51 protein-coding genes (1 of these 51 running past the window's edge) are annotated in these 57,671 nt (G+C 43.7%); 26 read left to right on the top strand and 25 right to left on the bottom strand.

Annotation, left to right across the window (positions count from 1 at the left end; genetic code table 11):
• Positions 1 to 140 precede the first annotated feature (140 nt).
• Positions 141 to 899 (bottom strand): Nif3-like dinuclear metal center hexameric protein, encoded by a 759-nt coding sequence (locus R7Z49_RS15605; protein ID WP_005382162.1) that lies wholly within the window; start codon positions 897 to 899, stop codon positions 141 to 143.
• A 232-nt stretch (positions 900 to 1,131) separates the two neighbouring features.
• Here R7Z49_RS15605 and R7Z49_RS15610 point away from each other — a divergent pair, with 232 nt between their 5' ends.
• Positions 1,132 to 1,905, top strand: coding sequence for a DUF1853 family protein (locus tag R7Z49_RS15610; RefSeq protein WP_186584424.1), 774 nt, complete (start codon positions 1,132 to 1,134; stop codon positions 1,903 to 1,905).
• Positions 1,906 to 1,966: 61 nt separating this feature from the next.
• On the opposite strand, the gene pgm is transcribed toward R7Z49_RS15610, so the two are convergent.
• Positions 1,967 to 3,613 (bottom strand): phosphoglucomutase (alpha-D-glucose-1,6-bisphosphate-dependent), encoded by a 1,647-nt coding sequence (gene pgm, locus R7Z49_RS15615; protein WP_065274259.1) that lies wholly within the window; start codon positions 3,611 to 3,613, stop codon positions 1,967 to 1,969.
• A gap of 92 nt (positions 3,614 to 3,705) precedes the next feature.
• Positions 3,706 to 4,248, bottom strand: a complete 543-nt coding sequence (gene seqA, locus R7Z49_RS15620) for a replication initiation negative regulator SeqA (protein WP_005382149.1) — start codon at positions 4,246 to 4,248, stop codon at positions 3,706 to 3,708.
• Positions 4,249 to 4,340: 92 nt separating this feature from the next.
• On the opposite strand from seqA, the gene R7Z49_RS15625 reads away from it, so the two are divergent.
• The 3 genes from R7Z49_RS15625 to fldA all read left to right on the top strand — a co-directional run bounded on the left by R7Z49_RS15625 (position 4,341) and on the right by fldA (position 6,024).
• Positions 4,341 to 5,108, top strand: a complete 768-nt coding sequence (locus R7Z49_RS15625) for an alpha/beta fold hydrolase (protein ID WP_017819953.1) — start codon at positions 4,341 to 4,343, stop codon at positions 5,106 to 5,108.
• 112 nt (positions 5,109 to 5,220) lie between these two features.
• Complete coding sequence (locus R7Z49_RS15630) at positions 5,221 to 5,442, top strand: DUF2788 domain-containing protein (RefSeq protein ID WP_005393038.1); 222 nt, start codon at positions 5,221 to 5,223, stop codon at positions 5,440 to 5,442.
• Positions 5,443 to 5,490: 48 nt separating this feature from the next.
• Positions 5,491 to 6,024, top strand: a complete 534-nt coding sequence (gene fldA, locus R7Z49_RS15635; RefSeq protein ID WP_005382146.1) for a flavodoxin FldA — start codon at positions 5,491 to 5,493, stop codon at positions 6,022 to 6,024.
• 52 nt (positions 6,025 to 6,076) lie between these two features.
• Here the strand turns inward: fldA and R7Z49_RS15640 are convergent, their stop codons facing one another.
• The gene (locus tag R7Z49_RS15640) at positions 6,077 to 6,580 is read right to left on the bottom strand and encodes a DUF4442 domain-containing protein (protein WP_005382144.1); all 504 of its coding nucleotides are present in this window, start codon (positions 6,578 to 6,580) and stop codon (positions 6,077 to 6,079) included.
• 200 nt (positions 6,581 to 6,780) lie between these two features.
• On the opposite strand from R7Z49_RS15640, the gene fcrX reads away from it, so the two are divergent.
• On the top strand, positions 6,781 to 7,230 hold the full coding sequence (gene fcrX / locus R7Z49_RS15645) for a ferric iron uptake transcriptional regulator FcrX (protein WP_005382141.1): 450 nt from the start codon (positions 6,781 to 6,783) through the stop codon (positions 7,228 to 7,230).
• 222 nt (positions 7,231 to 7,452) lie between these two features.
• Here the strand turns inward: fcrX and glnS are convergent, their stop codons facing one another.
• Both glnS and nagE read right to left on the bottom strand, forming a co-directional pair.
• Complete coding sequence (glnS, locus tag R7Z49_RS15650) at positions 7,453 to 9,123, bottom strand: glutamine--tRNA ligase (protein ID WP_005382124.1); 1,671 nt, start codon at positions 9,121 to 9,123, stop codon at positions 7,453 to 7,455.
• A gap of 276 nt (positions 9,124 to 9,399) precedes the next feature.
• The gene (gene nagE, locus R7Z49_RS15655) at positions 9,400 to 10,893 is read right to left on the bottom strand and encodes an N-acetylglucosamine-specific PTS transporter subunit IIBC (protein ID WP_318111815.1); all 1,494 of its coding nucleotides are present in this window, start codon (positions 10,891 to 10,893) and stop codon (positions 9,400 to 9,402) included.
• Positions 10,894 to 11,382: 489 nt separating this feature from the next.
• On the opposite strand from nagE, the gene nagA reads away from it, so the two are divergent.
• The 4 genes from nagA (at position 11,383) to asnB (ending at position 17,302) form a co-directional block, all read left to right on the top strand.
• Positions 11,383 to 12,519 carry an N-acetylglucosamine-6-phosphate deacetylase gene (gene nagA / locus R7Z49_RS15660; RefSeq protein WP_025766987.1) on the top strand — a complete coding sequence of 379 codons (1,137 nt, stop codon included), beginning with the start codon at positions 11,383 to 11,385 and terminating at the stop codon, positions 12,517 to 12,519.
• A gap of 2 nt (positions 12,520 to 12,521) precedes the next feature.
• A complete protein-coding gene (gene nagC, locus R7Z49_RS15665) occupies positions 12,522 to 13,736 on the top strand; it encodes a DNA-binding transcriptional regulator NagC (protein WP_025766988.1) in 1,215 nt (404 codons plus the stop codon).
• A gap of 81 nt (positions 13,737 to 13,817) precedes the next feature.
• On the top strand, positions 13,818 to 15,407 hold the full coding sequence (locus R7Z49_RS15670; protein WP_005384981.1) for a cation:proton antiporter family protein: 1,590 nt from the start codon (positions 13,818 to 13,820) through the stop codon (positions 15,405 to 15,407).
• Between the two features lie 230 nt (positions 15,408 to 15,637).
• Positions 15,638 to 17,302, top strand: a complete 1,665-nt coding sequence (gene asnB, locus R7Z49_RS15675) for an asparagine synthase B (RefSeq protein ID WP_005384979.1) — start codon at positions 15,638 to 15,640, stop codon at positions 17,300 to 17,302.
• A gap of 115 nt (positions 17,303 to 17,417) precedes the next feature.
• Here asnB and rfaH read toward each other — a convergent pair whose 3' ends face one another.
• On the bottom strand, positions 17,418 to 17,918 hold the full coding sequence (rfaH, locus tag R7Z49_RS15680; RefSeq protein ID WP_005382098.1) for a transcription/translation regulatory transformer protein RfaH: 501 nt from the start codon (positions 17,916 to 17,918) through the stop codon (positions 17,418 to 17,420).
• A gap of 333 nt (positions 17,919 to 18,251) precedes the next feature.
• On the opposite strand from rfaH, the gene R7Z49_RS15685 reads away from it, so the two are divergent.
• Positions 18,252 to 19,640, top strand: a complete 1,389-nt coding sequence (locus R7Z49_RS15685) for a peptide MFS transporter (RefSeq protein WP_005382097.1) — start codon at positions 18,252 to 18,254, stop codon at positions 19,638 to 19,640.
• Between the two features lie 49 nt (positions 19,641 to 19,689).
• Here the strand turns inward: R7Z49_RS15685 and hemH are convergent, their stop codons facing one another.
• The 3 genes from hemH to htpG form a co-directional block, all read right to left on the bottom strand.
• The gene (gene hemH, locus R7Z49_RS15690; RefSeq protein ID WP_064353706.1) at positions 19,690 to 20,652 is read right to left on the bottom strand and encodes a ferrochelatase; all 963 of its coding nucleotides are present in this window, start codon (positions 20,650 to 20,652) and stop codon (positions 19,690 to 19,692) included.
• Positions 20,653 to 20,819: 167 nt separating this feature from the next.
• The gene (adk, locus tag R7Z49_RS15695) at positions 20,820 to 21,464 is read right to left on the bottom strand and encodes an adenylate kinase (RefSeq protein WP_318111816.1); all 645 of its coding nucleotides are present in this window, start codon (positions 21,462 to 21,464) and stop codon (positions 20,820 to 20,822) included.
• Positions 21,465 to 21,784: 320 nt separating this feature from the next.
• Positions 21,785 to 23,689, bottom strand: coding sequence for a molecular chaperone HtpG (gene htpG / locus R7Z49_RS15700; RefSeq protein WP_017819957.1), 1,905 nt, complete (start codon positions 23,687 to 23,689; stop codon positions 21,785 to 21,787).
• Between the two features lie 271 nt (positions 23,690 to 23,960).
• On the opposite strand from htpG, the gene R7Z49_RS15705 reads away from it, so the two are divergent.
• The 4 genes from R7Z49_RS15705 to R7Z49_RS15720 are packed head-to-tail and all read left to right on the top strand — an operon-like array spanning position 23,961 to position 26,468.
• A complete protein-coding gene (locus R7Z49_RS15705; protein ID WP_005382092.1) occupies positions 23,961 to 24,839 on the top strand; it encodes a transcriptional regulator in 879 nt (292 codons plus the stop codon).
• 11 nt (positions 24,840 to 24,850) lie between these two features.
• Positions 24,851 to 25,366: a transmembrane regulator ToxS gene (toxS, locus tag R7Z49_RS15710; RefSeq protein WP_005382091.1), complete on the top strand. Its 516-nt coding sequence runs from the start codon at positions 24,851 to 24,853 to the stop codon at positions 25,364 to 25,366.
• A 46-nt stretch (positions 25,367 to 25,412) separates the two neighbouring features.
• Positions 25,413 to 26,168, top strand: coding sequence for a sulfite exporter TauE/SafE family protein (locus R7Z49_RS15715; protein ID WP_047102891.1), 756 nt, complete (start codon positions 25,413 to 25,415; stop codon positions 26,166 to 26,168).
• A gap of 21 nt (positions 26,169 to 26,189) precedes the next feature.
• On the top strand, positions 26,190 to 26,468 hold the full coding sequence (locus R7Z49_RS15720) for a SelT/SelW/SelH family protein (protein WP_186584425.1): 279 nt from the start codon (positions 26,190 to 26,192) through the stop codon (positions 26,466 to 26,468).
• 38 nt (positions 26,469 to 26,506) lie between these two features.
• On the opposite strand, the gene yfcE is transcribed toward R7Z49_RS15720, so the two are convergent.
• The 6 genes from yfcE to R7Z49_RS15750 all read right to left on the bottom strand — a co-directional run bounded on the left by yfcE (position 26,507) and on the right by R7Z49_RS15750 (position 29,753).
• Positions 26,507 to 27,052, bottom strand: a complete 546-nt coding sequence (gene yfcE, locus R7Z49_RS15725) for a phosphodiesterase (RefSeq protein ID WP_318111817.1) — start codon at positions 27,050 to 27,052, stop codon at positions 26,507 to 26,509.
• Positions 27,053 to 27,127: 75 nt separating this feature from the next.
• Positions 27,128 to 27,337, bottom strand: a complete 210-nt coding sequence (locus tag R7Z49_RS15730; protein WP_005382086.1) for a hypothetical protein — start codon at positions 27,335 to 27,337, stop codon at positions 27,128 to 27,130.
• Between the two features lie 149 nt (positions 27,338 to 27,486).
• On the bottom strand, positions 27,487 to 27,894 hold the full coding sequence (locus tag R7Z49_RS15735; protein WP_005382085.1) for a CBS domain-containing protein: 408 nt from the start codon (positions 27,892 to 27,894) through the stop codon (positions 27,487 to 27,489).
• On the bottom strand, positions 27,891 to 28,241 hold the full coding sequence (locus R7Z49_RS15740) for a P-II family nitrogen regulator (protein ID WP_005382084.1): 351 nt from the start codon (positions 28,239 to 28,241) through the stop codon (positions 27,891 to 27,893). Before R7Z49_RS15740 ends, R7Z49_RS15735 begins: the two co-directional genes overlap by 4 nt.
• Complete coding sequence (locus tag R7Z49_RS15745) at positions 28,231 to 29,022, bottom strand: DUF1538 domain-containing protein (RefSeq protein ID WP_186584426.1); 792 nt, start codon at positions 29,020 to 29,022, stop codon at positions 28,231 to 28,233. Before R7Z49_RS15745 ends, R7Z49_RS15740 begins: the two co-directional genes overlap by 11 nt.
• Positions 29,019 to 29,753 (bottom strand): DUF1538 domain-containing protein, encoded by a 735-nt coding sequence (locus R7Z49_RS15750; protein ID WP_005382077.1) that lies wholly within the window; start codon positions 29,751 to 29,753, stop codon positions 29,019 to 29,021. Before R7Z49_RS15750 ends, R7Z49_RS15745 begins: the two co-directional genes overlap by 4 nt.
• Before the next feature lie 254 nt (positions 29,754 to 30,007).
• Between R7Z49_RS15750 and R7Z49_RS15755 the strand changes: the two genes are divergently transcribed.
• The 3 genes from R7Z49_RS15755 to R7Z49_RS15765 all read left to right on the top strand — a co-directional run bounded on the left by R7Z49_RS15755 (position 30,008) and on the right by R7Z49_RS15765 (position 33,121).
• A complete protein-coding gene (locus R7Z49_RS15755; RefSeq protein ID WP_005382076.1) occupies positions 30,008 to 30,922 on the top strand; it encodes a TIGR01777 family oxidoreductase in 915 nt (304 codons plus the stop codon).
• A 44-nt stretch (positions 30,923 to 30,966) separates the two neighbouring features.
• Entirely contained in the window at positions 30,967 to 31,794 is an 828-nt protein-coding gene (locus R7Z49_RS15760) for an SDR family oxidoreductase (protein ID WP_017634824.1), read from the top strand.
• 472 nt (positions 31,795 to 32,266) lie between these two features.
• Entirely contained in the window at positions 32,267 to 33,121 is an 855-nt protein-coding gene (locus R7Z49_RS15765; protein WP_033906924.1) for a co-chaperone YbbN, read from the top strand.
• A 60-nt stretch (positions 33,122 to 33,181) separates the two neighbouring features.
• Here R7Z49_RS15765 and R7Z49_RS15770 read toward each other — a convergent pair whose 3' ends face one another.
• From R7Z49_RS15770 to R7Z49_RS15795, 6 genes are read right to left on the bottom strand one after another with little or no spacing between them, the layout of a single operon-like run.
• Positions 33,182 to 36,946 (bottom strand): cellulose synthase subunit BcsC-related outer membrane protein, encoded by a 3,765-nt coding sequence (locus R7Z49_RS15770; RefSeq protein WP_258489519.1) that lies wholly within the window; start codon positions 36,944 to 36,946, stop codon positions 33,182 to 33,184.
• Entirely contained in the window at positions 36,937 to 38,043 is a 1,107-nt protein-coding gene (bcsZ, locus tag R7Z49_RS15775) for a cellulose synthase complex periplasmic endoglucanase BcsZ (protein WP_318111819.1), read from the bottom strand. The genes R7Z49_RS15770 and bcsZ overlap by 10 nt, the downstream gene beginning before the upstream one ends.
• Positions 38,043 to 40,328 carry a cellulose biosynthesis cyclic di-GMP-binding regulatory protein BcsB gene (gene bcsB, locus R7Z49_RS15780; protein ID WP_186584428.1) on the bottom strand — a complete coding sequence of 762 codons (2,286 nt, stop codon included), beginning with the start codon at positions 40,326 to 40,328 and terminating at the stop codon, positions 38,043 to 38,045. The genes bcsZ and bcsB overlap by 1 nt, the downstream gene beginning before the upstream one ends.
• Complete coding sequence (gene bcsA, locus R7Z49_RS15785; protein WP_258489520.1) at positions 40,318 to 42,957, bottom strand: UDP-forming cellulose synthase catalytic subunit; 2,640 nt, start codon at positions 42,955 to 42,957, stop codon at positions 40,318 to 40,320. Before bcsA ends, bcsB begins: the two co-directional genes overlap by 11 nt.
• 3 nt (positions 42,958 to 42,960) lie before the next feature.
• Positions 42,961 to 43,740 carry a cellulose biosynthesis protein BcsQ gene (gene bcsQ / locus R7Z49_RS15790; RefSeq protein ID WP_005382068.1) on the bottom strand — a complete coding sequence of 260 codons (780 nt, stop codon included), beginning with the start codon at positions 43,738 to 43,740 and terminating at the stop codon, positions 42,961 to 42,963.
• On the bottom strand, positions 43,737 to 43,934 hold the full coding sequence (locus R7Z49_RS15795) for a hypothetical protein (RefSeq protein WP_021034149.1): 198 nt from the start codon (positions 43,932 to 43,934) through the stop codon (positions 43,737 to 43,739). Before R7Z49_RS15795 ends, bcsQ begins: the two co-directional genes overlap by 4 nt.
• Positions 43,935 to 44,404: 470 nt before the next feature.
• Between R7Z49_RS15795 and bcsE the strand changes: the two genes are divergently transcribed.
• From bcsE to R7Z49_RS15825, 6 genes are all read left to right on the top strand, one after another.
• A complete protein-coding gene (bcsE, locus tag R7Z49_RS15800) occupies positions 44,405 to 45,988 on the top strand; it encodes a cellulose biosynthesis protein BcsE (RefSeq protein ID WP_053303303.1) in 1,584 nt (527 codons plus the stop codon).
• Positions 45,985 to 46,161 carry a hypothetical protein gene (locus R7Z49_RS15805; protein WP_017819966.1) on the top strand — a complete coding sequence of 59 codons (177 nt, stop codon included), beginning with the start codon at positions 45,985 to 45,987 and terminating at the stop codon, positions 46,159 to 46,161. The genes bcsE and R7Z49_RS15805 overlap by 4 nt, the downstream gene beginning before the upstream one ends.
• The gene (gene bcsG, locus R7Z49_RS15810; protein ID WP_025767002.1) at positions 46,161 to 47,786 is read left to right on the top strand and encodes a cellulose biosynthesis protein BcsG; all 1,626 of its coding nucleotides are present in this window, start codon (positions 46,161 to 46,163) and stop codon (positions 47,784 to 47,786) included. Before R7Z49_RS15805 ends, bcsG begins: the two co-directional genes overlap by 1 nt.
• Before the next feature lie 153 nt (positions 47,787 to 47,939).
• A complete protein-coding gene (locus R7Z49_RS15815; RefSeq protein ID WP_005382060.1) occupies positions 47,940 to 48,857 on the top strand; it encodes an SPFH domain-containing protein in 918 nt (305 codons plus the stop codon).
• 3 nt (positions 48,858 to 48,860) lie between these two features.
• Positions 48,861 to 49,322: an NfeD family protein gene (locus R7Z49_RS15820; RefSeq protein ID WP_017634826.1), complete on the top strand. Its 462-nt coding sequence runs from the start codon at positions 48,861 to 48,863 to the stop codon at positions 49,320 to 49,322.
• A 617-nt stretch (positions 49,323 to 49,939) separates the two neighbouring features.
• On the top strand, positions 49,940 to 50,122 hold the full coding sequence (locus tag R7Z49_RS15825; RefSeq protein ID WP_021707681.1) for a hypothetical protein: 183 nt from the start codon (positions 49,940 to 49,942) through the stop codon (positions 50,120 to 50,122).
• A 40-nt stretch (positions 50,123 to 50,162) separates the two neighbouring features.
• Here the strand turns inward: R7Z49_RS15825 and R7Z49_RS15830 are convergent, their stop codons facing one another.
• From R7Z49_RS15830 to zipA, 3 genes are all read right to left on the bottom strand, one after another.
• Positions 50,163 to 51,572 carry a hypothetical protein gene (locus R7Z49_RS15830; RefSeq protein ID WP_005382055.1) on the bottom strand — a complete coding sequence of 470 codons (1,410 nt, stop codon included), beginning with the start codon at positions 51,570 to 51,572 and terminating at the stop codon, positions 50,163 to 50,165.
• 510 nt (positions 51,573 to 52,082) lie between these two features.
• Positions 52,083 to 54,095, bottom strand: a complete 2,013-nt coding sequence (gene ligA, locus R7Z49_RS15835) for an NAD-dependent DNA ligase LigA (protein WP_017819968.1) — start codon at positions 54,093 to 54,095, stop codon at positions 52,083 to 52,085.
• A 90-nt stretch (positions 54,096 to 54,185) separates the two neighbouring features.
• Positions 54,186 to 55,142, bottom strand: a complete 957-nt coding sequence (gene zipA, locus R7Z49_RS15840) for a cell division protein ZipA (RefSeq protein ID WP_186584430.1) — start codon at positions 55,140 to 55,142, stop codon at positions 54,186 to 54,188.
• Positions 55,143 to 55,393: 251 nt separating this feature from the next.
• On the opposite strand from zipA, the gene cysZ reads away from it, so the two are divergent.
• From cysZ to R7Z49_RS15855, 3 genes are all read left to right on the top strand, one after another.
• A complete protein-coding gene (gene cysZ / locus R7Z49_RS15845; protein WP_025998633.1) occupies positions 55,394 to 56,137 on the top strand; it encodes a sulfate transporter CysZ in 744 nt (247 codons plus the stop codon).
• Positions 56,138 to 56,301: 164 nt separating this feature from the next.
• The gene (gene cysK, locus R7Z49_RS15850; RefSeq protein WP_005382045.1) at positions 56,302 to 57,270 is read left to right on the top strand and encodes a cysteine synthase A; all 969 of its coding nucleotides are present in this window, start codon (positions 56,302 to 56,304) and stop codon (positions 57,268 to 57,270) included.
• 300 nt (positions 57,271 to 57,570) lie between these two features.
• A protein-coding gene (locus R7Z49_RS15855) for an HPr family phosphocarrier protein (protein ID WP_005382043.1) crosses the window boundary here: on the top strand, positions 57,571 to 57,671 show its beginning. 157 nt of this gene lie beyond the right edge of the window; only the first 101 of its 258 coding nucleotides appear in the window; the start codon lies at positions 57,571 to 57,573; its stop codon lies beyond the right edge, outside the window.

Raw genomic sequence — 57,671 nt, forward strand, 5'->3', positions numbered from 1 at the left:
ATGAGTAGTTTTACAGGCAAAGCCGAAACGGATGATAACCACCTACTGAAGTAGGTGGTTTAGGGCTGAAAACAAAAGGGTTGAGATTTTCGTCTCAACCCTTTTTTCTTTTTTGCGTTTAACGTTATTAATGGAGAACGCTAAACCGGATTATCAATATCGATAAACTCCACATGTAGGCCATATTCATCCGCTAGCCATTTGCCTAAGGCCTGAACACCATAACGCTCAGTAGCATGATGACCTGCAGCAAAGTAATGAATGTCCATTTCACGAGCAGTATAAGTGGTGCGCTCTGAAATTTCTCCAGAGATAAATGCATCCAGCCCGTGCTGTACAGCAAGTTCAATGAAATCCTGCCCTCCACCAGTACACCAGCCGACTGTCTCAATCATCTTATCAGTATTCTCTGGAGCGATATGCAGAGGCTCTCTTTCAAGAACTTGGTTGATCTTACTCGCAAATTCAACACCAGACATCGGCTTTTTCAAGCGCCCAAACATAGCAACTGACTGAGGGTGCCCTTCAAGCCCACCTTCTACTTCGATTTCAAGTAAGCGAGCTAATTCAGCGTTGTTGCCTAGCTCTGGATGAATATCTAGAGGAAGGTGATAACCATATAAGTTGATATCATTTTTGATCAGGCTACGAATTCGTTTACCTTTCATGCCACGAATTGGCTCAGGCTCACCTTTCCAAAAATAGCCATGATGAACAAGCAATGCGTCTGCATTAAGCTCAATCGCTTTATCGATTAAGGCTTGAGAGGCGGTTACGCCAGTGATAACACGCTTTACCGCTGATTTCCCTTCTACCTGTAACCCATTTGGTGCGTAATCTTTAATTAACTGCGGTGACAGTTTGTCATTAAGAATCTGTTCTAGCTTTAAGTTATTCATTATTACTTCCAATTTCTAGCGCATGTAAACCTAAATAACCTCTCGATGGAATCAGACGAAAGAGTGCAACCTAGTTGATACAGCAACGTTTTTGACATCTGGCACCTTGATATCATTTAGGTCTTTAAAGTGTATCTCGAACCCTAATATCGATGCTAGCCACCCTACCCTCAAAAGCAAATTTAGTTACAATAACAAAGCTTGTCGCCTCACCATAGATTTAGGGATACGGATGAACCAACTGCAACGCTTTTACCAATGGATCGCCACTTCACCTCCGCTTTTCAAGTTACGCCCTCCGTTTGCAACCTTAGAAGATGTCTCGGTCAAACCTTTGAATAGCTCAGAACAATACAATGGTAATCCGAGACTGGGTTTTTTATATCAGCACCTATGCACTGCGGCTCTTTCTAATTCAGGACGATATCAGATTATTGCCGAAGAAATTCAGTTAAACGACGCGGAAGGTAAGACCATTGGTGCTGTCGATTTGGTATTGAGGAATACAGAATCAAATCAGATAGAACATTGGGAAGTGGCGATTAAGTTTTATCTTCTTTACAACGGCATTTGGTATGGCCCGAATGCTCACGACCAGTTACATGCAAAATTGGATAGAATGCTCACGCATCAGCTGAAAATGAGCGATCGCCCGGAATTTCAAAAAATAATTCCTTTAAACGACTCTCCAGAAGAGCGCCTAATGATGCAAGGACGACTCTATATTAATCCGTTTACTCCAGAGCCAACTCCTAAGGAGTGCTTGGGTTATGAATTAAATCCAAGTCAGATTAGTGGTTACTGGTGCTATCAACGTCAATGGGATTTAATTGGTAAACCCCTTTATCATTTACATAAACCATGCTGGGCGACCGGTACAGATGATTTCTCTCAACCTATTGAAAAGCCTTTAGATCGATTCATACACGCACAAACGGAAGACGGTCAATTCTGGTTTGTGGTACCAGATTCATGGCCCGGAGATAAAGCGGTTCGGGGCACTTAAACATGAAAGGGTTGATGTTTTCACATCAACCCTTTGCTAGATACATTGACCATTGGATGTTTTACAAACCAGCGGCTGCAAACACTTGATTAACGATCTCTTGTGCTTCTGCTTCGATTTGTTTTAGGTGCTCTTCACCTTTGAAGCTTTCACAGTAAATCTTGTAGATGTCCTCTGTGCCTGATGGACGAGCAGCGAACCAACCGTTAGCTGTCGTTACTTTAAGGCCACCAATCGCAGCACCATTGCCTGGTGCATGCGTTAGACGAGCAGTGATCTCATCACCTGCTAGAGTTTCAGCCGCAACCATTTCTGGTGACAACTTCTTCAATACGTCTTTTTGTGGGCCATTTGCTACAGCTTGAATACGGTTGTACTTCGACTCACCGTGCTTCGCCGCTAGCTCTTCATAGTAATCTTGTGGGTTCTTACCCGTTACCGCAGTGATCTCTGCTGCTAGAAGGCATAGCAAGATGCCATCTTTGTCTGTTGACCAAGGCGTGCCATCTTTACGAAGGAAAGACGCACCAGCACTTTCTTCGCCGCCGAAACCAAACTTACCAGTGTACAGACCGTCTACAAACCATTTGAAACCAACAGGCACTTCACATAGCTCACGACCTAGATCCGCAACAACACGGTCAATCAGCGCACTTGAAACTAGTGTTTTACCAACAGCGACATCTTTACCCCACGCGTCACGATGACGGTACAAGTAGTCAATACAAACGGCTAAGAAGTGGTTCGGGTTCATCAAACCTTTTGGCGTAACGATACCGTGACGGTCGTAGTCAGGATCGTTACCAAATGCTAAATCGTATTCGTCTTTCAGTGCCAATAGACCCGCCATTGCGTAAGGAGAAGAACAGTCCATACGCACAACGCCGTCTTTATCTAGCGACATGAATTGGAAAGAAGGATCGATCGATTCACTTACTAGCGTTAGGTCTAGGTTGTATGCCTGACCAATTTGACGCCAGTAATCGATACCGCTGCCACCCAATGGATCTACACCAATCTTCAGGTTCGCTTTTTGGATTGCTTCCATATCAATAACGTTCACCAGGTCATCGATGTATGGCTTCACCAAGTCCATCTCTACAAACAGATCCGATGCTTTTGCTTCTGCTAGTGGTAGGCGTTTAACACCTTGTAAACCTCCAGCAATCAATTCGTTCGCACGATCTTCGATAGCTTGAGTCAACTCAGCTTCTGCAGGACCACCATGTGTCGGATTGTATTTGATACCGCCGTCTTGTGGTGGGTTATGTGATGGGGTAATAACGATACCGTCTGCTTTTTCATCGTGTTTGATGTTGTAAGTCAGAATCGCGTGTGAAATACCCGGTGTTGGCGTGTAACCGTTGTCTTGTTGGACAATCACTTTCACACCGTTTGCAATCAGTACTTCAATCACACTTGAGAAAGCAGGCTCAGATAGCGCATGAGTGTCTTTACCCACAAACAACGGGCCAGTTGTGCCTTGCTCAGCACGAACTTCTGCTACCGCTTGAGCGATCGCTAAAATGTGGTTTTCGTTAAAAGTGTGCTTGTCTGCAGTACCGCGGTGGCCAGAAGTACCAAATTGAACTTTGTGTTCTGCGTTTGCCGCGTCTGGTTGAAGTAAGAAGTAGTTAGCAACGAGTGCTGGGATATTGTGAAGATCTTCCTGCTGCGCTTTTTGCCCAGCACGAGGGTGCATAGCCATGTTTGACATCCTTTCTTTCAATACAAATAAAATTAAAAAAGCCTCATAATATCCGCTCACTGCGACGCATTATGAGGCTTCTATCAGGTTTCTTAGATTGAACCTGTTACTTTTTCTATTAAGTCAGGTTGGAACCCCATGTGTGCCATCACTTGTTCAACCATCTGTCTTTTACGACTTGTATTGTTATTCGTGATAACCCAAAACGGTGTGCCAGGAATGGCTTTTGGCTTGGTCGTATTACCGTTTGCTAGCAAGGTTTCTTCATTATCTGCAAAGTACACGCGTTTGCGTCCTTTTACATTCGTAGCCTGGGCGAAACCTTCTGGATTCAATTTATGTAAGGTCGATAATACCAACATAAAGCGATCAATCGCTTTTTTTAGACCGGCAAACTCATCAGAAATAAGCAGCGAACGCATTTCTTTCACTACATCAACAGATTCCGTTTTACCCGCATCTTTACTTACTACAATCCCTTGTGGCTTCTCTACTACAGGCGCGGCTTTAGCTTCCTGCAACTGACCATCAAGGTTTAAAAGGCGTCGCAAAATATCCGAGGCGCTTTCACCGATATGCTTAGTTTGACTAGCTATATAACGGTATAGATCCTCATCAACCTCAATTGTTTTCATTCGCTTTTCACATTCTCAATGTTTAAACTCTGGGGGATTATAACGAGATCCACGCGGATACTCCACGTTAAACCCATCACGAATAAGATAAAATGTCAGCATTACTCAACTATAAGCAGGAAGGCCAAGGCCAAACAGTTGTTTTGATTCACGGATTGTTTGGTAGTTTAAGTAATCTGGGTCTACTCGCCCGCGATCTTATTAAAGATCACACGGTGATCAGTATTGATCTGAGAAATCACGGCCTCTCTTTCCACTCCGAAGTCCATAACTATACCGATATGGCAAAAGATGTGGCTCAGCTCCTTCAGCACTTAAACGTTGAGCCATCTATTGTTATTGGTCACTCCATGGGCGGAAAAGTCGCGATGGCTCTTGTGGACATTGCGCCAAATGTAGTCAAGCAGTTAGTCGTTCTCGACATGGCGCCTGTAGCCTACACTACGAACCGTCACGATAATGTTTTTAACGGCTTACATGCTGTTATTAATGAAAAACCAGCAAATCGACAGCAAGCCATGGATATCCTAGCTCAACATATTGAACTCGATGGTGTAAGACAATTTCTCTCTAAATCACTGTACAAAAATGGCGATAAGATGGATTGGCGGTTTAACGTACCGAGCCTTTTTGAGAATTATGACCAAATTATTGGCTGGCAAGAAATCACACCAACAGATATCCCAACTTTATTTATCAAAGGCGGCGACTCTGACTACTTAATGCCAGAACATCAGCCGGCAGTGAAGCGACAATTTAACCATGCTAAAGCACACATTATCGCTGGCACTGGTCACTGGTTACACGCCGAGAAACCGACAGAAGTAATGAGAGTCATTCGAAAATACATTTCGAGTTAACAAATTCGAAAAGCAACACTAGATTATTGAAATAACCCTTCTTGTAGTGCATTAACTTTACCGTTTAACAGTGGTATAGTGCGCCCAAGATTTTTCGGCATGAAGGGCTAAAATGCTTTACGACTATATGGATATGCTCGAGTCTATTGGGCTCGATCTTCTTTTTGCTGCTATCTTTTTTTTCATCGGGATGGCGATAAAAGATGTGCTAAAGCAAGGCAATGTACCTGTTTTTGGTCGTCGTATTGTGTGGTTAGTCCTTTTCCTAGGCTGTGCTGGCTTTATTGCAAAAGGTGTAATTCAGCTAACTTGGGAAGGCTCAGGGTTAGGTTAAACCCTTAGTAGCATCGCCAATAACAAACAATGTAAAGGTATAGACTCTATGGCAAGTGTAGGTATCTTCTTCGGTAGCGACACAGGTAATACTGAAGCCGTTGCAAAGATGATTCAAAAGCAACTAGGTAAACATCTAGTTCACGTTCAAGACATCGCGAAAAGCAGCAAAGAAGACATTGATAACTTCGATCTTCTTCTTCTAGGTATCCCAACTTGGTACTACGGCGAAGCACAATGTGATTGGGATGACTTCTTCCCTGAACTTGAGCAAATCGACTTCTCTACTAAGCTAGTGGCTATCTTTGGCTGTGGCGACCAAGAAGACTACGCAGAATACTTCTGTGACGCGATGGGCACAGTCCGTGATATCGTTGAGTCTAAAGGCGGCACAATTCTTGGCCATACCTCGACAGAAGGCTACGAATTTGAAGCGTCTAAAGCACTTGTTGAAGGTGACGAAAGCCAATTCGTAGGTCTATGTATTGATGAAGACCGCCAACCAGAATTGACTGACGAGCGTGTTGAAAGCTGGGTTAAACAGATCTATGAAGAGATGTGTTTAGCTGAGCTAGAAGGCTAATCAAATTGAATGATGCAAAGACCTCCACTTGGAGGTCTTTTTGTATGTATTGTCACACAGCATCGGTAAGTACTTCCTCTTCGCGATACTGAGGTTTCTTTCTTACATAAAGCTTGCGTTGAACCTCTGAAACCACATTCCCCTGTTTATCTTTTACATGAGTAATAAACTCAGGAAAACACTTTTCTCCATTCCGTGTCATTTGATAAATGTTTTCCAGCATCCCTTCAGTGACCTCAAATTCTGCAAACAAATCACTTTGCCCCGGCTTAATAAAGTTAATGCTTGCCTCTTTATCCCACACATAATATTCCTCTCGTAGAATCCCCATCAGCATCAACGAGTAAATAGGATCAGTTAAAGAGAAAATACTGCCGCCATATTGGGTGCGATTGGCATTTTTATTCCACCAGCGAAGCTTTAAACGTACCTTTACAGTACGGAAGTCTTGAGAAATATGTAAGATTTTAATACCCGCCCCCCAAAAAGGAGGCCAAATATTGAGTGCGAACTTTACAATTCCTGGTTTGTATATCTTCGCTAGTCGCCTATTCATCGCTATCCCTGCCCTCTCCAAGCTTAATGTTACACAATTGTAACTGGTCAGAGCTGTAATATAATGGACCTGTTTCTAATTTACAAAAAGATTCTATTAACCCTTTGAAGTTCGTGGTTTAATGTTCCGAACGCTTATCCTATAATGGTAGGAAGATTGAATTCTGTTAAATCGCTGCAGATGATCCAACGGGAAAGTATATGTCAGATAATAATCAGGCGCTGAAGGATGCGGGTTTAAAAGTAACCCTTCCGAGGCTAAAAATTCTAGAAGTACTTCAGCAGCCAGACTGCCAGCACATCAGTGCTGAAGATTTGTACAAAAAGTTGATTGATCTAGGTGAAGAAATTGGCCTAGCAACTGTTTACCGAGTTCTAAACCAGTTCGACGATGCTGGTATTGTAACTCGCCACCACTTTGAAGGTGGAAAGTCAGTCTTCGAATTATCGACTCAACATCACCACGACCACCTAGTGTGCCTAGACTGTGGTGAGGTAATTGAATTTTCTGACGATCTTATTGAAGAACGTCAAAAAGAGATTGCAGCTAAGTACAATGTCACACTAACAAACCACAGCTTATACTTGTACGGCAAGTGTAGCGATGGTGGTTGTAAAGACAATCCAGATGCACACAAACCGAAAAAATAAGGGTTTGTTAATTTAAAAAGTAAACGTCAGCACATGCTGGCGTTTTTTGTTTCTAGAAGTCAGAACCTTAGACGTCAGTACTTTGGTTACAGAACAAAAGCTACTAAACACCCATCTTTTTTCTCCACAGTTTTGCACATCTATATAGCACTCTGTGGGATTAGGTATAAAAAATGCCAGCGTTTGCTGGCATTTTTTCATCGTTCTCAGCATTAATTGAGATTATTGATTCTCAATTTTTGCCCAGGTATCACGTAGACCAACCGTGCGGTTGAATACTAGATTATCTGCTGAAGAGTCTTTCGAGTCTGCACAGAAGTAACCCATACGTTCAAACTGGTAACCTTTTTCTGCTTCTGCAGAAGCTAGGCTAGGCTCGACGAAGCCATTGATCACAACTAATGATTCAGGGTTGATAGTAGAAGCAAAATCTTCCGCTGCGCCTGGGTTTGGCACCGTAAATAAACGATCGTACAGACGAATTTCCGCAGGAAGAGCTTTATCAGCTGACACCCAATGAATAACGCCTTTCACTTTACGACCATCTGCTGGGTTTTTACCTAGCGTATCTGCATCGTAAGAACAGAAGATCGTTGTGATGTTGCCTTCGGCATCTTTTTCAACGCGCTCAGCTTTGATCACGTAAGCACCACGTAAACGAACTTCTTTACCTAGCACTAAACGCTTGTACTTTTTGTTCGCTTCTTCACGGAAGTCTTCACGCTCAATCCACAATTCACGCGTGAATGGCACTTCACGCACGCCCATTTCAGGTTTATTTGGGTGGTTGGCAACTGTCAAGTTTTCTACTGCGCCTGCTTCAAAGTTTTCGATAACAACTTTAACAGGATCCAGTACAGCCATTGCACGCGGAGCGTTCTCGTTTAGGTCATCACGAATACAAGATTCTAATGAACTAAACTCGATCATATTTTCTTGCTTCGTTACACCAATACGCTTACAAAACTCACGAATAGATGCAGGTGTGAAGCCACGACGACGCAGACCTGAGACAGTCGGCATACGTGGATCATCCCAACCATTAACCAGTTTTTCAGTAACTAGCTGGTTAAGCTTACGCTTAGACATCACTGTGTATTCAAGGTTTAAACGACTGAACTCGTATTGATGTGGACGGCTTTCGATCGTGATGTTGTCTAGAACCCAATCGTACAGACGACGGTTATCCATGAATTCAAGCGTACAAATAGAGTGCGTAATGCCTTCTAATGCATCAGAAATACAGTGCGTAAAGTCGTACATTGGGTAAATGCACCACTTATCACCAGTTTGGTGGTGCGTAGCAAAACGCACTCGGTATAAAACTGGATCGCGCATGACCATGAATGAAGAACCCATGTCGATTTTAGCACGAAGACACGCTTTACCTTCTTCAAATTCACCAGCGCGCATTTTTTCAAACAACGCCAAGTTCTCTTCAACAGAACGGTCACGGTATGGACTTGGTTTACCTGGCGCCTTTAGTGTGCCGCGGTATTCACGAATTTGCTCTGGACTTAGCTCATCTACGTACGCTAAGCCTTTGTTAATCAATTCAATTGCATATTCGTAAAGCTTATCGAAGTAGTTTGATGAGTAACATACTTCACCACTCCACTCAAAGCCCAACCAGTTTACATCTTTCTTGATAGACTCAACGTATTCGATGTCTTCTTTTTCAGGGTTTGTATCGTCGAAACGCAGATTACATTGACCCTGGTAGTCCTGAGCAATACCGAAGTTCAAACAGATAGACTTAGCATGACCGATATGCAGGTAGCCATTTGGCTCCGGCGGGAATCGAGTATGCACGCTAGTGTGTTTACCATCCGCTAGATCTTTATCAATGATCTGGCGAATAAAGTTTGATGGACGAGCATCAGCTTCACTCATCTATAGCACCTCAAAAATATTAGTATTGTCAGAGAAAACGGAACCCTGTATCCAAGTATGGTTTCACAGAGTACATTGTTCCTAATGATCCACAATTCTAAGCAATTAGACAACAAGAACTCGCTCTAAAACGACAATATTTATCGAGTTAGCGTGAAAGCAAAGCAGATTCAAAGGGCCTAAACTAAAAAAGGCCTCCTGCGGAGGCCTTTTGCGATGTTGTAGTATCAATTGTTTGCAATACCAATAACAAACAATCACACCACTATTAAACAGTTAAGCTGGTAGCCGAACACCACTTAAGTCTTCATCTTTAGATACATTCTTCATCTCACCAGCAACAATCTCTGCTAGTGGACCAAGGATAACTTGTAGGTTGTTTGTACCTAGCTTCACAACTCCCATAGCTCCAAGATCTTTCAGAGTTTTCTCATTGATAACGCTCATATCTTTCACAGAAAGGCGCAAACGAGTAATACAGGCATCGATAGAACTTAGGTTGTCATGACCGCCAAGTGCTTTCAAGTACTGACGAGCAAGCTCTGAAGAATTGCTTGATCCAGCCACGTTAGATGAAGCTTCTTCATCATCTTCACGTCCCGGTGTTTTAAGGCCAAACTTAACAATCACGGTACGGAACACGAAGTAGTAAACCGCAAAGAAACCAAGACCTTGTACAATGAGCATGTACCAGTTTACCGCTAGCGGGTTACGAGTCGACAATACTAAGTCGACTAAACCAGCAGAGAAACCGAAACCTGCAATCCACTGCATTGATGCCGCGATATAAACTGATAGACCAGTCAGCGCTGCGTGAAGAACGTACAGTCCTGGAGCAAGGAACATGAATGCAAATTCAAGTGGTTCTGTTACACCTGTAAAGAATGAAGCAAACGCAGCCGCAATCATGATAGATGCCACTTTCTCTTTATTCTTTGATTTCGCAGTATGGTACATCGCTAGAGCAGCGCCTGGTAAACCAAACATCATGATTGGGAAGAAGCCCGCTTGGTACATCCCTGTAACACCTACCGTTGCCGTGCCTTCAGCTAATGATTTCGCACCGCCAAGGAAGTTTGGAATGTCATTAATACCAGCAACATCAAACCAGAACACTGAGTTTAGTGCATGGTGCAGACCAACAGGAATTAGAAGACGGTTGAAGAATGCATAAACACCTGCACCTGCTTCACCCATACCTTGAATGCTTTCTCCAAAACTGACCAGACCGCCGTAAACTGATGGCCAAACGTACATCAGGATGAACGCAATAACGATACCAGCAAAAGACGTTAGGATAGGTACAAGACGCTTACCAGAGAAAAACGCCAGTGCTTTGTGCAGCTCTACGTGAGAAAAACGGTTGTACAACTCAGCAGAAACAATACCAACCAAGATACCTACGAACTGGTTATTGATTTTACCAAATGCAGCAGGTACTTCACTTGGGTCAATGCCTTGAATTTGTGATACTGCACCAGGGGCCAAAAGCGTTGTGACAACTAAGAAGCCCACGAAGCCTGAAAGTGCAGCGGCGCCATCTTTGTCTTTAGACATTCCGTAAGCAACACCAACAGCGAACAATACTGACATGTTGTCAATGATCGCTGCACCAGCTTTAATAAGAAATGCAGCAAGTGCACTGTTTGCGCCCCAGCCATTTGGGTCGATCCAGTAGCCAATACCCATGAGTATTGCTGCTGCAGGAAGTGTGGCAACCGGCACCATAAGCGCCTTACCCACCTTCTGGAAGTATCCGAGAATGTTCACCTTAAGTTCCCCCTATAGGATTAGATGTTATGTTGAATGACTTATTTCAGCCGTCCAATTTAGTCATCCTAAGTTTATGATATTAATTTTGCTCCGCAAATTAAAAGCTCACCGTTTGTGATCATAATCACCACAATTTGCCCTTTCGGAAGGTTTTTGCTAGCGAGATCATAAAACTTATTTTATTATACGAAAAAATGGCGTTTTAAAGATAATATTCTCGCACTTTATGCAAGGCAGAATCAGTGTTATTTTGGTATCTAGGCGGGTAAATCACTGTAACTTTGCTCTGAAAAAGAATCATAAAAAACCATACAATTATTACTTTTCAGTTAGTTACTATGACAATAACATCGATAAAACGCGACTTGCTGTATGTGACTCGTTATCTAATTCAGTGATACAAACTAAGTACCCATATGACTGAAGCAGTCTCTACTTAGATAACGATATAGAAATTGAATTCTCATCTATAAGGACTAGCTGACTATGTACGCGCTAAGTAACTGTAAAATTTATACCGGTAGTGATGTTCTTACCGATCATGCGGTCATCATCGAAAACGATCTTATTCAATCTATTGTGCCGGTTTCTGAGCTACCTCAAAGCATCGAACTAAAAGACCTTGCAGGCGCTAATCTAAGTCCAGGCTTTATCGATCTGCAGTTGAACGGTTGTGGCGGTGTAATGCTAAACGATGCAATTACCCCTGAAACCATGCAAATCATGCACCAGGCAAACCTCAAATCTGGCTGTACTAGCTTCCTGCCAACACTCATTACGTCATCTGATGAAGATATGCGAACTGCAATTGCCGCAGCTCGTGAGTACCACAACAAGTATCAAAATCAATCGCTTGGTTTACACCTCGAAGGTCCTTACCTTAACGTCGCGAAAAAAGGCATCCATAACGTAGATTTTATTCGCCCATCAGACGAAAGCATGATCGACCTTATCTGCACAAACGCCGATATCGTAGCGAAAGTAACACTAGCACCTGAGCATAACGACCCAGAGCATATTGCGCGATTAAAGGCTGCTGGCATCGTAGTTTCAATTGGCCACACAAATGCAACCTACGCCGAAGCACGTAAAAGCTTTGAAGCAGGCATTACTTTTGCTACACACCTCTTTAATGCAATGACACCAATGGTTGGTCGTGAACCAGGAGTTGTTGGTGCAATTTACGATACTCCTGACGTATATGCTGGCATTATTGCTGATGGTTTTCACGTCGACTACGCAAACATCCGAATTGCTCATAAAATCAAAGGTGAAAAGCTTGTTTTGGTGACGGATGCCACAGCTCCAGCAGGTGCTAACATTGATCACTTTATTTTTGTCGGTAAGAAAGTATATTACCGAGATGGTAAGTGTGTTGATGAAAATGGCACGCTAGGCGGCTCAGCTTTGACAATGATTGAAGCAGTTCAGAATTCAGTTGAGCACGCGGGGATCGCTTTAGACGAAGCTCTACGAATGGCCACGTTATACCCAGCAACAGCAATTGGTGTTGAGGATCGCCTTGGCCGAGTTCGAAAAGGGATGGTTGCAAACCTGACTATTTTCGATCGTGACTTTAAAGTAAAAGCGACGGTTGTTAACGGACAATACGAGCAAAATTAAGCATGAATGGCGGACAGATTGGTAATGTAGATTTAGTAAAACAGCTTAACAGCGCTGCGGTATATAGGCTGATTGATCAGCAAGGTCCTATCTCCCGTATTCAAGTCGCGGACGTGAGTCAGCTCGCGCCTGCTAGTGTTACCAAAATAACCCGCCAACTTTTAGAGCGCGGCCTTATTAAGGAGGTCGCCCAACAAGCTTCAACTGGTGGTCGTCGTGCGATCTCTTTGACTACTGAAGTCAAACCTTTTCATTCGATTGCCGTTCGCTTAGGTCGAGATTACGTACAGTTCAGTTTATACGATTTAGGTGGTACCGCGCTGGCAGAAGATCAGCATGAACTGCACTACACTAACCAAGCAGACTTAATCGCAGGACTTATCGATTTATTAAAAGATTTCGTAAACCGTTGCGAAGACAAAATTGATCAACTCATCGCTATCGGCATCACTTTACCGGGCCTTGTTAACCCAACAACTGGCGTGGTCGAATACATGCCTAATACCGATATCGATAATCTTGCTCTCGGTGAAATTGTTGGAGAGAAGTTTAATACAGCATGCTTTGTTGGCAACGACGTACGTGGCATGGCGTTGGCTGAGCACTACTTTGGAGCAAGCCAAGACTGCCAGGATTCTATTTTGGTTAGCGTCCACCGCGGTACTGGCGCAGGTATTATCGTTAACGGCCAGGTTTTTCTTGGTTTTAACCGCAACGTCGGTGAAATTGGTCATATCCAAATTGACCCGCTTGGTGAGCAATGCCAATGTGGAAACTTTGGCTGTTTAGAAACCGTAGCTGCAAACCCAGCGATTATTCAACGAGTGAAGCAACTGATTACTCAAGGATACGAATCAAGCTTAACCGACCTTGAAAACATCACAATTGAAGCGGTATGTCAGCACGCAATGAATGGTGATGAACTTGCGAAACAGAGTTTAGTGCGAGTGGGCAACCAGCTAGGTAAAGCGATTGCGATTACGGTTAACTTATTTAATCCACAGAAAATTGTAATTGCTGGCGATATTACTGCAGCACAAGATATTGTTTTCCCTGCAATTCAACGCAACGTAGAGAATCAATCTCTTAAAACTTTCCATAACGACCTCCCTATCGTGGCTTCTCACATTGATAAGCAGCCAACGATGGGCGCATTTGCGATGATTAAACGCGCTATGCTAAACGGAGTTTTGTTACAAAAGTTACTGGAAGACTAAGTTTATACAACCAATTGAGTTACAATCTCGGGCTGTGTTTTCACAGCCCGTTTTTGTATATCAGGAATACAGCTCAACAGTATGGAAATTATTCTAATTACAGCCGCTTTTTTAGCTGGTTTTATTGCGCTTAAATGCAGCCTCCCTCCCCTCGTTGGTTTTCTACTAGCTGGATTTGGCTTGCATGCATTTGGTTACCAAAGCAATGACGTTATTGTCACTCTCGCAGATCTTGGTGTTACTCTTCTTCTGTTTACTATTGGACTCAAACTCGATGTAAAAACCCTGCTGTCCAAAGAAATATGGGGAGGGGCAACCGCCCACAACATACTCTCTACCGCTTTTTTTGCCCTAGCGTTATCCGGCTTAAAACTACTGGGCTTGACTTCGCTAGCCAGTATGGACGGCAGCCAAATCCTGCTTTTAGCTTTTGCACTATCGTTCTCTAGTACCGTTTTTGCCGTAAAAGCATTGCAAGAAAAAGGCGAAATGAACGCGACCTACGGCACACTCGCGATCGGTATCTTGGTTATGCAAGATATTTTTGCCGTAGTATTCCTGACTGCTTCAACCGGAAAAGTCCCAGAATGGTATGCCATCGGTTTGTTCGCACTGCCTTTCCTTCGTCCCCTATTCTATAAGCTGCTCGATAAAGTTGGCCACGGCGAAATGCTGGTGCTATTCGGTATTTTCTTCGCGCTTGTTGTCGGTGCTGGGCTATTCGAGTTGGTCGGGATGAAACCAGACTTGGGCGCGCTAATTTTAGGCATGCTACTCGCAGGTCACCCAAAAGCCTCAGAACTATCCAAGTCATTATTCAATATGAAGGAGCTCTTTTTAGTCTGCTTCTTTTTGAACATTGGTTTATCCGCCTCATTGAGCGTGAATGGCGTCGTTCTCGCCCTGCTATTTATCTTACTGCTACCAATCAAAGGACTCTTGTACTTCGTCACTATTAATCATTTTAAGTTTCGAGTACGTACCTCTTTGCTCGCCTCTTTATCACTATTTAACTACAGTGAGTTTGGTCTTATTGTTGCTGGGTTGGCCTATAAAATGGGCTGGATGCCAAGTGATATGCTTGCTGCGATTGCGGTTGCGGTGTCGGTATCCTTTGTAATTTCCGCGCCACTTAACCGCCTTAGCCATAAAATTTATCAACATTCAGGTAAGTGGCTGCAAGAGACAGCGGTAGAAAAGCTCAATCAACGCGACCAACTCATCAACCCAGGTCATGCCCAAGTATTGATCTTAGGTATGGGGCGTATTGGAACGGGCGCTTATGATGAGCTACGTTCACGCTATGGCAAAATTTCATTGGGTATAGAAATTCGTGAAGACGCTGCACATCATCATCGTTCAGAAGGAAGAAATGTGATTTCTGGTGATGCCACCGACCCGGATTTCTGGGAGCGAATTTTAGATACAGGTCATGTAAAACTGGTTCTGCTTGCAATGCCACATCATCAAGGTAACCAAACAGCACTTGAGCAGCTTAAACGCAGAAAATATAAGGGGCAAATTGCCGCTATCGCCGAATACCCAGATCAATTGGAAGGCTTACTTGAAAATGGCGTTGACGCAGCATTCAATATTTATAGTGAAGCTGGTAGCGGTTTTGCTCGACACGTCTGTAAACAACTTCAACCTAAATTCACACCAATTAAATAAGCAACAGCACTGATATTTTTCGGAAGGCTTTCTATTGATAGAAAGCCTTTTTTGTATAGTTTTTATACCAAACCTTGATCTCATTCACCAAAACAACGGTTGAGTTAAATATTTTCCATACAACAAGGCCTTTTATCATTTTTTTAATCACAAAACGTTGCTTTTTTTATTAGTAATGGCAAATTTAAACCATACCGATTAGAAATTGTTTAGTTTAGTAAGGATGTAGTATGTGTTCAGTATTTGGCATTTTAGACATTAAAAGCGATGCAGCCGCATTGCGCCCTATCGCATTAGAGATGTCGAAAAAACTTCGTCACCGTGGCCCAGACTGGTCTGGGATTTACTCTTCAGAGCGTGCTATTTTAGCGCACGAGCGCTTGGCGATTGTTGGTCTAAATAGTGGTGCACAGCCGCTATACAGCCCTGATAAGAAGCTCATCCTTGCCGTCAATGGTGAAATCTACAACCATAAAGAAATTCGTGCTCGTTACGAAGGAAAGTACGAATTTCAAACCGATTCAGACTGTGAAGTCATTCTTGCACTTTACCAAGATATGGGTGCAGATCTCCTTGAAGAACTAAACGGTATTTTCGCTTTTGTGCTCTACGACGAAGAAAAAGATGAGTATTTAGTCGGACGTGACCATATTGGTATTATCCCTCTTTATCAAGGTCACGATGAGCATGGTAACTACTATGTGGCATCAGAGATGAAGGCTCTTGTTCCAGTATGTAAAACAGTAAGTGAATTCCCTCCTGGTAGCTATTACAGCTCTAAAGATACTGAGCCAACACGTTACTATGTTCGTGACTGGAACGAGTACGCAGCAGTACAAGGTAACAGCACTAGCAAAGAAGAATTGACTGAAGCGCTAGAAGCGGCTGTTAAACGCCAACTAATGACTGACGTGCCTTACGGTGTACTTCTTTCGGGCGGTCTAGATTCTTCTATTACATCTGCGGTAGCAAAACGCTTTGCAGCGATGCGTATTGAAGATGATGAAAAGTCTGAAGCTTGGTGGCCTCAACTGCACTCTTTTGCTGTTGGCCTAGAAGGCGCGCCTGACCTGAAAGCCGCTCGCGAAGTTGCCGACCAAATTGGTACCGTTCACCACGAAATGACGTACACGATTCAAGAAGGTTTGGACGCGATTCGTGACGTGATTTACCACATTGAAACGTATGACGTGACGACTATCCGCGCATCAACACCTATGTTCTTAATGGGTCGTAAGATCAAAGCGATGGGTATCAAGATGGTATTGTCTGGTGAGGGCGCTGACGAAATCTTTGGTGGCTACCTTTACTTCCACAAAGCGCCAAACGCGAAAGAGTTCCACGAGGAGACTGTGCGTAAACTGCTTGCTCTGAACATGTTCGACTGTGCTCGTGCTAACAAGTCGCTGGCAGCATGGGGAGTTGAAGGACGCGTACCTTTCCTAGATAAAGAGTTCATTGATGTAGCAATGCGCTTGAACCCAGCAGACAAGATGTGTGGCAACGGTAAAATGGAGAAACACATCCTTCGTGAGTGCTTCGAGCACTACCTGCCAGAATCGATCGCATGGCGTCAAAAAGAGCAGTTCTCTGATGGCGTTGGCTACAGCTGGATCGATACGCTGAAAGAAGTAGCAGAACAGAAAGTGACAGACCAGCAGATGGAAACAGCTCAATATCGATTCCCATACAACACGCCAACGACAAAAGAAGGCTACGTGTACCGTGAAATCTTTGAAGAGTTATTCCCACTTCCATCAGCAGCAGAGTGTGTACCAGGAGGCCCTTCAGTAGCGTGTTCTTCAGCGAAGGCGATTGAATGGGATGAATCGTTCCAAAACTGTGTTGACCCATCAGGTCGTGCAGTACAGACCGTTCACAACGACTCATACTAATTCTCTACGATAAAGATAAGGGTTGGTTCGTCCAACCCTTTTAAAACAGACAAAAAATTAGATACGATCAAAAAGAGGTGCTTTTGCACCTCTTTTTATGTTTGATGGAATTAGGCTATTTTAAATCTAAATCACTATTGTCTATGCTGACAGGCACACGCTTGGTAATCATCTGAACTAGCATAATTGAGCGTTTCTCACCATCTTGTTCTTGGAAGATGGCATCTATGCCCGCAAATTGACCGCTTTTAACTCTAATTTGATCGCCTGGTTTTGGCATACATTCAGAAACGGTATTGTCATTACAACACTTTTCTAGCTGCATCAATTCGAAGACCAAGTCACCTTGAACTTCTTTCGGTTGAGCACCAAAACGCACAAAGTCAACAACACCTCGAGTAGAGCGGACTGAGGTGAAGTTTGGCCCTTGCTCATAATCAAAGTAAGCGAATACGTAACAAGGAAACAGCGGTTCCTCGACTTTTTGTCTTTTACCGCGCAAAATCTTCTCAACTTCTACAGTTGGATAAAAGCACTCTACACCTTGATTTTCAAGGTGTTGTTTCGCCCTAACCTGCTCCCCACGTTTACAATAAAGTAGATACCAACGTTTCATCTTTTTACTAGCCAATTCTATTTTGTTTTTATCCTAGCATTAAGCCAAAGTTGAGTCATTGATATTCAGTTTATCTATAAAAGTATGATTATACATCGCTCGCATTAACGACACTTTTCAGCAACTTACGATAAAGAAGTCCATAGGCAAAAATGGAAATTAAGTTTGTAACACAACCAATACACCATCATATAATCTGCAAATCTAATCAAAAACAGCCACTTAACAAACAAAAATAGTTGAATGGCAAAATTTTATTATTTGTCACTCGTTGAATTGCATTGTATACGTAGAAGTCGTTAAAAAATGTAATAACTATTATTAGAAGAGCTTATGTCAAACCAACATCAATATTTTGGTCATCCACGTGGCCTGTTCTTATTGTTCGGTACAGAACTGTGGGAACGCTTTTCTTACTACGCAATGCGTGCCATTCTCGTGCTTTACCTTACTGATACAACAATGAATGGCGGCCTTGGCTGGTCAACCAAAGACGCATTAGACCTATACGGCATATACACAGGGCTTGTGTATATCACGCCTCTTATCGGTGGTTACCTAGCAGATAACTATTTAGGTCAACGTCGCTCAATTTTGCTTGGTGGCGCGTTAATGGCCATCGGCCAGTTTACTCTTGCACTTCCTGCTGATGCTTTAGGTATTGGTTCGCTACACAGTTTCTATTTAGGTCTTGGCCTACTTATCACTGGTAACGGTCTATTTAAGCCAAATATCTCAACCATGGTTGGCGACCTTTATCAAGAAGGTGACAACCGTCGTGACGGCGCATTCACTATCTTTTATATGGGTATCAACTTAGGTGCATTACTTGCCGGCGTCGTTTCTGGCTCTGTGACAACCTCTTACGGTTGGAAAGCTGGCTTTGTTGCCGCTGGTGTGGGTATGCTGGTTAGCCTAGTGATGCAAATGGTACTGGCTCAATCATGGCTTGGTGATATTGGCCGCGAACCAGCGGCGAAACGAGATCTAAATAACAAAAACGCCACCACGAAGCAGCCACTCACCAAAGAAGAAGTGAATCGACTAAAAGTAATTCTGGTCATGAGCTTATTCACTATTGTCTTCTGGGCAGGCTTTGAACAAGCAGGTGGCCTGATGAACATCTACACTCAACAATATACTGATCGCATGATTGGTGGTTTTGAAGTTCCTGCTGCGTGGTTCCAATCACTAAACCCATTTTTCATTATTACTCTAGCGCCAGTTCTGGCTGTCCTTTGGGTAAAATTGGGTAAACGTGAACCCACTTCGCCAGTGAAATTTGCAATGGCACTATTTTTCTTAGCGATTGGTTTCCTTTGTATGGTTGGCGCAGTGCTAGAACAAGGTGGAGATACAACAGTAAAAACATCGATGTTATGGTTGGTCGGCGCTTTCTTCTTCCACACATTAGGCGAGCTGTGTTTATCTCCAATTGGTCTTTCATTGGTGACTAAATTAGCACCGCTTCGCTTAGCTTCACTTATGATGGGTGCATGGTTTGGCTGTAATGCGATTGCTAACTATGTTGCGGGCTATGTGGGTTCTCACGTAGGCGAGTTAGGCGCTATGGCTATCTTTAGTGGTATTGCGGTCAGCGCAACCGTAAGTGGCGTAATTTTGCTCCTATTCTCTAATACACTCGTTCGCTGGATGCATGGCGCTGAAAATACGCACAGCACGGCAGAGCAAGTAGAAGAGCAGCAAGTACAAGTTGCTTGATCGCTCAACTAAACGTAGAAAGGGTCGCTATTGCGACCCTTTTTTGTATCTAAAGTTTAGATTGAACTAACTCAACCATCATCTCGATATGAAGTTCACTATCGTTCAAACAAGGGATGTAGGTAAAGTTTTCACCACCTGCTTCAAGGAAAATCTCTTTACACTCTTCCGAGATCTCTTCCAACGTCTCTAAACAATCTGAAGAAAATGCAGGGGTCACAACATTAATATTTTTCACACCCTTTGCAGGAAGTGCCTCTAGGGTCTTATCGGTATAAGGTTGAAGCCACTCTTCTCTCCCAAATCGGGACTGATACGTCATGCCAATTTGTTGTTCGCTTAAACCTAACGCTTTCCCAAGCAAGCGAGTCGTCTCTTCACAATGCTGTGGGTAAACATCACCATTGTCAGCATAACGTTTTGGAATACCATGATAAGAACACAGCAGGTAATCTCCCTGACCATTCTTTTGCCAATGTTCACGAACTGAATGCGCTAACGCTTCAATATATTTCGGGTGATTGTAATAATCACGAATAAAGCTAAAGCCTGGCATCACAGGCAGGTTCTTAAATGCTTTAGTGATTCCGTCAGAAACCGCTGCCGTTGTTGTGCCCGAGTATTGCGGATACAACGGTAAAACAATGACTTCATCAACGCCTTGCGCCAATAGGGCTTCAAAGCCTGATTGCAAACTTGGGTTACCATACGTCATACCAAGCTCTACAGGTATATCAAGCTTTTGTGCCAACTTTTCCGTTTGGCGTTTAGAGTACACCATCAACGGCGAGCCCTCTTCCATCCATACTGATTGATAGAGTTTGGCAACTTTAGGAGCTCGGATAGGAAGGATAACGCCGTGCAATAGTGGACACCAAAGCCATCGAGTCATGTCTACCACTCGGTGATCATGAAGAAACTGACTTAAAAAGCGCTTTACGGCAGGAGCGGTTGGTGCGTCAGGAGTTCCCAGGTTAACTAGGAGTACACCCTGTTTATTATTCTCTTTCATAACATCCTATTCATGGTAAACGGCTTGGTTCATATATTTAAGTAACCTCGAAGTAACGAATAGCCGAGCTGAAGTTAATTAGATATATGTTTACGAGTAAACTAAAAAAAGCGACCACTTGGGCCGCTTTCAATATATCAAAATATTAAATTTTTGACTTCAGCAAATTAAGATAGTGCTTTCTCGATATCCGCACTAACTTCAGCTACTTGCTTAGTACCATCAAACTTAAGGTACTTAGTCTTTCCTGCTTCAGCTTCTTTGCCGTAGTAGTTGATTAGCGGTGCAGTTTGCTCGTGGTAAACACCTAGACGAGCACGTACTGTTTCTTCTTTGTCGTCATCACGAACAACAAGATCTTCACCAGTTACATCATCTTTACCTTCCACTTTAGGCGGGTTGTAAACCACGTGGTAAGTACGACCAGAAGGAAGGTGAGCACGACGACCAGCCATACGCTCAACAATCACATCGTCTGCAACGTCAAATTCGATAACGTAGTCTACGTCTACGCCCATTTCTTTTAGGCCGTCAGCTTGAGGGATAGTACGTGGGAAACCATCTAGTAGGAAACCGTTTGTACAGTCTTCTTGAGCGATGCGCTCTTTGATAAGACCAAGGATGATTTCATCAGAAACTAGCTGACCAGCGTCAATAACAGCTTTAGCTTGTTTACCAAGCTCTGTACCTGCTTTGATAGCAGCACGAAGCATATCACCAGTAGAGATTTGTGGAATACCGTATTTTTCCATGATGAAGTTTGCTTGTGTGCCTTTACCTGCACCTGGAGCACCTAGAAGAATGATGCGCATGATTTATCCTCTTTAATATTTAAGATTTATACCGAAGCTCACAATAGCTGACCTCTTAGACATCAAACCTGAGAAGCACCTGCAACGATAAGTTTCGGTATAACGTATATAGGCGAGCAAAAATACACGCCTTATTACTCACATTCAAGTCGCAGATTCTATCACAGGTTCTCTGAGCAAAGAGTGTATTAAGACTAAAGAATGTTAACAGTACCCTCTTTCACGCCCTATTGATTATTAACTCAGCACTTGAGATGCAAAATTTTGCGACAACAAACAAAAAGCTCGCGAAATGCGAGCTTTTTGATTTGCAGAGGTTATTACACCTTAGTCAAAAGTTGATTAACGGCTCCTAAGAACTCTGTTGGATCCTCAATAGAGCCTCGCTCCGCTAGCATTGCTTGACCAAGCAGAACTTCAACCCAGCGACCAAACGCTTCTTCATCGGCTTCGTCAGCCATACGCTTAACCAATTCGTGCTCAGGGTTTAGCTCAAAGATGTATTTCACTTCCGGCACAGCTTGACCAGCTGCCGCAAGAAGCTTCGCCATTTGAGTGCCCATTTCGTAATCGTCCGTTACCACAACAGCAGGCGTAGATGCGAGTTTGAAGGTCGTACGAACTTCTTTCACACGATCGCCTAGGTAAGACTTCGTGCGCTCTACAACCGACTTAAACTCTTCTTCGGTTTCTTTTTGCTTCTCTTTTTCTGCTTCATCTTCAAACTGACTTAGATCAAGCCCAGCTTTAGTGATTGACTGGAACTGTTTACCATCAAACTCAGTTAAGTAGTTCATCAGCCACTCATCAATGCGGTCGTACATCAAGATAACTTCAATGCCTTTCGCTTTGAACTGTTCTAAGTGAGGGCTGTTTTTCGCAGCTGCATAGCTGTCTGCCGTCAAGTAGTAGATCTTATCTTGACCTTCTTTCATGCGCTCAACGTAAGACGCCAAGCCCACAGTTTGCTCAGAAGAGTCCACTTCAGTTGAAGCAAAGCGCAATAAACCTGCAACTTTCTCTTTGTTTGCAAAGTCCTCCGCAGGGCCCTCTTTCATCACAAGACCAAACTCTTTCCAGAATGATTGGTATTTCTCTTCGTCATTCTTGGCCATACGCTCGAGCATCGTTAGCACGCGCTTAGTACAAGCATTACGTAGAGACTGAGTCACTTTATTGTCTTGTAAGATCTCACGTGATACGTTTAGCGGTAAATCGTTTGAGTCTATTAAACCACGTACGAAGCGTAAGTATGACGGCATAAATTGCTCTGCATCGTCCATAATGAATACGCGCTGTACGTATAGTTTCAAGCCTGATTTGTGGTCGCGGTTCATCATATCCCAAGGTGCTTTCGATGGGATGTATAGTAAGCTCGTGTAGTCGTTTTTACCTTCTACACGGTTATGACTCCAGACCAAGGGATCGGCAAAGTCATGTGATACGTGTTTGTAGAACTCTTGATACTCTTCTTCTGAAATATCAGATTTGTTACGCGTCCACAGTGCTTGGGCTTTGTTGATTTGCTCCCACTTCTTCTCGTCTGTTTCCTTGCCTTCGTCATCACGAACGACAGTTTGGATTGAAACAGGAATGCCGATGTGATCAGAGTACTTACTGATAACGTCACGTAGACGCCACTCATTCAAAAACTCTTTACCCTCTTCACGCATATGAAGAATGATGTCGGTACCACGTGACTCTTTGGTAATGTTTTCGATGGTGTACTCACCTTCACCCGCTGAGTGCCATTGTACCGCTTCATCAGCGGCTAGACCCGCAGCGCGAGTGCGCACGGTAACGGCGTCAGCAACGATAAATGCCGAGTAGAAACCAACACCAAACTGACCAATAAGCTGAGAGTCTTTGCTCTGCTCTTCAGATAGCTTTGAGAAAAACTCAGCTGTACCAGATTTTGCGATTGTTCCTAAGTGCTCAATCACATCATCACGGCTCATACCGATACCGTTATCAGAAATGGTTAAGGTATTTGCGCTTTCATCAAACGACAGTTTCACGCAAAGGTCTGCATTACCTTCGTATAGATCTGGGTTAGATAACGCCTGAAAGCGCAGTTTGTCTGATGCATCTGATGCGTTAGAGATCAGCTCGCGCAAAAAGATCTCTTTATTTGAATAAAGAGAATGGATCATTAAATGCAGTAGTTGTTTTACTTCTGATTGAAAACCACGAGTTTCTTTATTTTGAGATACGGTTTCGCTCATGTGTGCTCCATAACATCTAAACTAATTGGCTTTTTCATAGGGACAAGTTTGTGACTTTCCCCTTGAAATCACCTTACCGAGGTGTCATTTAACATGTGGCTGACAAATGTAAATTCAAGGTCAATATTGCTAAAAACGGTGTTTTTTTAGAAAATTTTAATTATCCTACCCGTCTAAAAGCATCTAAAATGTCGTGCGCACTCCAAGCGCCCCGGTAATTTTGTGACATAAATAACCATAATTACAACATCATCCATCTAAGAAGAACTAAATGACTAACATTGGCACCAAATTTCTACTTGCTCAAAGGTTCACCTTTGATCCAAATAGTAATTCGCTCGCTGACCAACAAAACGGCAACGACGTTGTACGATTAGGAAGCAACGAAAGCCGTATACTTCTGATGTTGGCAGAGAGACCAAACGAAGTTTTAACCCGTAACGAGCTTCACGAGTTTGTTTGGCGTGAGCAAGGTTTTGAGGTGGATGACTCAAGCCTGACTCAAGCGATTTCTACTCTGCGTAAGATGTTGAAGGATTCAACAAAATCTCCAGAGTTTGTTAAAACGGTACCTAAACGTGGCTACCAACTCATTTGTTCAGTGGAACGCTTGAGCCCATTTTCTACTGACTCTAACACTGACGTTGAAGAAACCGCTTCTGAACAAGAAGCGCCAGCAGTGGAGTTAGAAGCGAGCGATACACCACCAACAGAGATAGTGACCGATACTACTGCTGATCTTGAGCCTCAAGTAGAGCCGACTAAAACTCAGCCGAAGCCAGCATCTAACACGATTAACTGGCTACCGCGTGTCATTATCTTTTTGTCTCTGCTGCTTCCTGTTTGCGTATTGTTATTCACGAACCCTGCGGAATCCCAATTCCGTCAGATTGGTGAGTATCAAAGTGTACCGGTGATGACACCTGTAAATCACCCTCAAATCAACAACTGGTTGCCTTCAATAGAGCAATGCATTGAGCGCTACGTGAAGCACCATGCAGAAGACTCGTTGCCAGTGGAAGTGATTGCCACTGGTGGACAAAATAACCAGCTGATTCTGAACTACATTCATGACAGTAACCACTCTTACGAGAACGTAACACTGCGTATTTTCGCAGGTCAAAACGATCCAACAGACATCTGCAAATAAAGGAGGCCAATATGAAGATTAAATTAGCATCTGCGGTTTTGGCCGTATCCGTTCTTTTCAGTAGTTGGTTGTATTGGGGAAGTGACCTAAAAGTGGAGCAGCTCCTCACAGCAAACGAATGGCAGTCGACCATGGTGACAGTCATTACAGACAGCTTGCCTGACGATACTGTCGGCCCACTACGCCGAGTTAATGTTGAATCAAACGTGAAATATCTCCCTAATGGTGACTATATTCGCGTAGCAAATATAAAACTATTCGCTCAAGGTTCAACCGCAGAATCAACGATAAATATCTCGGAAAAAGGCCGCTGGGAAGTAAGTGACAACTATTTGTTGGTCTCGCCTTCGGAGTTTAAAGATATTTCATCTTCTCAATCAAAAGACTTTTCCGAAGCACAGCTACGTTTGATTACTCAAATTTTTAAGCTAGATGCGGAGCAAAGTCGTCGTATTGACGTCGTGAACGAAAAAACACTCTTGCTCACTAGCTTGAACCACGGTTCTTCGGTACTGTTTAAAAACTAATTTTGATTGGATGATAAGGGGGCAAGACGCCCCCTTTGTTTTGCTTATGGATTGGCTAGATACCACTACTCTCTTTTTCGGTTCACTAATCGCCAACACGCTGGCTTCACTTTCCGGTGGCGGAGCAGGCTTGCTTCAATTCCCTTTACTCATCTTTCTCGGCTTACCGTTCTCCGTTGCGCTAGGCACACATAAGGTGGCTTCGGTCGCTTTAGGCTTAGGCGCAGCAAGCACGCATTTAAGATCAGGCACTATTAAATGGAAAATCGCGCTCTACCTTATCTTGTCCGGTAGTATTGGCGTGATTTTAGGGGCTAACTTAATTGTACAGATCCCTGATGGTATCGCGGAAAAGATGCTCGGCACGATGATCCTAGCGCTAGGTATCTACTCGCGATTTAAGACATCGCTAGGCCAAGCTGAAGTAATACGTAACCGTCATCCTATCGGTTGGGTTATCGGTGGAATTGGCTTACTGTTTATCGGCATCATTAACGGATCTCTTACCGCAGGTTCTGGTTTGCTCGTGACACTATTTTTGGTGCGCTGGTTTGGTTACGACTACAAACAAGCCGTTGCTTACACCATGATTTGTGTCGGCCTGTTTTGGAATGGCATTGGAGGCATTGCCGTCGTACAGGCAGGGGCGCCTATTCACTGGGCTTGGTTACCTGTTTTATTGTTAAGCTCTTTTCTAGGCGGCAGTTTAGGCGCATGGGCCGCGACTCGATACAGCAACAGAGTGATTAAAGTTGCATTCGAAATTCTCACGTTTGCGGTGGGCATCAAGTTGCTGGTTTAAAAAGATTAAAAGGAAAGTTTCATGGATAAAGCAATCATTGATATTTATTACTGCCGCCAGTGCAACTGGATGTTACGTTCAACTTGGCTATCGCAAGAATTACTGCATACTTTTAGTGAAGAAATAGAAACAATCAGCTTACACCCAGACACAGGTGGTCGCTTCGAAATTTTCTGTAATGGCCAGCAAATTTGGGAACGGAAAAAAGACAACGGCTTTCCTGAAGCCAAGGTGCTAAAACAGCGCGTAAGAGACATTATCGACCCAGAACGCGATTTAGGACATTCAGACACAAAATAGGGAGCAATTCGCTCCCTATTTTTTACTTAGTAAAACCGTTAAATCATGGTTTGTGCTAATACTTCGCCTTCTGGCGTTTTTACCGTTAGCTTATTGCCTTCTAGAGTACCAAAGCTTCTCGGTAAGCCATTACGTGGGAATGTCATCGAGCCTGGGTTGAATATAATGGCTCCATCTTGCATCTCTGCGACGGGAACATGTGTATGACCGTGGGCGATGATATCACCTTCGCGCAGTGGCGGCCGTTTTTCAGAGTTGTACAAGTGACCATGAGTCAAAAAGATTCTCTTGCCAGATTCAAGTAGCACCCATGAGTAATCCATCATCATTGGAAACTTCAATAGCATTTGGTCTACTTCACTATCACAGTTGCCACGTACAGAAATAATTTGATGACTGTATTGGTTCAATAAGCCTGCTACCTGTGGAGGGTTGTAGCCTTCCGGAATAGGGTTTCGCGGCCCATGGTTTAGCGTATCTCCTAGCAAAATCAGGTGGTGCGCACCAGAAGCCAAAAATAGATCAATGGTTTCTTTAGTTGCTGGCAAAGAGCCATGCAGGTCTGAGGCAAAAAATAGTTTCACGACATCGTCTCCTCAAAAAGTATGAGGTCATTCTACGGCATTTTTTTAGCAGCTCAACCTACGACGGTTTGAATACTACTGATAGCGCAATGATTCAATGACCATAGGCAAAACATAGAACCATGCTGCATACGCTGTTCCAACCAACACCAGTATCCAAAACACCATCGACATAAATTTTGATTTGGCTAGATGGTGCAGCGGATCGGGCTCTCCGCATCCTGGACATGCATGAGCGCGTTTTGAGATTTGTTTCTCACACACGGGGCAAGAGACTAAAGGCATGATACAGATTCCTCGACATTAGGCTTAGGGCGCAAAGAATAATGGTGAATTAACACATATGCAACCTAACATATATTAAATATTTTAGTTCTTTGTAACAGTCGCTGACTTGAGAAAAAATTCGTTGATTTTTCATTTATATCAACCGATTACACTTCTTCTCGCACCATACCATTGATGACAATATTGTTATAACTCACCATCCCAATGACCTCGCCACTTTCAATGACCGGCGCTCTGCTTATGCCAAATCGCTCAAACAAACGGGCACAATATTTTACGTTCATATCTGGTTCGACACACAAAGCGGGCTTGGTCATGATTTCATAAATATTTGTGCGCTGAGGAGAACGATTATTCGCCAGCACCTTTTTGGCGATATCATTCATCAACACGATGCCATATTCATCATTATCATCTCGCTTTTTCACCACCAGCGCTTTGACTTGGTATTTTTTCGCTAGCGTTATGCCTTCGTATACGGTCATCAGTCCATCAACCATCACATACGTTGCCGCCATAACATCTCGAACTCTAATTATCGTTTGATCACTCATAATTCATCCTCGACCACTTTGGTCAATGTCTCGACTTGATGCGCGACACCGACTGCATCTTCAATATCGATCTGAATAGCAATCCCCTGTCCCGACTCTCTGTCAAATTCACCAACCTCATTAATGGTTTCTAATATGTGTCGAGAGAGATGTTCCTCGACCACAAACAGCAGCACATCTTTTTGCACTTCTAGCGTTAAACCAAAAAACGTTCGCTTTTGATTTAAACCTTGCCCGCGAGCATTGTTAATCACTGTTGCACCGGTCGCACCAGCATCGCGTGCAGCGTCCAGCACCTTGTCTGTTTTGCTGTCTTCAACAAACGCAAGTATCAATTTAAAGCGCATTTTCTTCTTCCTCCGAGACGTTTTTATTCAGCCACTGGGTTATTTGCGCATAGCCCATCACAGAGATCATAGGAAATAGACTGGCAAACGCGATCAAGCCAAAGCCATCAATCATTGGGTTTCTTCCAGGGACGGTCGAAGCAAGCCCTAACCCTAATGCAGTTACAAGTGGGACAGTGACGGTAGAAGTTGTTACGCCTCCAGAATCGTAGGCGAGTGGAACAACAAGCTTAGGAGCGTAAAACGTTTGAATCACAACGACGATGTAACCCGCGATGATGTAATAATGAATGGGATCGCCCACGACAATCCGGTAACTCCCTAATGCAATACCAATTGCTACCCCAAACGCAACGGCTACGCGCAAGCCGTTAATACTGATACTGCCTCCAGAGACTTGGTTTGCTTTTATCGCTACAGCGATTAAAGAAGGCTCTGCAATCGTGGTACTAAAGCCTATAAAAAAGGCGAAGGTGTAAACCCAATAATAGTCGACCCACATTAAGGCTTTCCCTACAGATACTTTGAACTCTTGTAAAAACTCCGGCGCCGTTAATTGCACAGCCATCGTCTCCCCAAGTGGAAACAACGCCATTTCTAATCCAAGTAAAAAAAGAGCTAGCCCGAAAATCACATAAACGAACCCAAGCAAAACTTTCTTAAGGTTGCTAACAGGACGCCTTAACACCGCTAACTGAAAACCAAAAATAATGCTGGCGATGGGAACGACGTCTCTAACGGTCGATAATAAAGTGTCTAGGAAATGATCAATTGAAATCATGTTACGACCATTCCGTAAACCATCACAAACATCATCGGTAACAGCGAGGCAAAAGCGATTAAACCAAAGCCATCCACCATAGGGTTACGCCCTTTAATAGAAGACGCTAAACCGACACCCAGTGCAGTGACCAAAGGTACTGTTATGGTGGACGTGGTTACACCTCCGGAATCGTAAGCAACGCCAATAATGGCTTCAGGTGCAAACCACGTCAGTATTACAACGCCGACGTAGCCACCAATGATCATGTAATGAATCGGCCACCCTTTTAAGATACGCAAAACGCCGATAACGATGGCTATCCCCACAGAGAGAGCTACTGTTACTCGAAGTCCTTCTCCGTAATCCTGCATGGACTGCTCTGAGTTAGCGATCATTCCGCCCTCTGCCGCAACTTCTGAGGCTTCTTCCGCTACCGCGGTTAATGCAGGTTCAGCTATCGTGGTGCCAAACCCCAAACAAAACGCAAAGACTAATAACCAAAACACGCTGCCTTTTTTTGCAAAGGCTTGAGCCATACTCTCTCCGATAGGAAAAAGACCAAGTTCTAGGCCAAAGATAAAAAAGGTTAATCCTAAAACGACAAGCAACAAGCCAAAAAGAATGGAGACCAGGTTGGGCAGCGGCTCTTGCAAAACGACTAATTGGAAAAAAGTGATAACAATGATGATGGGTAATAAGTCACGAGCACTATTGAGGAGCGCTCGAAAAAGCGCAACAAATGCTTCCATGCCTATCCTCCTTGATTATGCAAACTGATTACGCCATTCCAATGAGCGATAACTTCTAGTCTGGCATAGATTTCACTCTTCTACCGTGAATGCACTAGCGCCATCTATAACATTTAGTTACATATTTTCTAATATGTGAAGTTAATAGTATCTCTGCCAGCTTGTCACTATCCCAGAAATAATGGTGTTGAGATGATCAAGCTAAGCACAAAACGACTATAATGTTCTAATACGTGTACATTCAAAGAGATAACATGAAGATATTACTCACAGGTGGCACTGGGTTTATTGGCTCGGAGTTGCTCAAGCTGCTATCAACTCACCAGGTTATGCTACTTACACGCTCTCCAGAGCGAGCAAAACAACGCCTACAGCATGCTGATCTGGGTAATATCGAATACCTTGACTCGCTCGAGTCGTTCGCCGATCTCAATCACGTTGATGCCGTCATTAATCTTGCAGGTGAGCCAATTGCGGATAAAAGGTGGACCAGCGAGCAAAAAGAAAAAATCTGCAAAAGTCGTTGGAAAATTACCGAGCAAATTGTTGAGCTGATCCACGCAAGTACCGAACCTCCCTCTGTTTTTATTAGTGGCTCGGCAGTTGGCTACTATGGTGATCAACAAGACCATCCGTTTGATGAGTGCTTACATGTTAATAGCGACGACTTTCCTCACGAGGTTTGTGCAAAGTGGGAGCAAATAGCCAAGCGCGCAGAGTCGGAACAAACACGGGTTTGTCTACTGAGAACTGGCGTGGTACTCGGCCTTAATGGTGGTGCGTTGGCAAAAATGCTATTACCTTACAAGCTTGGCGTAGGCGGCCCACTCGGGAACGGTAATCAGTACATGCCTTGGATTCACATCCTAGATATGGTCCGCGCCATCATGTACTTGCTTGAAACACCACATGCCCACGGTGCATTCAATATGTGCGCCCCCCATCCTGTGACTAATCGTATATTCAGCGGCACACTAGCTAAAACGCTAAAACGTCCGCATATCTTGTTCACGCCTAAATGGGCGATGGAACTCCTAATGGGAGAATCTTCCTGCTTATTGTTTGATAGCATGAGAGCCAAACCCAAAAAACTCACCGAACTGGGCTTTAAATTTAGCTACTCCAGAATAGAGCCAGCACTCAAGCACTTGCTTCATGACCGGAGCTGATGAATGATGGCTCTAATCAAGGTTTCTGAGTCTTAAATTAAATTATGAAAAAGTCGATTCTTATTACGGGTTGTTCAACCGGCATCGGTTACGTGTGCGCTCACGCCCTACAAAACAAGGGATTTAATGTCATTGCATCTTGTAGGAAAGAACAAGATGTCCAGCGCCTAATTAATGAAGGGCTAACCTGCATCAATCTAGACCTAAATAGCCCAGAAAGCATTTCTTCGGGCGTGAAGCAAGCGCTAGAGTTAGCAGAAGGTAAGCTTTACGCAGTGTTCAATAATGGTGCCTATGGTCAGCCCGGAGCACTGGAAGACTTACCCACCGAGGCTCTTCAAGATCAATTTCAGACCAACTTTTTTGGTTGGCACCAGTTGGTCAGAGAGGTGCTTCCTCATATGCGCCAGCAAGGCGAAGGACGCATCATACAAAACAGCTCTGTTCTTGGTTTTGCCGCAATGAAATACCGTGGTGCCTATAATGCATCAAAATTTGCCTTAGAAGGCTGGACAGATACGCTCAGGCTAGAGCTTGCGGATACGAATATCAAAGTGGCATTGATAGAACCAGGACCGATCGAAACTCAATTTAGAAACAATGCATTACGAGCCTTTGAGAAGTGGGTTGATATTGAATCTAGCCCCCATCGTCATGCTTATGAAGGACAAAGAGAGCGACTCAACAACGACAAGTCTAATAATCGATTTGTTTTACCTGCAGAGTCTTGCATCGCACCAGTTCTTCATGCATTAACTAGCGTTTCACCGAAAATTCGTTATCGAATTACTACACCGACTAAATTATTCGCAGTCTTGAAAAGACTATTACCAACCCGTGCACTTGATAAAATTTTGCGACAGGCTGCATAAAAAAGTTTTGTCGAAATGTAATTTCATCGTAACAATGTGATGTCATTATGAACATGTAGGTTAAAAAAACCTCAACTAAACGAATCAATTTCTACGCAATTCAGCGGGGATTCTTTCGCCCAAAGTGATTGAGTTGCTTAGATTTGGTATCGCCACCCATTACGTTTTGTAGCAATGTTTATACTACTGTGAGGCAACAATGACATTAAATCAGCTTAACTGGCTTAGTGTGGGTGTAGTGTTGACCATGTTCATTCTATTTTGATACCGCACTAACAAATAGCATTAGAATTGCGCTGCTTCGGCAGCGTTTTCTTTTTATCTAACACCTGAGCAGCAATAACCTCACTCTGTTACCTCACGTTTTCTCAAAATAGAATGATTCATTATTGATGGTGAATGTCGCTTGAATTTCACCTAAATCAACTCCATATCTAATATCAACGACAAGACACAAGGCAAGGATACTCTGATGCAATCCCCATTTATCGTTGAGATAACAGAACAGAACTTTCGCGAAACGCTTGAAGGTTCAATGAACACGCCCGTTTTGATCCACTTTTGGGCCAACGCTCAGCCAGAAAGCGCACAGATACTCCCTGAGTTGCAATCTCTTGCTCAACAGTACAACGGTGCATTTACGCTTGCTCTACTAAATTGTGAAGTTCAGCCCGCTTTAGCGTCTCAATTTGGCGTGCAAGTATTGCCAACTATCGCGCTGTTTATAAATGGTCAAGCCGTCGATGGTCTGGGAGGCCCCCAGCCAATTGATGCCATTGCCACCATGCTACAAAAGCATTTGCCAAGCCCAGATGAACAACTATTAAAACAAGTCAGTGAACTTCTTCAGCAAAGTGAGCATGCTCAGGCTTTGAGCATCATCCACACTTTGCCGCCAGAGCTGCAAGAGCGTGGTGATGTGAAACTCGCGATGGCTGATTGTTTGCTAGAAACCAAACAATTTGATATTGCCCAAGAACTACTGAACGCTATCCCTCTCGAGTATCAAGATAACTACTACAAGAGCCTAATAGCCAAGCTCGAGCTGCATTTGCAGGCTGCAGATAGCCCTGAATTACAGCGACTAGAACAAGCATACGCAGCAGACATGGCAAACTTCGAACTCGCTTGTGAATTGGCGGTACAATACAACCAAGTTGGTCGGGATGAAGAAGCGTTGGAACTGCTGTGGAATATTCTTAAAAAAGACTTGGGCGCCCAAGACGGTGAAGTGAAGAAGACTTTTATGGATATTCTCAGTGCACTAGGTCAAGGTAACGCATTAGCAAGCAAATATCGTCGCCAGCTTTACTCAATTTTGTACTAAGCGTCGCATTCTTCTAGGAATAAGACAACAAAGGCCGGGACTTCCGGCCTTTGTTTTTTGTTAGAAGTCGCTATACAGCGTTGGTGCTGCTGGCGGATACTCTATTGGTTGCCAACGATCATTAAAGGTGTACTTGGCATAAAGCATGAAATGGTTTGGTGTATAAAACTCAGAACGTTGTACATCGACTAACGCCCCAAGGTACCAACGTTTGCTGACTCGCTTTTCCACCGCCGCTTGCAACGACGTACCAAAACCACCACCTTTGTCTGACTCCGCTACTGTCGATAAGTATGGCGCGTCTTCCTTAGTCCAAGAGTTAGAGACGGATGCACTCAATTGATATGACCAAGAACTGTTGTACCGGCCATAAAAGTTGATAGGTAAAGACACCGAGAAGTAACTTTGCGGGCTGTAGTAGCCACCGTGACCTAGCGTGTACTCACCCAGGTTTTTGTCGTAATCAAGGTACATTAAGTTCGTACCTATACTTAAACGCTGGTCATCCGTTGCAATTAACTTGTAGTACGCCCCACCTAACACGCCTAAACGAGTGTTGTCTTCAACCTTTTCACCAGTCAAAACATGATACTGCAAGCTACTCCAAAAACCGTAAGGGCCACCAATGTCCCAACTTGAGCTCAACTTCACACCAGTACGAGCAACTCCGCCCCATTTAGTCCCTTGAGGGTCAGTCGTGCCGCTAGGGACAGACATTCCAGCATAAGAAAGCGCGCTACTGGTCTCTGGGCGACGCGAAGCTTCTGCCGTCCAACCGAACTCACCCAGGTCCCCATTGATGCGCACACCACCAACCCATGTGGTATGGTCGAAACCAATTGGTGTCGTGCCGATATCGACCAACCAATCTTCAGCCTGCCAGCCCACTCCAAATGCCATACCTGATGCGTCATTTTGGAACGAAGTGCTGTCAGAATCGGTGGTTTTTTCATAATAGTCCAACTGACCTGAATCGATAGAAACATAATCGGCTTTTAGCAACAGGTGCCCATCCCAGCTCTCTATCGGGATTCGGGCTTCTATGGGCACTTGATTCGAAGTATTACGGCCATCTCGTGCACTGTAATCCCAGCCAATCATGACATGCCCATCACTCCGATCATGCAGTTTATCGATGTCCGATTTGACGTTACGAGTCAACCAGTAGTCGTCAGCAGTATCATATAGCTCGCGTAAGCTTAGGGGTTCTTTTTTCGCCTCTTCAGTTTCACGATTTTTATCCATTCGGTCACGATTTAAGGCTTGATAGGCGCGTGTTTCAGCTAACGCCCACTGTTGATTTTCCATTGCTATAGACATGCTATTGCGAAATGCTAATGCGTCAGCATCAGGCATCGCATCCAACAACTGATTTAGCGCATTAGCGTCATTTCGATAGCCTTGTTGATTAAACACCGCGGCCACTGTCATCAACTGTGCCGCAGTTAAGCTATCGCGCTTTTTATTCAAAATGAGGTGCATGTCGTGATACGTCGCTTCATATCCAGTCAAAGCACTAGCTTGCAACATGCCAATTTCTGCTTGAGTTTTAAATGGCTCAGGCTTTAAAGAAACTTGTTCATACAAATCCAACGCAAGCTTAGGCTGTTGATTAACCAGCATCAGATCCGCTTGACTCAACAGTCGACGGGTTTTGAGTTCATCAAGCTGTAATGCTTCCGAAGCACTTAAATCTTGTGTTGCGGAATTTAATGCTAAGTCCACGTACCAACGATCAAAATCTTCAAAGTGATTCAAGCTTACCATCATGCTGCCGTAAGCCAGTTTGTCATCGGTTGACCAATCTTCTGAAAGCGAAATGTTTTGGAAAATCCTCTCAGCTTCCTTAACTTCATCAATGTCTAACCACGCACTCACTAGACGAGCGAGCGGTTGAATTTGACCTTGATAATCCGACTCTAGCGCACGTAATGTCGCCATTACTGATTCGGGAGAAGCTAAGTAACGCGTTTGAATGTCTCTCAACTGAGCATCAAGCTTCAAGCGGGTTAAATTGCGCTGCATTGCGTCTGTCATGTCATGTTGTGCGATACTCTCTAGCTCAGCGATGGCCTCATTCACGTTGAAGTCCTGCGCGAGATAAAGCGCGTAAGCAAATTTCATTTCAGGGTCATTACTAGATGTAGCCCAATCGGACATCAGCGTATCCGCGCGTACTTTGTCGCCCATTGAATGAACCACGTCAGCAATATCAAGCCTTAACCATGGGGAGGTTGGCTGTAGCGCAATCAATTCCTCTACGGACGCTTTCATCGTTGCCTGATCATTTTGAGCGATTGCGATCCGCAGACGAGTCAAAATAACTTCCGACTTGATGCTCGCTATTTTTTCAGCGACCACTTTCTGCTGTGGGGCTGAGTAACTGCGCGCGAGTGCTTCCGCGCCAGACCAATCTTGCTGCTGAATACGAACATCTAAGCGACCACGCAATGCAGAGCTATTGCTGCTATCCAGTTGCAAAGCTTGTTTGAAAACCTTCTCTGCCGCGGCATAATTTTCTTGTACCAGATACAAAGAGCCTAATGATGAATAAGCATAAGGTTGGGATTTATCTACTTGAATCGCTTTTTGATAAGCGCTTTCTGCTTGCTTAAACTGGCCTTTTTCGACCAAGGCATCACCTTGATCAAGATACGCCCAATATTGAGAAGTCTCGATTAGCGCTGCCCATTTTGAGGCCGAGTCAGGATTATGATCTAAGTGCTGAGCCTGTTTAAAGTATCCGAGCGCTTTTTGTTGCTGCCCTCTACGTAGATAAACCTTACCCATAGCACCAAGCAATTCAGGATCTTGCGGACGAGTCGTCAACGCATAACGCAGCTGAGCTTCTGCTTGGTCGGTTTTATCTTCCTCGAGCAACGCTAACCCTTTGAGCTTGGCGAGATAGGTGGGGTCTTTGCGTAGTTCCTTTTCCTTTTTCCAGCGTTCTTTCGCGCTTTGATTCGCTCTTTGTATCTCCATGTCAGACGGGTAGTAGCTAGCTAAGATGGCATATTGCTGAACAACTTGATCTGAAATAGGCAATTGATCCAATGCACGCAACCACGACGTTGCCGCATTTGTTCCAACCGAAGGAGCAAGCGCTAACTTTTTATAGGTATCGAGAATCCATGGATCAGCAGGATTCTCTTTGCGAATATGGTTGGCTAACGCGAGTTGAAAAGACGGAACACTAGGATAATTTGCATTTAAACGTTCCAGTCCCTGTTTCACCGAGATCCAACTGCCAGGCAAATTACTTTGCAACTGTAGGAGTTCAAGTTGTAACGCTGGTGATGGCATTCCATTTGGGAAAAGGGCTTTGTAAGCTTGAATCGCTTCATCGTAACGACCAGATTTTGCAAGCAACTGAGCGCGCTGATAATCCGCTCTTTTCTCTCCCTGAATAGCCATAATCGATGACAAGTTTTTCGCTTGAGTCGAATGAGGCGCCTGTCTGATTAAGCGCTCAAATACCGGTTTTGCTAATTCTGGCTGCTTACGTTTCAGATACATATTCGCTTGATAGAAAAGCCCCGTTGGATTGCTTTCTTCAATCGCGAACAGCCTCTCCAGAGTACTCTCGACAATATCATCTCGGCCAATCGCATCCGCCAGTTTTAGCTGCTCAACCAACCACTCAACCGAGTCAACTCGTGCTAATGATGTGGAAAATTGAACCAGCTCGATAGGCTTGTAGACCTGTGCGAGCTGCGACTTTGTCAGAGGTTTTGAGCTAAAGCTTTCTGCATGCACAGTGCCGACGCCACCAGCCGCCAAAGCAACCAGTGGAATCCACCATAACACGTATCCTGTTACTGACATCTCTCGCTCCATACAGGAAGCAATTCACCTTGCACACCAAAACGGTAACGTTCTTCATGCCAACCAAGCCCAAATAGACTTAATACGTTGTCGTAATAATGATCGTTTTTGTCCACCACAAGTTCATTTTGAGCACGACGAAACTGCGTCTCCAACAGCGCAGATTCACCAGAAGCCGCGAGTAACGGAAGAGCCGCAGCAGAAAAACCTGCGCTTCCTGCTTGGGTATATTTACCCGTTTCAGTATTTACTTCTCTCGCTGGCGCACCAAGGGCTTTGGTTGCCGCGACAAACGGCTGCATTTTTTGTACTAATACTGCTTTTTCTGAAACTTGGTCATTTAGCATACCCGCCCAAAGATAAGTGCGGATCGCGTTGTAACTGCCCATCGGCCCTGTAACCACATCTGAGCTATAACGACCATTTCTCAATACTGCCCAGTTTGGGCTAAAGCCAGCTGGCATCGTTTTCTCTAGCATGTGAACACTTGCCTTATACATTGAGTCCCAGTTGTATTGCGGGTACAGCGACTGCATACGAGCAATCAGTTGTAACGGAACATAACTCGGATTCACACGGTACTGGCCGTCGGCATCAAAGCCCGTTGGAGCTGGCAACAATACCGTTCCAACTCCCGCTATGTTGACGGTTTCTTCACGTAAAATACGACTCGCGATCAGATGTCCAAGGGTCTGATAGTAGTAGTTATTCCATAATCTCCCCGCCTCAACAAGGGAGTAAGCTATCCACAAATCAGAATCTGACGCTGGGTTAGAATCCAAGACTCCGAACTGACCATTTTCTTTTCTTCCCCACAACCAAGCAGGAAGCCTTGCCGTCAAATCCCCACCAGCCAAATGTGATTGAGTCCATTTTAAAACCTGATCGAAGGTTTTAGGGTCATTGGCAACCAAGGCAAAGAACAATGCGTAAGATTGGCCTTCCGAGGTTGTAATCATACGCTCGTCACTGCCATCAACGACTCGGCCTTGCTCCATGTATACCGACTTAAATGTTTCCCATTGTGGCCACTCGCAGGTGTTAGCCCACAAGTAAGGAGACACGAACAACATAAGGAACGAGATGAGTTTTTTCATTATTCCTCTTCCTCAGTTTTTTCTAAACGTCTAGACGCGACTTGACGTAATACGCGCCAAAGCACAATGGTTACGATCACCACTAGCAAGGCGGCAAAGCACGCAACGATGACTGGGTGATTAGAGAAGTGATACCAAACGAGCTGCCACACAGGAAGCTTACCGACATAGTAGTGCGAACCCACGTTGTAGCTTGCTACTTCGTTATTTCTCAACGTCACCACCGAGCCAAACATGTGCTCCACTTTACCGGAGTCAGCCAACGCGCGATCAACCGACGAAAAATCTGACGGGTGAGCCGCCATAATAGAAATGACGCTGCGTTTTTTCGTAAATGGCGATTCTGCACCATAAATAGCAGCAAAAGAGCCTTCTGCCTCGACAGAAACATAATCTGCGGCGGCTTGACGAGCATCACTTGGACTCATCCAGTTCATTCCGAGCTGCTTTTCATTTTTGCTTGGTAGGCGAATTTGTCTCTGACCCTCTTTAACCACTAAGTTAACTTGGTCAGGATTATTAGCGGCTTCTTCTAATGCATCCACAACACCAATCGTCAGGATATCTTTATTTTTTAGTTTCTCAGCATTCCATTTATCTGTCAAAAGCACCTGAATACCTGGGTACCCAGAGTCACGTCCCAATGACCCCATGACGTTTAAGAAGGTTTGCAACACTTCTTTTGGAGCACTCTCTGGAACAACAATAGCAGTTTCTGACAAATCAGCCATGCGAGTGTAAGGAAAACCGGATGTAGCAAAAGCGCGCATGTTCGGCATTTCGATGTAGTGGGGGAAACCACTAAAATCAATAGTAGAATCACCATCAATAACCGCGTATTGCTTACTTGGCTGCGTTACCTGGCACTGCCCATCGGTCACCGACGCAAAACCAAACTCAAACTCAATTCGGTTTTGACTACCCACCTTAAAAGCCGGAATGCGAACAAACGTATCACCACTTAGAATGCCATCATCTAACAAAGGAACACGTATACGGTTAGATTCTCCACCTTGACCTTTTGTGGTTAGGTTGAACGCCTCAATGAATTGGTCATTAATACTCAAAGTCAGACGAGAGCCGGAATGATCCGCAGCAGGCGGTGAATAACGATAGTTAAGATCCATCGGTATACCACGGCTTTGCCAAGTAAAGAGATCGGGTGGTAAACGCAAACTTACGTTGATTGGTGGAGGCGTTCGGCCTTCCACTTGCAGCATGCTTTTTTGTTCGACTAACTCAGACAATGCAACAGGACGAGCCGTACTCACCCAGTTTGGCGCATCGTACGGGACTCGTGGTTTGATTTGTTTGACTTCATTAATCTTCGCGATTGGTCCAGTAAGAAGTTGGTTTCCCAACGCCAAACCTTGCACCGCAATGTTAAGATCCTTACTGTCACGGCCTATCACTAGAAGAAGCTTCACGTACGGGTCTGTTGGATGAGTGATGACTTGAAGACGAGGGCCATCCGTGTCTGGAAAATCTCTCAGAAACTCAGGTTTGTTGTCATTGGTAACAAAGACAATGGCGTTGCGCTTAGGTAACGTGTCGACACTAAAAGGGAATTGAGCACCACGCCAACCCGCAAGAGCACCAAAGTAAGAGCTCAAGACACCGGCAGCCTTGACATCATCTAAATCGTATTTGCTACCCATCACGACAGGCAGATTTAACTGGCTGAAATCACGGACATCAAAAAAAGGAGCCGGTAACAAACTCAAGTCACTTTCCAGCACTGTCTTTTGAGCAAGCATCTCAATTCGACTACTTTGGCTAATCTCAGCCCAAATGCTCGAGTCATTTGGATTGGCACACTCTTTCTGAGTATTCCCAATCAACTCAAAGCGAATTTGGTTGTAATTACTAAAGTAACGAGTGTCCAGCGGCATCGATAAGCTCAACTTTTTGCCTTGCTGGCCATCGACGATTGACGCTACTCCCATAAGTTCGTTGTTCAAATACACTTTGACGTGAGAAACCAAAGAGAGCAACGCTGGCGAAGGTGTGATATCAAAGTGCAACGTTGCTTTAGATACCACCTCATCGAGTCGCGAACCGAAACCAATATAAGCACTGGCCTCACTACCTTGGATAGCAATTGAACCACTGTAACCTAATTGACTAAATGGGATGACGCGCTTAAACACGGTCGAATCTTCAGCATCTTGCTGTGCCAAAGGCGTTGCTTGTTGCTGACTTACTTCTTGTGCCGCGAGACTGCACGACATACACATGAGAGTGATAGCCGTTGTCAACGCTGTTAGTTTTTTATTATTTAGCATGACTTGAGGTCCTGATTGGGACATAACGAGGTCTTAGTGACCAAATAAATTCGATACAAAATAAAAGTGCATCCACACTGACCTGAACAAACTTAGGACAATGTTGCAGCAAGCGTTTGTATCCATTAAAGCCGACTTGCAGTACAGCCTGCATACTCGATAGAGGTTTATCTGATTGATAACCTTGTTGCCATTTCGCCCATGTATCTGCACGTGCAAATGTACATTGGACGTATTGGATTTGTTGTTGATGAGACAATTCGTTGAGTTGTAAACCAAATATCCCCTTATGAGCATAGGCAACCGTCATAGGGAACACGAATTCTTGGCCACCTCGATTGAGGATCACTTCTAAGGTTTGACCGAGTAAGTAAGCACAGGTTGGTTCATCGACCCCGTCAATTTCTATGCGCACGCCCCCCAAAGAGAAATCCTTCATCTGCGCTTGTATTAAATGCCCAGAATTAAGCCTAACCGCGACAGGAATCGCCATCTCTACTCGGTGATCTTTTCGCACTTGTTTAGCTTCTACTGCAACCGCAACGGCAGCACCTAAAATCAACAGGTTGTACATCGTCCATACGAGATTCACGATAACTGTACCGATTTCATTTTGAGGCCCCCACCCCATTCGGTAAATCCCTACAGCGAAGCCCAAAATGTTGAGTGCAACCAAAACCAAATATGGTCGAGAGATCACCCAATCGTAGTGAGACTTTTCAACCAAACCGCCTTTTGCCGTTACGTTGAATGTCCCTTTATGGGGCGCAAACAAAGCCACCGTTGTTGGCCTTGCGATATACCAAGCAAGCACGGTTTCGTATACCTCACCCCAAAACGAATAACGGTAGTCACCCTGCATACGAGAGTTGGTCATGCTGGCGTGAATCATGTGGGGTAATACGTACAAAATGATCGCCAGCGCTGGCGCATAAATCACGTAGGAATGCAGCAACAAATAAGCCAAGGGTGCGATCAGGAATACAATCCTCGGGATACCAGATAGAAAGTGCAGCATGGCATTGACGTAACAAAGCCGTTGAGAGAGCTTAAGCCCCTTTCCAGTCAATGGATTATCGACCCTAAATATCTGCGCCATCCCGCGAGCCCAACGAATGCGTTGCCCAACGTGTGCAGACAATGTTTCTGTCGCCAAACCAGCAGAAATCGGCTGCTTAAGATATGCAGAACGATAGCCTAAACGGTGCATGCGCAGAGACGTGTGCGCATCTTCCGTCACGGTTTCGACTGCAATACCACCGACTTCCTCTAAAGGCTCTCGACGTAAAATAGCGCACGAGCCACAGAAGAAAGTCGCATCCCATAAGTCGTTACCATCTTGAATCAGGCCGTAAAACAAGTTGCCTTCGTTTGGCACGTTACGAAAGTTCGATAAGTTACGCTCAAAAGGATCCGGTGAGAAAAAATGGTGCGGCGTCTGAATAAGCGCCAACTTTGGATCTTTCAGGAACATCCCCATTGTGAGCTGAAAAAATGCTCGTGTAGGAATATGGTCACAGTCAAAAATCGCAACAAACTCACCGCTGGTCTGCTTCAACGCATAGTTAATGTTACCGGCTTTCGCATGTTCATTCGTTGGGCGGCGGATGTAGTTCACCCCTACACTTTTGGCGAAATCTCGGAAGCTATCACGCTTGCCGTCATCCAGAATGTGGATGTTAAGTTTGTCTTTCGGCCAATCGACACCTAACGAGGCATAAACCGTCGCTTTCACAACATCGAGATCTTCGTTGTAAGTAGGGATCATCAAGTCAATGGTTGGCCAAGTTGACTGATCCGGTGGCATCGATACTGGTTTGCGATTCAATGGCCAGATATTTTGGAAATAGCCAAGCATCAGCACAATCCAAGAATACGTCTCAGCTAGAAGTAAAACGCCCCCTAGAAACAAAGCAACAGGATCGTCCCAGTTCAGGGTAGACGAATAACGCCACCACAAGTATCGACATGAGGCCGTAACCGACAAGATGATCAAAAGCATGGTAGGAAAACGACCCGGCATGCGACGGACCATCATCGCTAATGCCCAGAGTAACAGCACAAAGACAGTCTGAGCCTGATAACCAAATGGCACCGTAAAACAAAGCAAAGCGATTAACACCACGAAAAACAACAAGGTGTAGTTCAACGCCATCGCTGACTTACTTGCTTTAATACGCTCTCGAACTTGTGGATCTTTGATGTTGTTCGCTGTCTGTTCTAACCAGCGGACGCCTTTTGCAACCAATTCAAATGGCAAGTAGAACGCATTGCGAATTTGCTCGGCTAAAGTCATCGCTAAGCTGCTGGTTTTTTTGGACCATGCTGTATTTACATTTACGTTTTGCCTGAAGCAAAGCAACCACACGCTTTGGATAATAAAACGTACAGGATCAAACCATCTTGGCGCAGCAAAATTAACGTTTGGATAGTAAACCAAAGGCAGTTTCCATGAGGGAACACCCGAAATAACCGGCTTTAAAAATACAAAACTCAATGAAAACCAAAAAGACAAAGCACACTCACCAACCCAGTTTGTTTTACAATTCCAGGCTTGCTCGTAAGCGTTCTTCTGCAGTCTGAATTGGTCCACTACCCAACGTTGGAAAATCAGATTAAGACTTCGCATAAATTAGCTTTGGTCCTGAGCGCTTGATAACGCTGATACACACCAAAAAGCAAAAGACTGAAAATCTTTTGCGGCTTGGCTCGATGGCGAATAGTGTTGAACGGTCGTCAGGTTTGCCACACATTCAAGCAATGCCGTATCTCGATGAATCGAAACAGGAATCAAGGATTCGCTAAGTTCCTTTTTCAGCACCAACATGAAATCACGACCAATTTCGGTTTCTGGCTGATATTTATTCACCAAAAAACGTAATTTATCAGAGCGAAGCAATCTCGATAGCTCTTCATGTTGTAGCCAAGATTGAAGAGTGAGATAACTCAGGGCGTCTGCCGTTACCACCACCACAATCATATCCATTGAGTCGACAAAAGATCGCACTTCAGGATCAGTAAGCTCTGCTAAGTCGGCGTGAAAAAGCAGCCACTGCTCACCACGGTTTTCGCTCACTTGCAACGTCATTTCACCTAGCATTGATAGATAGTGAGAACGCTCATTAAAAAACGCTTTTAACTGCTCAGAATTCAGATGGCCAAACGGTAAAAAAAGTGCACCTTGTGGGCTTTCATAACCAGCCTGGGTCCAAGGCTTATCTAAAAGAAGTTGTTTCGCCCAGCCTCCTTGCTCTTCCCTCGGCAAGCCAAGATGAGCTTGCAGTAAACTATTAGGCACCACCTCAATGGCCAGTACCTGTTTATTTATCTTAACTAACGCTTGTGCCAAATTCGCAGCGACGGTCGTTGAGCCACAGCCGCCTTTTAAACTAACAAATAGAAGGCGCTTCATATCGCTTCCGTTTCTGAATTTTTCTGCGTATTACGTACCAAAGATAGAACATTACGAGCACCGTTGGCTTTGAAGACTTGCCACTTATTTTTAACTTGTACGTAAGACTCGTTTTCTGTTGTTTCAATATACGTGTATTGAGTTAAGTTATAAGAAGAGTAGATCGAATTAATATCTTTTGCAGACTCAGTCATAGAATTTTTCACAATGTAACGGAGCTTAAACTGAGATAACAGCAATCCCGCCACTATCATTTTCAGTATAAATTCCATTGTTAAAAAATTGACGCATCGACCTATGCGTCTCATATTTATAGAACGATGATGAATGTGAATAAGTTTATTTATAGCCCATATAAATAACAAAGGCCTAAATAATATTTAACTTCAGAAAAAAGGATTACAATAATGAATTGTTACCATCCATTTAATACACATAAGAAATTTAAATATTTTAAATGAGAATCATAGACTTAGAGACTATTGATTTTAAACTCATAAACATCATGTGAAGCACATGCTATAACTATTTTAATTTCTGATCAATTTCGTTTAATATCTTAGCGTCATTTTCTTGTCACTAAGAAAATCAAAATTGTAACGATTAGCATACAACGGATTGTGAGCTTCACAAAACACATTAAGTTATTGATTTAAGGCTCTTTATGTCATCACTCTCTGAATCATCTGCTATTAAAAACGAACGAGAGATAAACTCTGTTTATGTAAACTTATTTACTCATAAACAGATGCTTATTGATTATTTGTTCAGTACACTACCGGAAAATGACAACACTTCACTTACAAGCTTTACAGACAAAGAAACTTTTTTGTCCACATTGAATGATGAAGCCTTAATGAAATTCAATGACTTATCTAAAACCCACCTTGAACAGTGTTTTTTTCTTAGTCATAAATTCACAAAAAAAACACCCAAAGCTATAAATCTTGCTAAAGACATTCACCAAACGAACATAAAGAAGTTTTCTACATGTCTATTAGTTGTTCCAGACTCGCTACTATCATCAACTAATGATGATTTTATAAGTGTCTTTCTACAAAGCTTAAATGAGCTGGCAAATAATAAAAAAATCACTATTAGTGTTTGTATATATGGGCATCTGACGACTTCACTATTAAAGCCCATTCTTATTTCTCATAATAGACACATTGCAGGTTTGGCGACCATGACATCATTAGATGACGCTCGCTACTGCTATCTTGTGGATTTTTGGTCCAATAAACACGGTGTAATTACCCAACACGAATACATTCTCACTAAAACTAAAGATAAAACACTAAAAGCAACGTCTTACGAAACGCATCAATCTCATGTCATGCCAGAAGACAAATCGGATAGCGATAGAATCTATGTCAGCAGAAGAGCTTTCAGAGAAAGCGTGAAAGCCCCAAAAGGGATGCGTGTGGCAGAGAGCAATCAAGGACTCATAGCGATGCTAGACAACCCTCGCTCTTCAACTATTGTTTTCAGCTGTGATAACCAAAGCGAAGTTCAACAGATCGCGTTAGATTGCTACCGTTTAAGGTCCGCGTATGGCCGTCAGCTAAAGATTATTGTCAGGGAGACCCAACAATGTCTGAGATATGCAGATGAAAAGTTCTTACTTCGCTCGGGGGCAAACTTCATTTCTCACGCGCAAATCCCCCCAATGCGCTTTATGACTCAGGTTGAAGCAATTCAAGGCCAGATGCTTACACGCCCAATTCCTGACAGTTTAGAGGCGCTCTTAAAGTATGACCTTAAGTTTGGTAGCAAAGGCTACTTACAAAACCAGGACTTTAGCCAATACTGTATTGACGTCATTTCCCACTCAACACACTCAAATGTGAACTTTGCGCTTATCAAGCTGAACTTATTACCAGGTATGACGGCAGAGGAATGTTTACGTCTTTGCCATATTCGAAGAGATGGCGACGTTGTGACAGCCTGCAACAAAGCTCTATATGTCTTGTTCAGTGCTATTCGACATAGCGATATTGATATTGCACTCAACAATATATTTGAGTTCCCAGTGAGAGACTTATTTCATTCAACTCACACGTTTGATACTCAATTAGATATCGAAACAGAGTTAAAATTCATCGTTCAAGATGAAGCCGTCATATCCGACGACGTTTCAGCTCTGGCGACAGAGAGGAAAATATTCCATACCGCCACTAACTCCATTACTGATGTTCCTCCTTTGTTTGCTGTGAAAAAAACCATCGAGCTCAAGGAGCGTTCATGAATATTAACGATTTTTTACTGACCGTGATTATCAGCTCAGGTATTGGCCTACTCCTAGGATACTTTATCCGTGACCTAGTAAACGCTACCCGACGCTTTTACCACAAGCACTTAAAACGCTCGCGCTATTTTGAGCTAGATACATCAGCCACTAATACTAAGAAGCTTAAGTAATGATATCGCATTCTCATGACTCTACCCCCTCTACTATAGGATTGGGCTGGTGGAATATTTACTTTATCGCAAAAACAGCGCTCTATTTTCAAGGAATCATCGATTTCCATCCAATAGAAAACTTTGCGCTGTTGATCTTCATCCTGCTTCCTATCTCGATGAAAAGCCTAAATGCGGTACGTCATATCGTTGTATTTGTCGCCGCAGCGTGGCTCTTGCATTACGATTCTTACCTACCTCCTCTAGACCGTCTTTGGGCTCAAGCGGGACAGTTAATGCAGTTTGAATTGAGTTATCTGGTCGAGCTTTTGGGACGATTTTTATCATTCCAAGCAATACTCGGATTGCTCGCTTTGTGTGGTGCGTACTTTATTTTGAGCAAGTTCGTTAGAGTTTCAGTCTTTGTGGTTATTGCGATGGTCTATATAAGTATTCCTATGACGACTGAACCTCAGACAACAGTGGCTGCAGAAGTAGCTCAACAACAGCCGACAACCGAGGTTACTGCTAGCAAACAACCTCAAATAACGGAAATTAATGATGCCAGTTTCAACACGTTAACTGCAGATTTCTTTTCTAAAGAAGCTTCTCGACGTGTGGCATTCGATACCAACAGCGCAATGGATGCTCCTTTCGATTTGTTGTTCTTGAGTATTTGCTCGGTCGCGTGGGATGACATCGAAATTGCAGGACTGGCCGATCATCCTCTATTCAAAGAATTTGACATCATGTTCGACAACTTTAGCTCTGCAACGTCATACAGCGGGCCTGCGGTCATTCGTCTGTTACGAGCTAATTGTGGTCAACAGGAACACAGTCAACTGTTCCAGCCAGCACCATCAAAGCAGTGCTACTTGTTCGAAAGTTTGAAAGAGCTAGGCTTCACAGAAAATTTACTGATGAACCACAATGGTGTCTTTGATAGCTTCCTTGAATTGATCAAAAAAGACGGCGACTTACAAGCGGCTCTTATGTCTCAAGAAGACTTAACTCCTTACCAAAAATCTTTTGATGGCTCTTCGATCTTCCGCGATAAGCAAGTATTGGATAACTGGTGGCAGCAAAGACTTAACAGTAGTGACGACAAAGTCGTGGCACTCTACAACTCAATTTCACTACATGATGGCAACAGGATCATCAATGCGAATTCAAGCACATCTATTGCTAGCTACAAAATGCGCCTTAAGAATTTGCTTGATGATCTCCACGCGTTCTTTAAAACCTTAGAGTCCTCAAAACGCAACATCGTTGTCGCTTTGGTACCAGAACATGGTGGTGGAATGCGAGGAGACCGCATGCAAATTTCGGGTATGCGAGAAATTCCTGCACCGACAATCATTCATACACCGGTAGGAATTAAAATCTTCGGAGAAGGAATTCAGCGTCAGGGCGACACCGAACACGTAAGCGAGCCATCTAGCTATCTGGCATTGTCGCAGCTCGTTTCGAATATCCTGGATAAAAACATTTATCAAAGTAAGACGTTTAGCCCTTCAATATTGACAGAGAACCTACCAGAAACACGAGTTGTCGCGCAGAACTCAGGCTCTACTGTGATTGAAGTACAAGGGAAATATTATGTTTCTCTTGATGGTTCAAGTTGGATTGAATACCCCGCAAAATAGCGAGAGTAAAACCATGCAATGACAAAGGCCGGTGTTTCCGGCCTTTGTCATATAAAAAACCAATAACCTCTCAAAGGTCTCAGAACTTCAATTGTCTATTGTCTATAAATAGGTAAAAATGGATCGAATATTATGCACTTAAGGGAATAACTAATGCCAATTGATTCACTGATCACCATCGGTATTTTCGTCGTTCTTGCTGTCGTTATCTTATCTTCAGCCATTAAAACGGTTCCGCAAGGAAACAACTGGACAGTTGAACGCTTCGGACGCTACACCCACACATTAAAGCCGGGTTTAAACTTGATCATTCCATTCGTTGATAAAGTTGGTCAAAAAGTAAACATGATGGAGCGCGTTCTCGATATTCCTGCGCAAGAGGTCATTTCAAAAGATAACGCTAACGTGGTTATTGACGCTGTCGGATTTGTTCAAGTGATCGATGCTGCAAAAGCGGCTTATGAAGTCAACGACTTAGAACACGCTATTAGAAACTTGACCCTTACGAACATTCGTACCGTTTTAGGTTCAATGGAACTGGACGAAATGCTGAGCCAACGCGACATGATCAACTCTAAGCTGTTGGCGATTGTTGACCAAGCAACAAACCCTTGGGGCGTAAAAGTCACACGAATTGAGATTAAAGATGTCCAGCCACCAGCCGATCTGACCGCTGCAATGAATGCGCAAATGAAAGCCGAGCGTAATAAGCGTGCGGAAATTCTTGAAGCAGAAGGGGTTCGCCAAGCTGAGATATTAAAGGCCGAAGGTCATAAACAATCAGAGATATTAAAAGCTGAAGGCGAAAAGCAGTCTGCTATTCTCCATGCAGAAGCACGTGAGCGTGCCGCGCAAGCAGAAGCAAAAGCGACTTACATGGTTTCCGAAGCCATTGCAAAAGGTGACATGCAAGCCGTCAATTACTTCATTGCACAGGGTTATACCGAAGCGATCAAGAGCATTGGTCAAGCCGAAAATGGTAAAATCATTATGCTTCCATTAGAAGCAACCGGACTAATGGGCTCGGTTGCAGGGATAGCAGAAATGTTTAAACAGCAAGATAAAGAATAATTTATGGACTTTTTTAGTTTGTTGGAAGGTATCTCTTTCTGGCATTGGCTAGCGTTTGGCTTTGCTCTTTTAGCAGTTGAGCTACTTGGTACCGCAGGGTATTTTCTCTGGCTCGGGATGTCTGCACTTATCGTTGGAGCACTCATGACCGTTTTGCCAATGAGCTGGCAATTGCAATGGCTTTGCTTTGCAAGCTTCAGCTTAATCACCACCTGGCTTTGGTGGCGACGACAATGGTCTAAAGACAAGCAAGAAGACCAAGAAAGAGATCTGAACCAAAAGTACAAGCAGTTAATTGGGCGTACTCTTATCCTTGAAGAAGACTTTTCCGTCGGGCTCAATCGCATCAAGGTAGCCGATACCACATGGTCCGCACAATCGGATCAAGCACTTCCAGCCGGTACCCGCGTAAGAATCACCGATGTTGAAGGTATTATTTTAATCATTGAGCCTGATTCTAATTAATTTATGCCAAAGTAATGGGGCAAATCATGCTCCATTACTTTAATCTAAACAACTGCTTTCATTTCATTACCTTAATTAAAATCGAGAAAAAAATAAGTATTAGTAATATTATTAATACCCTACCTACCATTTCCTATTATTTAATTATTCAACACACGACAATCAATAAGATAGAAATATATCTAGGTAAATTATCGATCTAAATTTATTTTAAAAAATAAAACTTTATTGAATTATTTTTTGATCTTTTTATCCTCGGATACATACTTAACGCATAAGCATTTAAGTTGAGTGCTTTTTATTTGGTAAGTAAGAGGATGTACTATGAATAAGCTTCTCTTTTTAATGTTGTGCGGTATTTTTTCTTTTTCTTCCTTTGCCTACAACAACGGAAACGGCGGTACAACTAATTTGGGACCTATAGTCGAATGCAAGATGCCAAGTGGCGACGTTACGAATATTCCAAGTGAAATGTGTCGATTTAGAGGTGGGGAATGGGAATAGTAAAGAAGTAAGAGCTTAGTTTGATATAATAGCCCTATTCAACCTTGCCTTTCTGCGTAGTCACGGTTTATACAAGCACGTAGATATTTAAAGTTTATATTAAGGTGATTATTATGAGATTTTTATCTGGTCTATTAGTAATATCTTTTGCCATAATTCCGTTAACCACTCATGCTAATGGTGCATCCGGTGGTCGTACGTTAGGCCCAGAGATAAAGTGTGAGTTGCCAAACGGTAATGTACATATGTTGCCACCGTTATATTGCAAAATATACGACGGCCGAGAAGTGAAATAGAAAAGGAGCCTAGCGGCTCCTTTTATTATCTAATTAAGTATTAGTGGAAGCTGTAAGGGATAAGAACTTGTAGACGTAAGTCTGTTTCATCCGCATCGCCAGCACCTGCGTACTCATCACGTTCTAGGATTGTACCGTGTAAACGAATGGTAGAACCTTTAAGCGCGCCACTTTGTAGTGAGTAAGATACTGTTGCGTTAACTGCGTATTCGCTTTCGTAATCCCAGTCACCTGATGCTCCGCTTGCTGCAGAGTCAGCGCCAGTACCGTAACCAAAGCCTAGGTAGTAGTTCCAGCCGTTACCTTGGTTGTAAGATAGACGGTTGTACCATGCTAGCTCACCCGCTTTGTTCCAGTCAGACAGCGCGTCCCACCACTGAGACCAAGTACCATTGTTCATACCATATGTATGAATAGTACGAGGAACGAAGTCCGCACGGTTATCTGTGTCTGTGTAGCGCAACTCAGACATCCAAGCTAGCTTGCCGAAAGATTGATTCAAAGATAGACCAGTGTGGAAACCTAGACCATCGTATTTCACATCATCGTCAACACCGTAGAAATCAAATGCTAGAGTTGTACGGTCACTAACAGTGTACTTCAAGTAAGCCTTGTAAGAAGTGTTGTCAGTTTCGTTGTGGTAGCTAGTTACTTGACCTGCACCCCAGTCAACACCATTTGCATATTGAACGCCAGTAGCTTGACCCAAACCAAGTTGCATAAACAAGCTGTCAGTTAGGTTACCGTTTAGGCCTAGAGAGTGTAGGTAGCTCCATGAAGTGTCAGACCAAAGCGCTGGTGCGTAATCATCTTCGTGAAGCAGCCAAGGTGCTGTAAATTGGTCTGCGCCAAAGTAGCTTAGGTTGAAATCACCAAGTTTAGCGTTTAGTTCGAAACCACGGTAAGTACCAGGTACAAAGCTCCAAACGTTACCGATTGTACCGTTACCACCAGCCTGTAACATACCGAAACGAGCATTAAAGTTTTCGTTTGCTTTGAATTTCAGCGCTGCTTTGTAAACTTTAAGCTGCTGACCATCACCTGCACCCCAGTCTAGGTTGTTACAAGTTGAGATTTCGTTACATAGGTAGCCTTCGTTTGAATTGTAAAGACTATCGTTGTAAAGATCGCCAGAGTAGTAAGCCGCAACATCTGCGCCCACCCAACCATCGTGGTAGCCAGAAGTGAAGTCTAAAATTGCGTTGTAAGAAGAGTAGTTTAGACGACTCCAACGGTCACCATTTTCACCGCCGGGCTTACCTGTTGTACGAGTTCGTGAACGAGTATCAACTATGAATAATGCATTCAGACTTGAGTCTTGCATAAATTCGTTCACTTTCTCTACGTACTCGCCACCTGCTGCACTTTCAGTAGACGCTGTAGCTGGAGCGACAGCAACAACACCAAACATTGCTGCGGTTAACGCTGAAACCTTAAAAAATTTGTCCATGGAAAAACTCCTAAAAATGGATATAGCTGTATTTTTCTATCTCACCTTTAGTTGGCCGCCGAAGGAGAGAAGTAAATTCCTGATCAAACCTCATTATTTCTAATTTGGCTTTTTTTAGTTCCTGCATACACACCGTGTATCCACGTGATTAAGACTAACTTCGCAGCTAAAAACATCCAAATGGAACTTATTTTTTTTCTAAAAAAATATGAGCCACTCCAAAGTTCCATATAACTTATTGATCCAGATCTTATTTTTAACAACATCAACACAACACAATAAATTATTATTTAAAATCAAACACTTAAATTGAACTCAAAAGTATCAACTTGAAGTCACTCGCAGACTAAAAAAGCCAAAAAAACCAATAACCCAAGGTTCGATCTTGATCACTGAAAAGAACAAAGGCATCAATTACTCAATAAAAAAACACTTAATTATGAACAATAAAAAGCCCCGCATGCTTACCATACGGGGCTTTTAGTTATTTTTTAGCTTTTTTGAGAAGACTTAATTCATCAGTTCGAGTAAGTCTTGTTCTGTTTTAATTTCGATACCCAGTTCTTGTGCCTTTGCGAGCTTCGAACCTGCATTTTCACCAGCAAACAAAATATCGGTTTTCTTAGAAACACTACCCGTCACTTTAGCCCCCAGTGCTTGGAGGGCTTCTTTGGCTTCTGTACGCCCCAGTTGAGAAAGTGTTCCCGTTAATACTACTGTTTTACCTTCTAATGGTAATTCCCCCACCTGCTCAGTAGTATTAATCTCTGGCCAATGAATTCCTTGTTCAAGCAAATCTTTAACCACCGCTTGGTTCTGTTCTTCACTAAAGAAAGTCGTAATATGTTGAGCAACCACAGCACCGATGTCTTGCACTTCAATCAACTGCTCTTCGGTAGCATTTTGGATCGCTCCCAACGTTTTAAAGTGCATTGCTAAGTTTGCTGCGGTTGCCTCGCCAACTTCACGGATCCCCAGTGAATACAAAAACCGAGGTAAAGTTGTTTCTTTGGATTTTTCTAACGCATTCACAATATTCTGCGCAGACTTTGGCCCCATGCGATCTAGTACGGTTAAAATCCCCGCTGATAACTTAAATAAGTCAGCAGGAGTTTTCACCATCTCACGATCAACAAGCTGCTCGATCACTTTATCGCCTAAACCGTCAACGTCTAACGCTTTACGAGAAACAAAGTGTTTTAGCGCTTGTTTGCGTTGGGCTTGGCAAACTAAGCCCCCCATACAACGTGTTACCGCTTCTCCTTCGATCCGCTCAACATGCGAACCACAAACAGGACACTGAGTTGGGAAAACAATATCTCGAGCTGTTTCTGGTCGACGCTCTTTGATGACAGAAACGACTTGGGGAATAACATCGCCAGCACGGCGGATCACAACGTGATCACCAATCTTGACCTGCAGACGTTCAATCTCATCTGCGTTATGAAGCGTCGCATTACTTACCGTTACCCCGCCAACAAATACAGGCTCTAGTTTAGCAACAGGTGTAATCGCACCAGTGCGACCGACTTGGAACTCCACTTCATTCAGTGTCGTCATTTCTTCCTGTGCTGGGAATTTGTAGGCAATCGCCCAACGTGGAGCGCGAGCAACAAAACCCAGACGCTCTTGCACGGCAATATCGTCAATTTTAATAACGACACCATCGATCTCATAAGGGAGGGCATCACGACGCTGCAATATATCTTGGTAGTAAGCTTTTACATCCGCCAAGCTTTCAACTCGCTTAGTTTCCGGACACATTGGCAGTCCCCAAGATTTGATTTGCAAAAAGCGTTCGTAATGACTTGCTGCCAATTCTGCACCTTGCACCACGCCTACACTGTATGCATAGAAGCTAAGCGGACGAGAAGCCGTAATACGTGAATCCAATTGTCGTAAGCTACCTGCCGCAGCGTTACGTGGATTAACAAAGATTTTCTCGCCTTTCTTCCTTGCTAATTCATTGAGCTTTTCAAACCCAGCTTTCGGCATAAAGACTTCACCACGAACTTCAAGACGATTTGGCCAGTCATTACCTCTGAGTTTTAAAGGAATAGCTTTAATCGTACGCACATTCTCTGTGATGTTTTCACCCGTAGTACCATCGCCTCGAGTGGCCGCCTGAACTAAAACGCCATTCTCATATAACAAACTTACGGCGAGTCCATCCAATTTAGGCTCACAACAGTATTCTTTCACACTCTGGCTGCCCACGCGCTCTTGTGCGCGCTTGTGGAAACTATCGAGTTCACTATCATCAAACGCGTTATCAAGCGAAAGCATCGGTACTTCATGTGTCACTTGGCTAAACGCAGAGAGAGGTTGCCCACCGACACGTTGGCTTGGCGAGTCTACGGTTATTAAGTCAGGGTTCTCTGCTTCAATATCCAGTAACTCTCGCATTAAACGGTCGTACTCGGCATCAGGGATCTCTGGGTTATCTTCCACGTAGTAACGCACAGCGTGGTAATGCAACGACTCTTTTAGTTCTTCTAGTCGCTGAAGTACTGATTCAGACATAGTAAAGCCCCGTGTATTTTCAATCGGTGAGGTTGGGAAATCCAAGAAAAAGGGCTCCATCCGGAGCCCTATTATTATTTGCTGTTAAGATTATGCGTTAGCGGCATTAAACTCAACTATTTGACGTCGATAAGATGCTAAACGATCTGGCGTCATTAAGTTGCGCTGGTCATCAAGTACGTTACCACCTAAGTCATCAGCAATTTGCTGCGCAGTTCGGAGCATTAAGTTGAAGTTCTGTTCAGCCTCGCCATAACAAGGCAATGTCATGAAGAATGAAATACCCTTCGTTGTAAACTCAGCAGGATCAGCATGCTCAAACGTACCAGGGTGCATCATATTAGCGACGCTAAACAGCACTTTGCCGTTACCGGACAAGTCGACATGACGGTGGAAAATATCCATTTCGCCATAAATTAGACCGTTTTGTTGCATACTTTCAAATAAAGCAGTACCAACAAATGGCTCTTCACCAGCACAGTGCACATTCAATACAATCACTTGCATTTCAGGTTCTGGCTTTGGCTCTTCCTTAGGCTCTGCAACGACAGGCTCACTAACCGTTTCGACTTGCTGTTCTTTCTCCGTAATATCAAACGCGGCGGGAATAGCGTCTTCTTCCACAGCGGGCTGGAATGGCTCTTCAGCTACTGTTGCTTGAACAACAGGCTCAACGTCCTCTTCTTTATCTTTTTCTGCAACAAATGAAGGGATGTCATCCAGCTCCTGCTGCGTCTGTTTGACTTCAGATGGACCACCGAATAACGGGTCAGATTCAAACTTGTTGTCGAAAGAGCTCGCCATCCCAAAATCTGGTTCTTTGCGATCTTTGCGAATGATCTCAAAGTCATCTTCAGGAGCGGGAGCGAAGTCTCGTTCTTTCTCAACAAGATCATTTTTGTCTTCTTGGTCAACATCCAGCTTACCAAGTGGCTTGTTACCAAACTTTGCTTTGCCTTCTTTTTTACTGCTCCATAAACCATGAAACAGTAATGCCGCGATGGCTAATGCGCCAACAACAATGAGTACGAATCGCAATTCCTGCATTATTTACTCTCAATATACTTGTTTTTACTACTCGCAGTTCCTTGAGCAGCAACCCAAGTGCAATAAATCTGAATGATACGTTTACTTTACCAAAACTATATGTAGATTTAGAACAACTTAATGCAAGAAGTTCCGTTTTTTGTTGTGATTCTTGCCACGATTCCACTTAACAAGACGTCATTTGTCAGGGCATTGAAAGAAAAGTCCTCACAGGTACAATGAGTTTTCATTTACACGAAGCCAAAATAGACATGAAGCAAAACAATCAGCAGAGAACCGGGTTCGGTTATTTTCTATACGGGATACAATTGGCACTTGCCCCTAAAATCAGGCGCTTTGTCATCTTACCTCTACTTGCAAATATCTTGCTTGTAGGTGGTGCCATCTTCTATCTATTTTCAAACCTTAATATATGGATAGAAGGCTGGATTGGGCAGCTGCCTGAGTTTTTATCCTGGTTAACTTACATTCTTTGGCCTTTACTCGCTCTGACGATACTCGCTACCTTCTCCTATTTTTTCAGCACGCTCGCGAACTTTATCGCCGCGCCATTCAATGGCCTCTTGGCTGAAAAAGTGGAAGAGTACTTAACGGGACAAAAAGTAAATGATGATGGTTTCACTGCCGTCCTGAAAGATGTTCCTCGCGTTTTAGCTCGTGAGTGGAGAAAGCTCCTTTACATATTACCTAAAGCAATAGGCCTATTCCTATTATTGCTCATCCCTGCCCTTGGACAAACAGTAGGCCCATTTTTATGGTTTATCTTTACCGCCTGGATGCTCGCGATTCAATATTGTGACTACCCGTTTGATAACCATAAAATCCCATTTAACGACATGCGTTACAAATTGAAACAAAAGCAAGGTAAGGCCTATGGCTTTGGGGTATTGGTGTCTGTGTTTACGACGATCCCAATTTTGAACCTCATTGTCATGCCTGTAGCAATATGTGGTGCAACCGCTATGTGGGTCGCGGAGTTTAAGCACCAACGATAGTCGATTAGAGATGAAGGAAAGGGATCAGCGCCAGCTTTTCCCTTTTCTTCTATCAAGTTCTGGGCCAACCTAATAAGATATAACTTTTTAATCCTTTTCCCTTTTTTTCATACCGCATATTCTTCTATCCATATTCACACAACGTGTAATGAAGGAACATCACTATGAGCAAAATCTACGAAGATAACTCTCTTACTATTGGTAATACACCTCTCGTTCGTCTAAACAAAGTAAGTAAAGGCAAAGTTCTCGCAAAAATTGAAGCGCGTAACCCTAGCTTCAGTGTTAAGTGCCGTATCGGTGCAAACATGATCTGGGAAGCAGAGAAAGCGGGCCTTCTTAAGCCAGGTGTAGAGCTTGTAGAACCTACCAGTGGTAACACTGGTGTTGCTCTAGCATTCGTAGCGGCTGCTCGCGGTTACAAGCTAACATTGACCATGCCTGAATCAATGAGCCTAGAACGCCGTAAGCTACTAAAAGCACTAGGCGCGAACCTTGAGCTGACTGAAGCGGCGAAAGGCATGAAAGGGGCGATTGCTAAAGCAGAAGAAATCGTAGCAAGCAACCCTGAGAAGTACCTACTTCTTCAACAATTTGACAACCCAGCGAACCCAGAAATCCACGAAAAGACTACGGGCCCTGAGATTTGGGAAGCGACAGACGGTGAAATCGACGTATTCGTTGCTGGTGTTGGTACGGGCGGTACTATTACAGGTACTAGCCGTTACATCAAAGGTGAAAAAGGCAAAGCCATCACTTCTGTTGCAGTTGAGCCAGCAGAGTCTCCGGTTATTGCACAAGCACTTGCTGGCGAAGAAATCCAACCTGCCCCACACAAAATTCAAGGTATCGGTGCTGGTTTCATCCCTGGTAACCTCGATTTAGACATTATTGACCGTGTTGAGCAAGTTACCTCAGAAGAAGCGATTGAGATGGCTCGTCGCCTAATGGAAGAGGAAGGTATCCTAGCTGGTATCTCATCTGGCGCAGCGGTTGTTGCAGCGAACCGACTTGCGGAACTACCTGAATTTGAAGGAAAAACAATTGTAACTGTCTTGCCAAGTTCCGGTGAGCGTTACCTAAGTACAGCACTCTTTGCAGGTATCTTTACCGAAAAAGAGAACCAACAATAATATGTGTTCAAATCAATTTTTAGTTTAAAAAAGCCCCGTTTAGGGGCTTTTTTGTTGATCCCTGCCCTACCTTTGGTAATATCAGGGTGTTTTATTTCTAGCTTCAAAATAAAGAAGCAGAACACAAAAAGGTTTCAAAGTGATTACGCACGCAAACAGTTGCGTAGTTACCAAACTTTTGACTAGTATCAGAACTGACACGCTTTGAACTCTTCCCGTGCTAGCGCACAAGATGTAAAGCAGTTAAGCTAAAATCTGGTCACAAACTAACAAAAAAATACATTTATTGGGGTATATCACATGTACGAGAAGCAAGTAGAAATCACAGCAGAAAACGGCCTTCACACTCGTCCAGCTGCACAGTTTGTTAAAGAAGCAAAAGCATTCGACGCAGACATCAC

Origin of the sequence: Vibrio sp. 1562, assembly GCF_033340155.1 — a bacterium.
GTDB lineage: Bacteria > Pseudomonadota > Gammaproteobacteria > Enterobacterales > Vibrionaceae > Vibrio > Vibrio alginolyticus.

What these genes read in the sequence shown, in the direction of transcription:
- R7Z49_RS15605 (WP_005382162.1), bottom strand. Translation starts at nt 899, where the DNA reads ATGAATAACTTAAAGCTAGAACAGATTCTTAATGACAAACTGTCACCG.
- R7Z49_RS15610 (WP_186584424.1), top strand. Translation starts at nt 1,132, where the DNA reads ATGAACCAACTGCAACGCTTTTACCAATGGATCGCCACTTCACCTCCG.
- pgm (WP_065274259.1), bottom strand. Translation starts at nt 3,613, where the DNA reads ATGGCTATGCACCCTCGTGCTGGGCAAAAAGCGCAGCAGGAAGATCTT.
- seqA (WP_005382149.1), bottom strand. Translation starts at nt 4,248, where the DNA reads ATGAAAACAATTGAGGTTGATGAGGATCTATACCGTTATATAGCTAGT.
- R7Z49_RS15625 (WP_017819953.1), top strand. Translation starts at nt 4,341, where the DNA reads ATGTCAGCATTACTCAACTATAAGCAGGAAGGCCAAGGCCAAACAGTT.
- R7Z49_RS15630 (WP_005393038.1), top strand. Translation starts at nt 5,221, where the DNA reads ATGCTTTACGACTATATGGATATGCTCGAGTCTATTGGGCTCGATCTT.
- fldA (WP_005382146.1), top strand. Translation starts at nt 5,491, where the DNA reads ATGGCAAGTGTAGGTATCTTCTTCGGTAGCGACACAGGTAATACTGAA.
- R7Z49_RS15640 (WP_005382144.1), bottom strand. Translation starts at nt 6,580, where the DNA reads ATGAATAGGCGACTAGCGAAGATATACAAACCAGGAATTGTAAAGTTC.
- fcrX (WP_005382141.1), top strand. Translation starts at nt 6,781, where the DNA reads ATGTCAGATAATAATCAGGCGCTGAAGGATGCGGGTTTAAAAGTAACC.
- glnS (WP_005382124.1), bottom strand. Translation starts at nt 9,123, where the DNA reads ATGAGTGAAGCTGATGCTCGTCCATCAAACTTTATTCGCCAGATCATT.
- nagA (WP_025766987.1), top strand. Translation starts at nt 11,383, where the DNA reads ATGTACGCGCTAAGTAACTGTAAAATTTATACCGGTAGTGATGTTCTT.
- nagC (WP_025766988.1), top strand. Translation starts at nt 12,522, where the DNA reads ATGAATGGCGGACAGATTGGTAATGTAGATTTAGTAAAACAGCTTAAC.
- R7Z49_RS15670 (WP_005384981.1), top strand. Translation starts at nt 13,818, where the DNA reads ATGGAAATTATTCTAATTACAGCCGCTTTTTTAGCTGGTTTTATTGCG.
- asnB (WP_005384979.1), top strand. Translation starts at nt 15,638, where the DNA reads ATGTGTTCAGTATTTGGCATTTTAGACATTAAAAGCGATGCAGCCGCA.
- rfaH (WP_005382098.1), bottom strand. Translation starts at nt 17,918, where the DNA reads ATGAAACGTTGGTATCTACTTTATTGTAAACGTGGGGAGCAGGTTAGG.
- R7Z49_RS15685 (WP_005382097.1), top strand. Translation starts at nt 18,252, where the DNA reads ATGTCAAACCAACATCAATATTTTGGTCATCCACGTGGCCTGTTCTTA.
- hemH (WP_064353706.1), bottom strand. Translation starts at nt 20,652, where the DNA reads ATGAAAGAGAATAATAAACAGGGTGTACTCCTAGTTAACCTGGGAACT.
- adk (WP_318111816.1), bottom strand. Translation starts at nt 21,464, where the DNA reads ATGCGCATCATTCTTCTAGGTGCTCCAGGTGCAGGTAAAGGCACACAA.
- htpG (WP_017819957.1), bottom strand. Translation starts at nt 23,689, where the DNA reads ATGAGCGAAACCGTATCTCAAAATAAAGAAACTCGTGGTTTTCAATCA.
- R7Z49_RS15705 (WP_005382092.1), top strand. Translation starts at nt 23,961, where the DNA reads ATGACTAACATTGGCACCAAATTTCTACTTGCTCAAAGGTTCACCTTT.
- toxS (WP_005382091.1), top strand. Translation starts at nt 24,851, where the DNA reads ATGAAGATTAAATTAGCATCTGCGGTTTTGGCCGTATCCGTTCTTTTC.
- R7Z49_RS15715 (WP_047102891.1), top strand. Translation starts at nt 25,413, where the DNA reads ATGGATTGGCTAGATACCACTACTCTCTTTTTCGGTTCACTAATCGCC.
- R7Z49_RS15720 (WP_186584425.1), top strand. Translation starts at nt 26,190, where the DNA reads ATGGATAAAGCAATCATTGATATTTATTACTGCCGCCAGTGCAACTGG.
- R7Z49_RS15730 (WP_005382086.1), bottom strand. Translation starts at nt 27,337, where the DNA reads ATGCCTTTAGTCTCTTGCCCCGTGTGTGAGAAACAAATCTCAAAACGC.
- R7Z49_RS15735 (WP_005382085.1), bottom strand. Translation starts at nt 27,894, where the DNA reads ATGAGTGATCAAACGATAATTAGAGTTCGAGATGTTATGGCGGCAACG.
- R7Z49_RS15740 (WP_005382084.1), bottom strand. Translation starts at nt 28,241, where the DNA reads ATGCGCTTTAAATTGATACTTGCGTTTGTTGAAGACAGCAAAACAGAC.
- R7Z49_RS15745 (WP_186584426.1), bottom strand. Translation starts at nt 29,022, where the DNA reads ATGATTTCAATTGATCATTTCCTAGACACTTTATTATCGACCGTTAGA.
- R7Z49_RS15750 (WP_005382077.1), bottom strand. Translation starts at nt 29,753, where the DNA reads ATGGAAGCATTTGTTGCGCTTTTTCGAGCGCTCCTCAATAGTGCTCGT.
- R7Z49_RS15755 (WP_005382076.1), top strand. Translation starts at nt 30,008, where the DNA reads ATGAAGATATTACTCACAGGTGGCACTGGGTTTATTGGCTCGGAGTTG.
- R7Z49_RS15760 (WP_017634824.1), top strand. Translation starts at nt 30,967, where the DNA reads ATGAAAAAGTCGATTCTTATTACGGGTTGTTCAACCGGCATCGGTTAC.
- R7Z49_RS15765 (WP_033906924.1), top strand. Translation starts at nt 32,267, where the DNA reads ATGCAATCCCCATTTATCGTTGAGATAACAGAACAGAACTTTCGCGAA.
- R7Z49_RS15770 (WP_258489519.1), bottom strand. Translation starts at nt 36,946, where the DNA reads ATGTCAGTAACAGGATACGTGTTATGGTGGATTCCACTGGTTGCTTTG.
- bcsZ (WP_318111819.1), bottom strand. Translation starts at nt 38,043, where the DNA reads ATGAAAAAACTCATCTCGTTCCTTATGTTGTTCGTGTCTCCTTACTTG.
- bcsB (WP_186584428.1), bottom strand. Translation starts at nt 40,328, where the DNA reads ATGCTAAATAATAAAAAACTAACAGCGTTGACAACGGCTATCACTCTC.
- bcsA (WP_258489520.1), bottom strand. Translation starts at nt 42,957, where the DNA reads ATGCGAAGTCTTAATCTGATTTTCCAACGTTGGGTAGTGGACCAATTC.
- bcsQ (WP_005382068.1), bottom strand. Translation starts at nt 43,740, where the DNA reads ATGAAGCGCCTTCTATTTGTTAGTTTAAAAGGCGGCTGTGGCTCAACG.
- R7Z49_RS15795 (WP_021034149.1), bottom strand. Translation starts at nt 43,934, where the DNA reads ATGACTGAGTCTGCAAAAGATATTAATTCGATCTACTCTTCTTATAAC.
- bcsE (WP_053303303.1), top strand. Translation starts at nt 44,405, where the DNA reads ATGTCATCACTCTCTGAATCATCTGCTATTAAAAACGAACGAGAGATA.
- R7Z49_RS15805 (WP_017819966.1), top strand. Translation starts at nt 45,985, where the DNA reads ATGAATATTAACGATTTTTTACTGACCGTGATTATCAGCTCAGGTATT.
- bcsG (WP_025767002.1), top strand. Translation starts at nt 46,161, where the DNA reads ATGATATCGCATTCTCATGACTCTACCCCCTCTACTATAGGATTGGGC.
- R7Z49_RS15815 (WP_005382060.1), top strand. Translation starts at nt 47,940, where the DNA reads ATGCCAATTGATTCACTGATCACCATCGGTATTTTCGTCGTTCTTGCT.
- R7Z49_RS15820 (WP_017634826.1), top strand. Translation starts at nt 48,861, where the DNA reads ATGGACTTTTTTAGTTTGTTGGAAGGTATCTCTTTCTGGCATTGGCTA.
- R7Z49_RS15825 (WP_021707681.1), top strand. Translation starts at nt 49,940, where the DNA reads ATGAGATTTTTATCTGGTCTATTAGTAATATCTTTTGCCATAATTCCG.
- R7Z49_RS15830 (WP_005382055.1), bottom strand. Translation starts at nt 51,572, where the DNA reads ATGGACAAATTTTTTAAGGTTTCAGCGTTAACCGCAGCAATGTTTGGT.
- ligA (WP_017819968.1), bottom strand. Translation starts at nt 54,095, where the DNA reads ATGTCTGAATCAGTACTTCAGCGACTAGAAGAACTAAAAGAGTCGTTG.
- zipA (WP_186584430.1), bottom strand. Translation starts at nt 55,142, where the DNA reads ATGCAGGAATTGCGATTCGTACTCATTGTTGTTGGCGCATTAGCCATC.
- cysZ (WP_025998633.1), top strand. Translation starts at nt 55,394, where the DNA reads ATGAAGCAAAACAATCAGCAGAGAACCGGGTTCGGTTATTTTCTATAC.
- cysK (WP_005382045.1), top strand. Translation starts at nt 56,302, where the DNA reads ATGAGCAAAATCTACGAAGATAACTCTCTTACTATTGGTAATACACCT.